Origin of the sequence: Phoenicibacter congonensis (assembly GCF_902386915.1) — a bacterium.
In the GTDB taxonomy this organism is placed as follows: domain Bacteria; phylum Actinomycetota; class Coriobacteriia; order Coriobacteriales; family Eggerthellaceae; genus Phoenicibacter; species Phoenicibacter congonensis.
Map to the genome: position 1 here is coordinate 1,268,772 of NZ_LR698997.1, position 57,671 is coordinate 1,326,442.

Here is a 57,671-nt window from a genome sequence, read left to right on the forward strand (position 1 = left end):
CTCCAAGAACTTTAACAAGATCGGTTGTGTGTTTTGTGATGCCTTTTGCAAAAAGAGTGTCGGCATCGACCGTCTCGCCTGCTTCAAACTTAGAGTCGAGACGAGAAACATTAACTGCGATATATTCAGCACGATTTGGGTTTTTAAATCCAGGTAGTTTAGGAAGGCGACGTGCAAGAGGAGTCTGACCGCCTTCAAATCCTGCGCCTTTGCCGCCACCAGAACGTGACTTTTGGCCATTCATGCCTCGACCAGATGTTTTTCCAGTTCCTGAAGCAGGACCACGACCAACGCGCTTTCTTGCTTTTGTTGAACCTGTAGCAGGTGTTAAATCTTTGAGTTCCATTAAAATCTCCTTAAATACGCTTTTGGGGGCTGCAAAAAGCGCCCCCATCTGGCAGCTCGCCGCCAGTAACTAACAAATTAACATCTAGAGTTCTTCAACAGTAACAAGATGCTTTACTTTAAAAATCATTCCACGTGTTGCATCGTTATCTGGAAGCACGTGTGAGCTGTTTACTTTGCCAAGTCCGAGCGCTCTTAGAGTTTTGTGCTGATCAGCACTTCTTCCGATTGGGCTTTTAACAAGTGTAACCTTGAGAGTCTTTGCTTCTGCCATTTTTATACCTCAGCTTTCTCGCTAGTCTCTCCAACTTTTTCGGTTTCAGATGCCTTTTCGACAACTTTAGTACCAAAAATGTGAGAGACGCTAACTCCGCGACGACGGGCAACATCCTCAGGGCTTTCCATGAGTTTTAGACCCTCAGCAGTAGCTTTAACGATGTTGAGGGAGTTGCTTGTTCCGAGAGATTTGGTGATAACGTTTTTAACGCCAGCGAGCTCAAGAACGGCACGAACTGGGCCACCAGCCATAACACCAGTACCAGGAACAGCAGGGCGAATCAAAACGCGTCCAGCACCATAAACACCCATTACCTCATGTGGCACAGTTCCTTCTTCAGTGATGGGGACCTTGAACATGTTTTTCTTTGCGTCCTCAACACCTTTTTTGATTGCGTTAGGAACTTCTTGGGATTTGCCCATTCCAACGCCTACTCTGCCCTTTCCGTCGCCAACAACAACAAGAGCTGAGAGTTGCATTCTTCTGCCACCCTTAACAGTTTTAGAAACGCGCTTAATCGAAACGACGCGCTCTTCAAGCTCAGGGATGGCGTTTTGCTGTTGATTGCTTCTTTTTGCCATTTGCTTCTCCTCTAGAACTTGAGACCTGCTTCACGTGCAGCTTCAGCCAAAGCTTTAACGCGTCCGTGATACAAGTTTCCTCCACGGTCGAATACGACCTCGCTTACATTGTTTGATTTAGCAGCCTCGGCAATCATCTTGCCAATTTCAGCAGCACCTTCGACAGTGCCTGATTTTTTGCCGCTTGCTTTGAACTCTTTTGAAAGAGTGCTCACGCCACAAATTGTGGTGTGTGTTACATCATTGATGACTTGAGCCTCAATGTTGCTGTTTGATCTGAACACACAGAGTCTTGGACGCTCTGCAGTTCCTGACACCTTGCCGCGAACGCGACGATGACGACGCGCGATGCCATTTTGTCTTTTCAGTTGGGATTGAATCATCATCACACCTCGTTATTATTTATCCTTGCCAGCCTTGCCAGCCTTACGACGTACAAATTCACCTTCGTAACGGATGCCTTTGCCTTTATATGGCTCTGGTTTTCTCCATTTGCGAATGTCGGCTGCAACTTGTCCAACCTGCTCTTTTGAAGCGCCTTTTACAACAATTTTTGCTGGATCTGGAACTTCAAAAGTGATTCCCTCGGGAGCATGAATGATGACAGGATGCGAATAGCCCAAAGAAAGCTCCATGTCGCTTCCCTTCATAGCTGCACGATATCCAACACCGACAAGCTCAAGATTTTTTGAAAAACCATGCTCGCAACCTTCAACCATGTTGTGAATGAGAGTGCGAGTGAGTCCCCAATATGCGTTTGTCTGAGGCTCTTCATCTTTAGGGCTGCAAATAATTTCAGCACCCTCTTGTTTGATTTCGATGCAATCTTGGAATGAACGAGTGAGTTCTCCAACTTTGCCTTTTACGTTTACTGTTGTTCCATCAATTTTGACTTCTACGCCCTCTGGAACAACAACAGGAAGTTTACCGATTCTAGACATTTATTCACACCTCCTGACTACCAAACATAGGCAACGACTTCGCCGCCAACACCCTTTGCACGAGCGTCACGGTCAGCCATTACACCTTCTGAAGTTGAAATGATTGCAAGTCCAAGACCGCCAAGAACGCGAGGAAGTTTGTCTTTTCCTGCATAAATGCGAAGGCCTGGTTTTGAAATGCGCTTAATTCCACGCATTGTTTTTTCGCCGTTAGGACCATACTTAAGATTGATTGTGAGCGTTGCTCTTGGGCTTCCATCAACTACTTCGTATGAAGAAATGAAGCCTTCCTCGTTCATAACACGAGCAACCTCTACGAGCTTTTTGCTCGTTGGCATTGACACACTGTCTTTGCCAGCAGACTGCGCATTGCGGATGCGCGTGAGCATGTCTGCAATTGGGTCTGTCATTGTCATTTTGATTCCCTTCTAGTTAATGATGCACAATTTGAGCGGTTCGCTTAAGTGCCCATAGCAAAAACGCCTGCTCAGTTGGTGCCAGTTCTACCAAGAAGACTTGGTTACGCCTGGCAATTTGCCTTCGTTAGCGAGCTCACGCAAGCAAACCCTGCAAAGCCCAAACTTACGAAAATAGCCATGTGGACGTCCGCAACGACTGCAGCGATTGTAGCCACGAGTCGAGAACTTAGGTTCACGTTTGGCCTTGGCAATCATCGATTTTTTAGCCATTAATTCCTTCTTTCTAAAAAGTCTTTAAATTATTCAAAACAGACAAAGTCTGAATTAAACCAAAATTAGTTTTCTTTGAAAGGGAAACCGAGTGCCTTTAAAAGCGCAAATGCTCCCTCATTGTCTCTTGCAGATGTAACAATCGTGATGTCCATGCCACGAGTTCTGTCAATCTTCTCATAATCAATCTCAGGGAAGATGAGCTGTTCGGTTACACCAAAGGTGTAGTTACCGCGTCCGTCAAAGCTCTTTGTTGACAAGCCACGGAAGTCACGGATTCTAGGAATAGCTGTTGACACAAGACGGTCATAGAATTCCCACATGCGGTCGCCTCTCAGAGTCGCTTTGCAGCCAATTGCCTGGCCTTCACGAAGTTTAAAAGAAGCGATTGATTTTTTTGCGCGGCAAATCATTGGTTGTTGTCCTGTGATTTGTCTCATGTCGTCTACTGCATGATCGAGAATTTTATGATCAGAAGTTGCAGCCCCAACGCCCATGTTTACGACAATTTTCTTAAGGCGTGGAATATCGTTAACGTTTTTGATATCGAGCTCTTTTGAGAGCTGACCACGAAGCTCGTTAACATACTTCTCTTTAAGTCTTGGCATATCAGCCATTCTTATCTCCTAACACTTGGTGATTTAAACACTGGATTTCCAAACCAGCGTCCCGCATGAGGCTTAGATGAACTAAGCCACTCACGGGCCAACTAATCATTATACTAAATCGGTTTTATTTATCGATGTCTGCGCCGCATTTTTTGCAGACACGAATCTTTTTACCATTCTCGTCACGACGACGAGCAGCTCTTGTTTTAGCGCCACATGAAGGGCAAACAAGCGCAACGTTTGAAACGTTGAGAGGTGCCTCAACAGTTTGGATGCCACCTTGTGGATTAGCTTGTGTTGGGCGCATTGTTTTTCTCACTGTGTTAATTCCCTCCACAACAACTCTGTTTTGAGCAGGAATTACACGAAGGACTTTACCCTTCTTGCCTTTGTCTTTTCCAGCAAGGATTTCGACCTGATCGTCAGATTTAATAGGGAGAACCTTGAACTTGTCGAGTTTTCCTCTTGCATTAGTTCCAAATTTAACTGCCATTACTCGTCCCTCCCCTAAAGTGTCTCAGGTGCCAAAGACACGATTTTCATGTATTTCTTGTCACGAAGTTCACGAGCGACAGGTCCAAAAATACGAGTTCCGCGAGGAGTTCCATCAGCGTTAATCAAAACACAAGCGTTTTGGTCAAAGCGGATGTAGGAACCATCATCGCGACGAACCTGCTTTTTGGTTCTAACGATCACGCAGCGAACAACTTCGCCTTTTTTGACTGATCCATTTGGGATAGCCTCTTTAACAGCGCAAATAATAACATCACCAATTCCGGCATATCTTCTTTTAGATCCTCCGAGAACTTTGATGCATTGCACTTTGCGAGCACCAGAGTTATCTGCTACTTGCAAGTAAGATTGCATTTGTATCATTTTTGACCTCTTTGTCCTTTTTAATAATGCCCAAAAGGAGCACTATTTAGCCTTCTCGACGATGTCTAATAATCTCCAGCGCTTAAGTTTTGAGATTGGACGAGTCTCGGCGATATGAACGCGGTCGCCAACGCCAGCCTCATTATTCTCATCATGGGCGTGATACTTCTTTGTGGAAGTCATCATCTTTCCATAAACTGGATGTGGTTTGTCGCTTTGCACAGCTACGACGATTGTTTTATTGCCAGCAGCGCTAACAACAACGCCTTGGCGCACCTTGCGGTGATTGCGAGTTTCTTGTGCTTCAGTAGTCATTGCTCTTCACACCTCCCTATTGCGCATTGATTTCTCTTGCTCTCATTTCGGTGAGAATGCGAGCAATGTCTTTTTTTACAAGAGCCACGCGAGCTGTGTTATCGAGCTGACTTGTAGCCATTTGAAAACGAAGGTTAAAAAGCTCTGTGCGGTTTTCAGCAAGTTTGGCTTTTAAATCTTCTGTCGTGAGTTCTTTTACTTCACTAGGTTTCATTTAGGCCTCCTTTCCTGCAGCAGCCTGTTGTGCTTCGCCTGTAACGATTTTGCATTTAACAGGCAACTTCATTGCAGCAAGACGAAGAGCCTCTTTTGCAGTAGCTTCATCAACACCATCAATCTCAAACATAATGCGACCAGGTTTTACAACAGCTACCCAATACTCAGGAGCGCCCTTACCTTTACCCATTCTAGTTTCAGCAGGTTTCTTTGAAACTGGTTTGTCTGGGAAAATCGTAATCCAAACACGGCCACCACGCTTCATATGACGAGTCATTGCAATACGAGCAGCCTCAATCTGGCGGTTAGTAATCCAATGGCGCTCGGTGGTTGCGAGACCATATGAACCAAATGCAAGTTTAGTGCCGCCTTTTGCATTGCCCCTCATGGAGCCACGTTGCACTTTTCTGTGCTTAACACGTCTTGGCATTAACATTATTTCTGCCTCCGATTCTCGTTGCCACGACGGCCACTGCGACCGCGGTTGTTGCGTCCAGAACCCTCAAGAGCTGGATCGGAATATTTCTGACCAGGCATAACGTCGCCATGGTAAACCCAAACTTGAACACCAATTGCTCCCATTTGAGTGTTAGCTGTGCAAAAACCATAGTCAATCTTTGCACGAAGAGTTTGTAGAGGCACACGGCCTTCACGATACCACTCACGACGGCTCATCTCAGCGCCACCAAGACGACCAGAGCATTGAATTCTGATGCCTTCAGCTCCACTGTTGCGAGCTGATTGAACAGCCTTTCTCATTGCACGGCGGAAAGCGACACGTCCTTCGAGCTGCGCACAAACTGTTTGAGCAATCAAATTAGCATCAATTTCTGGACGACGCACTTCAAGAACGTCTACGCTCACTTTGCCGTTAGCAATCTCTTGGAGCTTTTTGCGCAAAATGTCGATGTCTGCGCCTTTCTTGCCAATGATTACGCCTGGGCGAGCAGTTTTGATGGTGATTTTAACTGCATCACCAGTTCTCTCGATGTCAACCTTAGAAACAGCAGCATCTTTGAGAGTTTTTTCAATGTAGGAACGAAGTTTTAAATCGTTCTCAAGCAATGTCGCATAGTTTTTATCGGCATACCAGCGACTTTTCCAATTCTCAGTAATTCCGAGGCGGAATCCTGTTGGGCATACTTTTTGACCCATGCTCTATGCCTCCTTGCCAGTTGCGACTGTAATCTTGATGTGAGAAGTGCGCTTGTTAATGCGACTTGCGCTTCCCTTTGCACGAGGGCGAATTCTTTTAATTGTTGGACCCTCGTCAGCTACAGCTGTTTTAACAACAAGTGAGCTCTCGATCAAATGGTTGTTGTTCACAGCATTAGCAACTGCGCTGTTCAAAGTTTTGAGAACAACTTCAGAGACTGCACGCTCTGAGAATTGAAGAATCTCACGAGCTTGCGCTACAGATTTACCTCTAACAAGATCTAATACAATGCGAGCTTTTCTTGGAGAAACTCTCACAAATTTAGAAGTAGAAGTAGCTTCGTTTGGGTTAACTGTTTTCTTAGTTTTTGCCATGTTACTCCTCCTTCACTATTTTCTCTTGTCGGCATGGCCACGGAACGTGCGTGTTGGCGCAAATTCACCAAGCTTGTGACCAACCATTGACTCTGTTACATAAACTGGAACATGCTTGCGACCGTCGTGCACTGCAATTGTGTGACCAACCATTTCAGGGAAGATCGTTGAAGAGCGCGACCAGGTCTTGACAACTTGCTTGTCATTTTCGTCGTTCATCTTCTGGATTCTCTCCAAAAGACGCATCTCGACGAAAGGTCCTTTTTTCAAACTTCTGCTCAAAATTTTCTCCTTAAACCTTTGCGCTATTTCTTGCGACGACGGATAATGAGCTTCTGTGAAGCCTTCTTCTTATTGCGTGTGCGTTGACCTTTTGCAGGCTGACCCCAAGGAGAAACTGGATGACGACCAGCACTCTTGTTCTTGCCTTCACCACCACCATGAGGGTGGTCAACAGGGTTCATAACAGTACCACGAACAGTTGGGCGAATACCCTTCCAGCGATTGCGGCCTGCTTTACCAATTTTGATGTTGGAATGTTCAGCATTTCCAACCTCACCAACAGTCGCACGGCAAGTGAGAAGAACACGCCTCATTTCTGATGAAGGCATGCGCAAGATGGCATATTTTCCCTCTTTGCCCATCAACTGAATAGAAGCACCAGCTGATCTTGCCATTGAAGCACCTTTACCTGGTTGAAGCTCAACACAATGAATCAATGTGCCCACTGGAATGTTTGCGAGAGGAAGTGCATTGCCTGGCTTAATGTCAGCATCAGGGCCGCTCACGACAACGTCTCCAACTTTCAAACCTTTTGGTTGAATGATGTATCTCTTTTCGCCATCAGCATAGTGCAAAAGAGCAATGCGTGATGTGCGGTTTGGATCATATTCAATAGTTGCGACTTTAGCTGGAACTCCGTCCTTGTTACGCTTAAAGTCAATTACACGATAACGTGCATGGTTTCCACCGCCCTTATGACGGCAAGTGATGCGACCATAATTGTTGCGGCCAGCTTTCTTTGGTTTCTTCGCAAGAAGCGATTTCTCAGGCTTTGAAGCTGTTACATCTTCAAAGTCAGAAACCATCTGAAAGCGACGTCCTGGGCTGGTCGGCTTGTAATTCCTGATTCCCACTTTTTCTCACTTTCTTGTGACTTGACGCGAAATAGTGCGTCCCTCTTATACATTCTGACAGCGATTGCCAATAAAGCAGATAAAGAGGCTTTCTACCTTGACTCCGTCTGTCAAACGCGTCCGGGCGTGTCTGCCCTTCATACAAACGCGACTTTATATGTTACCACAAGAAAGTTAGCACTTTAGAAAAGTTTTTTCGTGCTGCCCAAAAGCCTACTTAAACCTAAAAACCAATGGCAGAAATGAAAACCTATAAAGAATTTTCTGCACTATTTAAAAACCGAAAATCATTAGCTGTTTAACTTAGACAGCTAAAAATTGCTAAGGGAGTTTTTTAAAGTTATGGCCTAGCACTCCAAACTAGCTTTAATTAAAAATCATCAACATTAAAAAACAGTTTTAATGTGCTGATTAGAAATTTATTAATCTATTAAGAAAAATGTTTAAGATGCTACAAATTCTTAAAAGCCAAACGAATTTGAGGAATCAAAGATTTGTCTGAAATGATGATTACTTTATCTCCAGGATGCAAAATTTCATCTTCTGTTGGAACTTCTGCATCACTGTCAGTTTCAATTGCAACCCATCGCGCTCCCTCAGGAAGCTCCATGTCACCAAGTCGAATCCCTTTATTCTCTGTAATGTGTCGCCGGTGAGGAATTGTGTGCTCACTTAAAATCACATCGCCATGAGTTAGGGATGAAGTGATTGAAACGCTGCCATAAAGAGCTTCTTCTAAAATCAGAGAACCAATGAGGCTTGTAGATGATACGCTCTCGATGCCAACTTCTCTAAAAATTCTTAAATTGCGAGGGCTGTTAACGCGAGCAACAACACGAGGGACATCAAAGAGACAATCAGCCAGCTCACAAGAAACAAGATTGGTTTCGTCTTGACCTGTGCTTGCCACAAAAACATCAGCACGGTCAACGCCAGCGTCTTGTAATATGCGACTTTCGCAGCAATCTCCTTGAATAACTAGAAACCGGCCGGTCAACCTTTCACTTAGGGAACTACACAACTGCTCATCTTTTTCGATGATTGCAACCTCATTGTCGTTTTCTATAATCGTTTCAGCAAGGTAAAAACCAATCTTTCCGCCTCCGGCAATTACGACATACATGGCTTTTCTACCTTCTTTAGAATTGCTTTTGCAATGAGTGTTGTGCCGCAAATGTATTCAATACCAAGTTCTTCATAAACTTCAAGACGAGTTGGATTGTAAAGTCGTGCGATAACCCTATCAACTCCGCACAAACGTTTTGCGACTTCACAAGCCATGAGATTGACGTCGTCGCTTTGGGTGCATGCAACCACAACATCGCAATCTTCTGAACCAGCTCGCTCAAGAGTGTCAACATCAAACCCTAAGCCTTGAATTTTGACGCCGTTAAAATCGGAGCCAAGGGCCTCAAAAGCTGCGGAATTCTTGTCGATACAAGAAACGTTGTGCCCTTGCAACGACAGCCCTTCAGCTAGTTGAGAACCCACTCGACCGCACCCTATGACAATAATATTGCTCATAATTTAAGAGATTATAGTCAATTGAACAGAAATAGAAACTGTGTCTAGATTAAAGCAATTTGCGAAATGGTTTTGCCATACCAATCTTCATATGTTGGAGGGCAATATTTCTTAGCAGCAGACAAAGTCACAGTGTAGCCATAGCCACTTGCAAAGCCGCTAACATGTGCATCAATAGCTGTCTCCCAGTCGGACCAATGAGCGGTTCCCATCCAGCCCCAAGCGTTGTGAGACCTGAAGCAATTTGCTCCTTTTGTTGACTCAGTGTTAGAAATAGCAGGTGAAACGCGAGGGTCAACACCATATTCAAACGCCGCATTAGCAAAAATCTCGCCGTAGCCATCTAATGCAGAGCCAGCGAGATAGGCATTTATTCTTGCGCCCCAAAGTGAAACGAATTCATCTCTGCCAATAGTGAAATCAACGCCATCGTTTGGATTTCCAGCCGCAGCTTTGTTGGAAACACCACGATTTATGCATTCATTGTCGTGCTTGCGTTTTTTTTCTGCTTCAATGCGAGCTTTTTCGTCTTCTTCGTCTTTAATTTCGTTATAGAGGGCTGAGACATCTCGCTTAGTCGTTGCCTTAAGGGCATCAGATTCATGGGTTGTGTCATCGTCAAAATCGGTTGCAGAGGTGGCCGCTTTATCTTCAACTTTTACTTGGGGCTCACCGAAGCTAAACCCATTAGCATAGGAAATGCCTGCAACAGAGATAAAAACAAAAGCACAAACAACACATAGTGCAACTGTTAGAACGCTAACTCGTGCAGTTGGTTTTGCAACCGCCGAAAAGCTTTTATTTCTAGAATTAATCTTCAAAAAACTCCATCTAACGTGTTTTGTCACAAACTCAAGTCCCCGCCCACACAGTCGGGCTGGCTCAGCTTGTTGTTCGATTGAAGTGTGATTGCTGATCCGCAAAGGCCAAGTAATGAATATTTATGAGTTACCTATTCTACCACAGAACGTTTATGCAAAAAATTTGTCTAGGACAAACTGGATTCTTGCAATCACGTCTTCCCTCTTCATGAGAACAATAGACTCAAACAAAGGAGGTGAAACCATGTTTCCACACACAGCTACTCTGATTGGTTGAAAAATCAACTTTGGCTTAAGGCCTGCCTTTTCTCCTAGGGCCTTAACTTTTTCCTGCAATGGCTCGAATTCCCATGAATTCGATTCGTCAGTGAGAACAGACATTGCAATGCGCAAAGCCTCATCGGCACGAGCACCTTCCTTTAAAAGAACTTTGTTGACAGATTTCTCATCAAGCACAACAGAATCGTCCCAGAAAAAATATTCAATCTTTTTAGGAATTTCGTTAAAACGTACCATTCTTTCGATTAAAAGAGGACAAATGCTCTTTGCAAAATCGATGTCAACATTAATGTGAGATGTTTTAGCGCCTTCTGTTTTTTTAATCCAAGGAAGCGCAACGTTTGCCCATGAATCAACATCCATATCCCGAATGTAGGCGCCGTTCATCCAGTCAAGCTTAGTCTCATCAAAGATACAGTCTTTTTTGTTGATGCGGTTCAATGAGAATTTTTGCGTCAAAACATCACGCGGAATAATTGTTGTTTCACCATCAAGAGACCATCCGAGCAACGCAAGAAAATTAACCATTACATCAGGCAAATACCCAGCATCGCGATATTCTTCAACATTAGTTGCACCATGGCGTTTTGAGAGCTTTTTTCCATCACTTCCCAAAATCATTGGCAGATGCGCAAAAGTTGGCACTTCAAGGCCTAGCGCTTCATAAATTAAAATTTGTCTAGGAGTGTTAGAAAGATGATCGTCACCCCTAACTACATGAGTGATTCTCATGTTTGAATCGTCACACACAACCGCAAAGTTATATGTTGGCATTCCGTCGGTTCTAACAAGAATTAAATCGTCCATAACGTCACAAGGAAATTCCATGTGACCATAAACTTCGTCATCAAATGTTATTGGAGCATGGTCTTTTGGCACTTTTAGTCGCCAAACATGAGGTTGTCCTGCTTCAATTCTTCTCTTTGCCTCTTCAGCAGAAAGATGTCTGCAGGTGCCATCATATCCAGCATAGCCGCCTTGTTCTTTGTTGGCTTTTTCGCGTTTCGCATCGAGTTCTTCTTTTGTACAAAAGCAAGGATAAGCATCTCCGCTCTCGATGAGTTTGTAAAGAGCATCTTTGTATGTTTGCATGCGCTCAGTCTGAAAATAGGGACCAAATTCACCGCCAATCTCAGGACCTTCGTCCCAGTCAAGACCAAGCCACTTCAAAGCACGAAGAATAATTTGTGTGTTTTCGTCGGTAGAACGTTCGCGATCAGTGTCCTCAATTCGAAGAATAAACTTTCCGCCCTGTGCCCTAGCAAAAGCCCAGTTATAAATAGCAGTTCTTGCGCCACCAATGTGAAGCATCCCTGTTGGTGAAGGCGCAAATCTAACGCGCACTTGATTGTTCGACATAAATTGTCTCCATAAAAATCAACTTTATTAAGCCAAAGAATTATAGCAAATCACTCAAAAACGAAAGAGCATCTAGACATTTGCCTGCCCCACTGTCTATATTGTGAAAAGGAACTTTAAGACGCTTTTTGTTTTTTGAATAAAGAGCTGATAGATGTCTCACGGAAGCAACCGACTCGCTGTTCAATTCTATTGGCTCAACCACCAAATAGCCACCTGCTATAGAAATGTTAGTGATGTTATTTTCAAAGCAGAAAGATCGAAGTTTCGCTTTAGCGAAATAATTAAGTGCCTCATCGGGCATCTCCCCATATTTCGATTTAACTTCATCAAAGATTTCTGACACATCATTTGAGCTAAATGCATTTGCAACTCGGCGATAGAGCATAACGCGCTCTGCCACATCTTCGATAAAGTCATCGGAAAGACGCGCAGACTCATTGATGTTTACAGAAATGTCACTTAAAACGTGAATTGCGCGGTCGTCGGCCTCATTGTTTCCTTCTCGCTCATTGACTATTGCCTCATTTAGCATTGCTGCAAACAAATCAAAACCAACAGCACTCATGTTTCCAGACTGCTCGGCACCAAACATCTCACCTGCTCCGCGAATTTCAAGGTCTCGCATCGCAATTCGAAGTCCACTTCCAAGCTCCTGATGCTCATCAATTGCCTCAAGTCGACTCTTTGAATCCTCTGTTAATGGCATGTTGTCAGGATACATAAAATAGGCATGTGCCTGCACAGAAGACCTTCCTACCCTGCCCTTTAGCTGATACATCTGAGCGAGGCCTAGGCGCTCAGAGTCTTCTATGATTAACGTGTTAGTGTTTCTGTTATCAATTCCGCTTTCTATGATTGTGGTCGCAATTAAAACGTCGAGTTTGCCAGCAGCGAAATCCTCCATAACATGCTCTAGCTCGAGTTTAGACATTTGACCGTGCGCAACACCAATTCGTGCCTCAGGAACAATTTCTTGCACTCTTTGTAGCGTCAAATCAATGGTTTTTACACGGTTCGAGACGTAATATACTTGCCCACCACGGGCAAACTCAAAACGCAAAGCCTCACTCACCACATCAGGGTTCCAGCTAGAAACATGAACCTTCACAGGCAACCTCTTTTTGGGCGGAGTTAAAATGAGCGACATGTCACGAACGCCCGACAATGACATCTGTAATGTCCTGGGGATTGGAGTTGCTGACAGGGTTAAAACTTCTATTGTTTCACGCAAATCCTTGAGTTGTTCTTTGTGCCCAACGCCAAAACGTTGTTCCTCGTCAACTATCATTAGGCCCAACTCTTTTGGATTGACATCTCGAGACAAAAGCCTGTGAGTTCCAATGAGAACATCGACACGACCTTCAGCAAACGCGGCAAGCGTTTCTTTCTGCTGCTTTTTTGTTCTAAATCGTGATATGACATCAACATTTACGCCGAGCGGGTCAAGTCGGTTTAAAAATGTTTCGAAATGCTGCTGAGCTAAAATTGTCGTAGGACAAAGAAGCATGACTTGCTTTTTGTTTTTTACTGCAACAAAGGCAGCTCGAATTGCAACTTCAGTCTTTCCAAACCCTACGTCACCGCAAACGAGTCGGTCCATAATCCTTTTCGAATGCATGTCTTGGAACACATCGTTTATGGCACTAGCCTGGTCTTTTGTTTCATCAAATTCAAACGTGCTCGAAAGCACCTGTTTTGTTTCGTCAGAAATCTCAAAAGAAAAACCTGTAACGTTTGCACGCCTGGAATAAACATCTACAAGATCAAACGCCAACTTCTTAGTCGCTGCTCGAGCTTTATTGACGGCTTTTGACCAATCGTGAGTGTTAAGTCTTGTGAGACGGGGGTTATCAGCTTCAGCCCCAACATATCGTGTGACGCGATCAAGCTGTTCAACAGGCAAAAAGAGCTTGTCTCCTTCTGCATAATGAAGCTCCATGTAATCGCGCTTAGAACCATCGATGTCACGAGTGACAATTCGAACAAACTTCCCCACACCAAAGTTCATGTGGACAACATAATCTCCTGGTTTATAGGGAAAAGTAATTTTCGTGATGTCGATGCTTTTAGAGCGACGCATGCCCGAAAGCAAGCCTTTAGAGTCATTTTTAGAAACAAGAACAAACTTGGCCTGCGGAATAACAAACCCAAGAGGAACCGAAGCTGAAGAAAAATTGACAACTCGTGGAGCAATCTTTTCAGTTAATTCATAATCTCCAATCGAAATCTCAGTTTCTAACAAATCGTCTTTAGTTGCCCGAGCAGAATTTGGATCTGGGTCCGCAAATAAAACTTTGAAACCAGCGTCAAACCAGTCTTTTATTCTGTCAACAATAGGAATCTCCACACCGCCTGAATTAGTGCGTAGAATTTTTACTTCATCATCGACAGAAACGTCAACCGACCTCATTATTGACTCAAAAGTAATGTGACGAACATTAGGAAAACTAATATCAAAAATTGAGGACGCAAACTCGTCAACCTTGTGAGAGGTGCCAGTTAATTCTTTATCAAGGTCGGCTAAAAACTTGTTAGCCTCCATAATCACCGACGTGGGTTCACACACTGCAACTGTCACATTGTCAGCCAAATAATCGCTAAATGAACTTTGCCTTTTGCACAAATGCGGCATCAGTAGGTGGGCTTCTTTTAAGTTTATGCCATCTTCCAAAACGTTTCGAAGTTTTCGCATTGAAGCGTTAGTTTTTGCTTTTGACTCGAGTTCTCTATTGGCAAAAAACTTGTTTTCTTTAGTAAGGGGAAGCTCACACACTGGATAAACTTCGACTGCACCAACATCTTTTATCGTTTGACCCGTTGATAGAAATATCTTTCGAATCGATTCAATTTCATCTCCAAAAAAATCAATCCTCACTGGATAGTCCATGTTTCCCGGGTAAACATCAAGCGTCCCGCCAACAAAAGAATAATCACCTCTGTTCTTAATTTTGTTAACACGTTCATATCCTTTAGTAATCAAGGATTCAATCACGTCATCAACTATTAATTCTTCACCAGGAGAAAAAACAAGGGGCAGAGTGTAGTTATCGCGAGAGTCAGGAAGAAGGCGCATTACAGCTGAGACAGATGCAACAACAACCACATTTTGTCCTGTCGCTAAAGCATGCAAACACATGAATCTGTTAGAGCAGGCTTTTGGGTCGATTGCCCTGTCATCTGTTAGCTTGAAGCCATAATCTGAAAATTCATAAACTTTCTTAGGGTCAGTAAATGCGCACATTTGTCTCGCGAAACTGTGCGCAGAGTCTGCTCCAGAGAGCAAGACAAGAAGCGGACCATTCAAATGCTCAAAACAAAGAGAAGCAAACATCGGTCTCGCCGAGCTAGACAGCCCCAAAGATGCATCTTTTCCTTCATCGATATTTTTAAAAAAATCGATTGCGCAGTTGTTTTTTATAAATATATTGTTGATTTCATTTGCGAGCATGAAGTCATTATAATGCCTGCTTTATAATCAAAAACCGTGACAAGAAGAAGACATATGCAAGAAGTTGTCGACCAAGCACTTTCTATTCATGCGAACTCTGAGCAGCTTGGCCTAGGCGTGGATGTAGTTGACATTTCTCACTTTAGGCTCATATGTAAACGCACGCCAAGCTTTGTTAATAAGATGTTTTCTGAATCAGAAATAAACTATGCTAACAAAAAAACTAATCCAGAAGTGCACCTTGCGGCACGTTTTGCTGCAAAAGAGGCTGTATTAAAATCACTCGGTGTTGGTTTTGGGAGAGGCGTTGGTTATAGAGACGTTGAAGTCAAAATCGAAAGAAATGGTGAGCCGAAAGTTCTTTTACACAACAAAGCCAAGACAATTGCAGACAAAGCAGGTGTGACCGACATACCAATTTCAATAACTCACACTAAAACAGAGGCAGTTTGTGTGGCAATTGCGATTACAAAAGCAAGTATTGAGTCGAAAGAAAAGGCTAATGTTGCCGTCGATGAGGTAACAAGGCAATTTAAAGAGCTCCGGCGCGGTCTAGACGAAATCTAGAAAAGCAACCACAGCAAACTACCAAACAAATTCGTCTAACGTTTCAATAGCTTTCCTATAAATGAGACAAGCTTCTAAGTTTCTTTTCCAATGATTCTAGATTTGCACATTAACGAGAAAGGCCCACAAGACCAGCAACGCTTTTTGCATGTCTAACTGCCTCACGAATTGACTCTTCAACAACTTCGGCCGCCATGACAGAAATTACGTCAACATCGGCTGCAACTTTATCAGAAGCCATTACAAAAACTGCATCTCCATCGTTTTGAGTGTGAACTGGGTTGATTGAGCGAGCATATCCATCGTGGGAGCAACTGGCTACTTTTTTGCACATCGATTTTGTTGCTTTTGCGTTTGTCATTACAACAGAAAGTGTTGTGTTTTTGACTCCCCCGAATTTCGATTTTATATTCATCGCTTTGAAAGCTGCAATCATCGTCTTTTCATTTTCGATGCCCGCAAGAAAGTCTCCATTTGATTCATATACATTTCCAAGAGCGTTCACAACCGTGAGGGCCGAAACTTTTAATTTCCCAAAGCTTGCGAATGAATAACCTATTCCAGATTTCATCGGGCTGACTAGGGGCACACCTTTAAGTCCAACTGAAGCACCTGCGCCTGCACCCACAACTCCAACTCCTGGAGCTTGTGTTTTTCCAACATTATCTAAAGCATTCCTCGCACCTTCTTTTCCCATTTCGACATCAGGGAAAACGCATTTTCCAACTCCCAAATCAAAAATGCAAGCCGCTGGAACAATTGGAACAATATCTGTGCCAGCCCGAAAACCAATTTTTTCATCTCGAAGAACGCGAGCAACACCACTTGCAGCCTCCAAGCCAAAAGCTGAACCTCCCGACAACACAACCGCATGCACGCGCTCGACCATTTTCTCTGGACTCAAAAGATCAGTCTCACGAGTAGCAGGTCCGCCTCCACGAACATCACAAGAACACACAGCTCCTTCTTTACAAACAACAACGCTCACTCCTGTCAGCGCATCATTGTCAGTAGCATGTCCAATCCCGAAATCTGCAATTTTTTCATCGATTTTTAGGTCAAATAAACTCATTAGGAAGCCTCTCAAGTTGCTTTTCAATTTGTTTCATATACTATATGAATAGACGGAGATTTATAGCGAATCACACATGGCGAAGGTCTAGAATTTGGATACCTTGGGTAATTTTTAAGGAGGTGGACCAAGTTGGCAGACGGCGAAAACAAAAACGTTAACAGCAACAAAAAGAATGACAACATTCCAGAGTGGCTTGCACAGTTCAAACGTGAGCTAGCTGGAAGCGAACAGTCCTCAGAGCCTGAGGTCAAAAAAAATGAAAAAGCGCCATATGAAAATGCAGACTTCAAAGACGCTGAAAGCATTCTGCATTCGGCAAATGGATTGCAAGGTGTTGCAGCATCAGACTATCATCCTTTTGCTTACGTCGATTTGGCGGGATATGAAAAAGCTGTAACTAAACTCAAATTCTTGGGCTTTGGAGATCGCACGCAAAGTCAAAATGAAAGCATAATCAATGCTCTTAACCGTTTTCACGGCATGACATCACGCCCTGCTCTAAAACCGCTCGTGATGATTGGTGACACACCAGAAGAGATTGAACCTCTTCTAGATGCAACAGCCGATGAGTTGTCATGCGCGACTGTGAGACTCATGATTCAAGACACCCCAACAGGTCTGCCTGGAATTGCTGCCGCAGCAAACAAAACTTGCATAAATCTTAGTCGCGGAAAAACACCTTTGCTGTGGCTGGCAGAAAACGATGGCCTTTTGATTGTTGAAAACGTTGAAGACTGGTCGATTTTCTTCGATGAGGACCCATTTGATTTGGGTGACTCAATGCAGCCAATCGTTCCGGTCAAACTAACACCAGCCGGCAAAGAGTTTTTAGGCCTGATTGAAAAATGCGTTGAAAATCCAAAAGTACAAATAATTTGTACAGCGTGTGACCAGGAAATGATTCCTGAAGAAATTCTTGATTTACTTGGAGATTTTAGCGAGGTTAACATTGAGCTACCAACTAAATCGGAAAGAATACAGCTCTGGAATCAGCTTTCGAACAACCATCCCTCACTTCGTGGATTAAACAATTCTGAACTTGCAGATTTCTGCGAAGGGCTAACTCGACACGAGATTGAGGTTATTGCTAATGAAGCGATTGCCGAGGCATACAACTCAGGACTCAAGCGAGGCTACTGCGATAGTGTGACAAGAGAAAACCTGATGGAAAAAATCATATTGCGCCTAGACCCAAAGAGTGAAGTCTTCAAGAGAATTGAAGATGCTCTAGTGAGCACATTCTTGAACTCTTTTGAGATTTAAGCGAATTGGGTCGCTTTTACAATTAATCACCAAGAATTTCACTGGGGCAAATGTCGGAAAGTGGACATGTGTTGCACCTTGGGTGCCTAGCGACACACACTTCTCTCCCAAACAGTACCCATTGGTGATTGATTTTTCCCCAGTATTCTTTTGGATAAAGTTTTAACAATTCTTGCTCAACTTTATTCGGGTCTTTAACATCTCTTGGGACGAAGGAAAGCATGTGAGCAATGCGATTAACATGCGTGTCAACTGCAATTCCACAAGGCTTTCCAAATCCCTCATTCATGACGATATTCGCAGTCTTTCTGCCAACCCCTGGCATTTTTTGCAACTCGTCAAAATCGCAGGGCACGTGCCCTTCATATTTATTAACGATAGCATCAGCAATAGCAACACACCGCTCAGACTTTACACGATAAAGGCCAATTCTTGAAATGATTGAGGCAACATCAGCTGGGTTAGCATAGCTCAAATCTAGCGGAGTGGGATATTTCTCCCAAAGCACAGGTGTTACCTTGTTAACGCTTTTGTCGGTAGTTTGCGCTGAGAGCATCACGGCAATGAGAAGCTTAAATGGGTCACCCCAAAAATCAAGTGGACATATACGCGCGCCATAACGAGCCTCCATTCTGCGCTCAACCTCAAGTGCGCGCTCAACTCTTGATTTCATAGATTCTCTTGCCATAAAAACATTTTACGAATTCTTGCAAATAAAGCAAAAAGAGCCCGCAATTTGCGAGCTCTTTAAATAAAGTTTAAGCTTTTTGCAAAAACTACTTAAGGGTAACAGCACCGCCTGCTTCCTCAATTTTTGCCTTTGCATCTTCAGCTTTGTCTTTGTCTGCACCCTCAATGATTGCTTTAGGAGCGCTCTCAACAGCTTCTTTTGCTTCTTTAAGACCAAGACCAGTGAGTTCACGAACAACTTTAATAACAGCAATCTTGTTGTCACCAAAGCCCTCAAGAACAACGTCAAAGTTTGTTTTCTCTTCAGCAGCCTCTGCGCCACCAGCAGCAGGAGCAGCAGCAACTGCAACAGGAGCAGCAGCACTTACGCCGAATACTTCCTCGAGATCTTTTACGAGTTCAGAAAGCTCAAGAGCAGGCATTTCTTTTAATGCTTCAACAATTTCTTCTCTAGTGATAGCCATGTTATAACATCCTTTCAAAAATAATAATCAAAAATCGAGCCTCTATGAGGCAACTTTTAGGCAGCTAGATTTAAGCAGCCTTTTTTGCAATCTCTGAAATTGCACGAACAGGTGCTTCGAGGATTGCATTGAGTGTGCGAACTGTCTTTGCCATAGGATTGTTGATAGTTCCGAGGAGCTTTGCAATGAGTTCTTCGCGGCTTGGAAGATCTGCAATTGCTTGAACCGCTTCAGCGTCCTGGAATGCACCATCCATAATTCCGCCCTTGATTTCAAGCGCTTCATTGTCCTTAGCAAAATTCTTGATAGCCTTTGCACTTGCGACTGGATCTTCTCCAGTGAAAACAAATGCAGAAGGGCCGCTCAAAATGTCATCCATTGAAGGCATTTCAAGCTCTTCTAATGCGATGTGCATCAACGTGTTCTTCAAAACAAACATTTGAGCATCATTGGCACGAATGTCGCGACGAAGTTGTTGGATTTGCTTAACAGTGAGTCCACGGTAGTTGACTACCCAAACTGCACCAGCATTAGAAAGGCTCTCTTTAATTTGAGCGAGCTGTTCTTGATTTGCAGCATTTGGCATAAACCTATTTCACCTCCAATCTTTTAATTAGCAAGCTAAGTTCTGCCGTTAGCTGGGCACAAAAAAACCCTTGCTCTGCGAAAACCGCAAAAAGACAAGGGTAAATCAATTCATATGAATTTCATTAACCACCTCGGTAGGCTGATTCCTCAATTAAACCTTAACGGTACCGACTGTCTTAAGCAGCAGAACTATTCTGTTATCAAACGCGTTCTCTCAAACGCGACTAGAAATTATACATCAAAAAAAGTGGCGCTTTTAAACAAAAAGCAAATGAAAAGCGATGAAGCTCTTGTTGTTGTTTTGTGACACTGTGCAGTCTATAAAGTCCATAAGTTTTAAAAAATTCGCCTATTTTTAAAACCCAGGGCAAAATGACAAGAACCTTATATCTTTATCTAAGGTTTCTGATGGTTATTTAAAGGCCCGAAGCGATGCCCCCAACCATCCAAATCTCCAGGCATCGCGAAATATGAATGGCGTCCTTCTTACCACCACCACCTTAAGGATGGACGCCTCATTCTTTTAAAAAATCTTTTTAAAAATTGAATTCTAAATAATGTTGTTCTTTTGTGACACTCAGATTGCTATTTTGTTTTATACAAGGAAATTACAGAAACAGGTGGTGGAATTTGAACTAGAAAAAAGAACGAACGCTGATAATAAATCAGCGTTTTTAATTTTTAAAAGTCTCAAATAAAGCCACCAAAAAGATTAATTGAAGAGACGTGAGATAAGTTTCTTATTGTTTTGCTTAATCAATAGCTAAAGCAAATGGGGTCGCGCTGATAGCGAAAAGAATAAATGAGACCCCAGGCAATGCCAATAACCTCGTCTAAATCTCCAGGCATTGTAAACATGATAAAAAAGGAGCTCTCCCTACCACCACCACCACCAAATAGGGAAGCTCCTCTTTTGTTAATTTTATTTGAGCTTAAATTAATCTTTAACGAAAACTAGCAATAACTAGAAATTAAGCGACAAATTTGCCGCAGTCAATTCAGCCCACGAGTATTGGCTCATATACTCTCCCCAAAATCCATCTCGCTCCGACTCGTCGCTAGCCAAAAAATTGTAATAGTCACAGTCAACATAATTGACGTCGACGGCAATGCTATTGTAACTTTTGATAATGCACTCTCTTGCACCAACCGACTCAAAGGTCTTCATCAATGAAGAAATTATTGACTGAAGGTAACTTTGCCTTGTTGAATCATATGGCTTATCTTCAAATAAAACCGCAGCAAGTTCACGAATTGTGCAAGACGAACCACGCCGGTCAATCAAGTAGGCAAAAGCCTCTTTTGCAAGTCCCCTGCTAAATTTCAAAGGCTGTCCGTTGTAAAAAACTTCAAAATTGCCGAAACAACGAACTTCCAGTTTTTTTGCAGGCGCGTTTGACCCCAGCAATCTTTTGCAAACTCCAGTTTTTGGATCACAGCTTCCATCTATGAATGCAACATTGCATTGCTCACGCTCTGCACACAAGGCACACAAATTTTTAACGGAATAGCGCAAGTTCTTTAATTCACATTTGATTTTTTCTACTGTGACAGGTTTTGTTACATAGCCAGAAGCTCGCAAATTCATAGCATCTGTTGCATAGTGTCCAAATCCTGTAACAAATATGATGTTCAAAAAAGGAAGTGTCGCCTTTAGCTTTTCAGCTAATTCTACGCCAGTCATCCCTCTCATTTCAACGTCAAGAAAAGCGATGTCAACTACTCCCCCATTAGCCACATATGCAAGAGCTTCTTTTGGCTTGCAAAAAGAATGCACATTGGCAGTATCCACAGCCGCTTTTACCGAATCCTCTAAAAGCTCAAGAGCAAGCATCTCATCATCAACACAGAGAATTTCCATTAATTAAACTCCTCTTCCAAGCCGATGGGCAAGCGAATTGTAACAGTGCATCCTTTTCCATGAGAGCTATCAATTGAAAATTCTGCTCCAGGGAAGGCTCCAATTCGCTTTCGCGAGTTCTCAATCCCAAAGTGAGTCTTCCCAACTTCTGGACTTTTTTTGGGATTAAAACCAGGTCCGTTATCCTTAATTTTTACAACCGCAAAATTTCCTTCTTTGATTGCTGAAAGAATAACTGTGCCTCCTTCCTCAAGCGCACATGCACCATAACGAACGGCGTTTTCCACCATTGCTTGTATGCAGAGCGGTGGAACATAGAAATCATCAAAAGATATTACTTCTTTGAAAGCAAGGTCGTCGCCAAATCTCATCTTTTCAAGTGCCATGAAATGACGAATGTGCTCTAGCTCCTTTTTAAATGGAATTAGACGAGCCTGTGACAAAACGTCCATGTTTTCCCGCATATAATCAGCAAAAGTTAGGACTTGCGCTTTTGCCTGCTTTGGGTCTTTGTCGCAAAGGCGGGCGATCGAAGCCAAAACGTTATACAAGAAATGTGGCTGTATTTGGCTCAACATAACTTGTGTTCGAGCTTGCACTAAATTCGCACGCAAGCGTTCAGCCTTTTCCCCTTGAAGCAATTTTTCGTTTGCCTCAACAATGAGCAGGCGCAGTTGTGATATGCCAAACACCAAAAGTCCAATTTCAAACAAAATGACCCAGAACGTTCCTGATATCACATAATGAACCATCTCAAATAAAGCCATGATTGACACACCACATGCGAAAGGAACGAAAAGAAGGTTCTCGCGCCAGTAACGACTTCTCATTTCAATTAAAACGAGCACAATGAGCACAATTATCCCAGCGATAGCTATTGGAGCAGCAATTTGGACGCACTCTTTTAAACCAAAGACTCCCGCTGCAGCTAAAATCAAAGAAAAGCCAGCACACACTATCAAGGCTCCAAAGATTAAAGAACCCACAGTTTGTGATTTGGAGCTCGTTAGAAGTGAGCGCAAATAATCAACAATAGAGACAACAATTAGCAATTGAGAAGCATAGTCGATCCAATTGACAACCTGAACTTCAGAAAAAATCAAACAAGTGTAGTGATAATCAATCAAGCAACAGATTGCGCCTGCGATGAGAAGAGTCCCAGTCGAAAAATAATGCGGCGAAATCTCTTTTTTTGTTGCCCTCAAAAGAAAAAGTGTGAATGCATAAAATAATCCAATTAGCAAAATTATTAGACCTAAAATAATGTTTACAGAATGCTTAACAAGCTGCTTCTGTAACAAATTTATGCCGTCTTCTGAGTAGAGACTAGAGCAAAAATCGTCTAAATCTTGGGCAGCGTTGGGCCCCGAAACAGTTACTTCAATGGAAGTGTGTGGTTCGCACAAAAAACGATTCCATCCATAGCCATAGTAATGTTGAAGGCGTTTATGTTCTGAGGCATTTCTCTCAAAAATTATGGAATCGTCTTCAAGATTTTTAATTGTTATGTTGTCTGCATTAGAGTAAAAATAAAGTTCATGAATTTCAATTTCAAGCACTTCAGCAGATAAAGTAATCCTTGAGTCACCATCTTTTACTAAAGGCCCTAAAAAATTCTCAAGATCACTGTGATTAGAAACTTCATTCCACTCACCGTCGTCAACTTTCACAGCTTTCTTTTGAAAGAATTCCTCTACTGGAGTTGAACGATCACGAATGTCGCCATTGTGAACAAGGCTTTTATTTGTAATCGAAAAAAACCCAAGATAAATCGTGACGACACTAATTGCCGCGATTGCAAAGAGTCGCCACGCAAAATTCCCTTTATTTTCTAAAAACCTTTTTTTCAATCCACCTCAAAAAATGCTTTAGAAAGCCCGCGCTAGATTACCTCTTGATAGCATATGCCTCAAGGCTTCCACCGTCAGCTCGCACATAATCAAACGTAATTGTGTCACCTTCTTTGTAGCGAACAATATCAAGCATGTTTGGCATTTTAAAGTCGTAAAGACTACTGTCGCCTTCAAGCATTACATAAAAATGAGTGTTCCCGTCAAGAACTACCTGACTAAGAAGAGAAATTATTCCACTAGCCTCCGTCACATTAGCAGGCTTGTTTTCCTCTGAAACAAGGCCATTGGTTGCTAATAGCGCTTCATAGGCTTGCTGTGTTTGGGCAACGGTGTCACCAACAGCAACATTTTGATACCGCTGGATGTCGACCATGGCAAACTTTTTAACAAGGCCAGCGCTGTCCTTTAGCGCCATGAAATAGGTTGGCTGATTAGCCACATTAATCAAGAGTGGGAATGTGGCGGAATACCTTAGGTTTTGAACCTGACCTTCAGCTGATCCCATTGCCGATTCTTCAGTTGCGCCACTAACAGAATAAAAATGCGACTCTTGCGTGCGCTGATTCATCAACACAAAACCAATGATTGAGTCGTCGGAAGTGGCCGAAGTTACGCCCGTATACACCCAAACATCGTCATCTTTAGCGATGTAGTTATAGCCAAGAATACTGCCTGACCCTGGTGTGGTTTTAACAACACCTTCTTGTCCCAAGAACGAATTGAGCCATCCGTTGTGATATTTTCCATACCAGTTATATTGTTCAATCAACAAATTTGCCGGAAAGCAGCGATCCACCCATTCTGGGACATCTTCAATGGCTAGACTTTGAGTCTCACCAGTTGTTGCATCGCAAATTACAACGCGGTAGATTGTGTAGCCACCAAACAGACCAATCGTGTATTTTCTAACAGGGCAAATCCAGTATGGATGTCCACTCTCATCAATTTCAAAACTTTTTTCATCAAAAATGTATGTCGGATATTTCAACTGAACATAACGATCAATGTTTCTTTCTAGTGGTTCACTTGTTGAATAATACATCGGAGTGTCACCTAAACGAACAATGTCAGCTTCTTGTGTTGTCATGTCAACAAGTGCATATGCAGGCAGTCCTTTATCTTTGTTCGTAAACCATTTGAACAAATCGGCATAATTTAAAGGAGAGACTCGAACTGGTTTTCCCTGATAGTTAATTTGAGAGTAGAGATCTGAAATTTCAAACTGAGAAACATATTCCGATATTGTTCCCATTTCACGATTGCCAAGAAGAATCGCTGAATCCCTGTCGATGACTGGAATCTGGTTGTAGTCAACCTCTTTAATGTCTTCTTTGAACTCGAGCGTGTCAGTGGTAATAACTTTAGAATATCTCTCCGCATTCCCAGGAACAATTGATAACGAAAAAAGTTGACCCAAAAAATATGCGATAACGATGAGAATTGGTATCCACATCAATTTTTTGAATCTCTTTTCCTTTGATGGGCTCGGTTCTATTTTTCCGCGTCCATGTTTGTAGGCTTGCACACGTGAAGAAAAGAAAAGCCAAAGCGGCAATGCAACAAACACAAGAATAAACATCCAAACATCAACAGAATGAATGCTGAGCGCAGGATGAAACCACCAATAGGCCGCGCCCAAAATCAAAACAAGCGCGACTATGAGACTAATTTTGCCTTTGTTAGTTTTTGGTCCGTTGAATGAAACGTTAAGAATGTTGGAGCGTCCGCCACCGTTGCCACCGTGGCCTCCAAAACCGCCACCGCTGTGGCTTTGTTCTGAGCCACCTTGACTTGTAGAGGAATCGTGCGAATTGCTATCTCGCGAAGAATCGCTAGACGAGCGACCAAATTCTTCACCGATTTTAACGTTACTTTGAGCTAAAGCATCTAAAAGCATGTCTAACCCTGATTTTTTGTTTGGCATGCTGGTCCTTTCTCTCGTTAAAGAAGTTATTTCTTTTTTGATTTTTTCTTACAGTTGTCAATGATTGCTGTGCTTTTGGCAAACAAATTCCCAGTCGAATTTTCTGCATCAAACTTCATCAATTCTGCAAGCTCGCCTGCGACTTCTGGGTCGATTTTTCCATCAGAAAACTCAACGAGAGAATTCAACATGTCGCCGAACTCGATGTCACCATGACAGCACTGAGTCGCTTCATCGATGAGAGGCCAAACCTCACGGCTACGAGCCTCAGTTGTGGCACCCAGTTTGCACAAAAAAACAAACGCAGCCAAGCGCAAAGAGCCAGAGTTCTCATCAAAAAGGGCTGTTTCTGCGGCTTCGATGCAATCCATGCATTCTTTTGCATGCCCATCAACAAGAAGCGTCAACGTTTGTAACACTTCCCAGCGCGTTTGGCTCTCCGGACGATTGAGTCCATCAACAATATCTTCAGCATAAGGTTCAATTTTTGAAAGATCTCTATTTGCTACTTCAAAAACAATAGTTGAAGAAATTTGACGTCCTCGTCTTGTTGGGCCTGCAAGATTTTGGATGTGCTTTGACAACTCTTCATCATTTTTCATTGCAGATTCAATTAGAGGTGCAATATCTACTTTTTCAGGAATTTTCCTTGTTCTTGGCACAAATACCCCCACTATAACTAAAATAACTACTCCATTATATCAGTCAGACAAAAAGCAACCTAATGGGCAATGTTTCCCTAATTTGCACAAAGCGGCGGTACTCGCAGAATTTAAGTGTCCTCTCCTATAATTTTTTGTATGGATTAAACACTTAAAGAGGAGAGACATGCAAGCAGCTTTAATAGATTGCCACACGCACACTTTCTTTTCTGATGGAGAATCATCTTTTGAAGAAAACTTGCAAGCAGCTGCCAACCAAGGTTGCAAAGTTTTAGTGTCAAGCGACCATCTCACCCTGCCTGCCAGCATGGATCCTAACCAAGAATGCCAAGTTCCTTATTCAAAGCTTGAAGAGCACAGGTGCAGTTTTAAACAAGCTAAAGAGCAAGCTAAAAGTTTTGCTCCGAATGTTGAGTTCATATTTGGATTTGAATGCGATTGGTATCCAGGATGCGAAAAAAACATAGATGACTGGGCAAGAAAAGCACAAGTAAAACTAGGAAGTGTTCATTGGATTGGTGATGCGGGAACTCGTAATGAGATTGAAATTGCTGCAGGTGAGCCAGGCAGCAAAAATGTGGCACCAGCCGATGCTCCCCTCACAGGAAACGGCTGGATTGATTACTCACAAGATTTACACGTGTGGGACGAACTGGGACCCAATGAAGTGTGGAGAAAGTATGTGAGTGCTTGGTGCGCTGCTTGCGAGAGTCCTGCCAATTTCGACATAATGTCACATCCTGACTTGCCAATGAGATTCTCTAAAACATATGCACCACCATCCAACCTATCACAACTGTGGAGTCAAATGGCAGAATGCGCGAGATACACAAATCGCCGAATCGAAATATCTTCCGCTTCATTTCGAGCAGGGCTATGTGATTTTTATCCTGCAAAAGGGCTTTTAGAAAACTTCTTTCAAGCAGGCGTGAAAATCACATTTGGATCAGATGCTCACAATGCAAGATTTATCTGTGACGGCATAAGAAAAGCCCAAAAACATGCGTGGGAGATTGGCTATAGACGATTTGATGTCCCCAGAGCCGACGGCTCATGGGAATCGTGGGAACTATAAAACAACCATTAGCTCCACAAAAACTATGTCGAACTCTGCAAGCGTCAGACATAAACAGCAGGAATGTTAACCAACGGCAGAAGGACGACCTTAAGCAAATATTAAATGCTATTTTCGACGTGCGTTTAGCTCACCAGCAAGTTCATTAAGCGTAACGCCATATCTCTCGAGTACAACAAGCAAATGATAGACTAAATCTCCTGCCTCATAACGAATGTGAGCATGGTCGTTATCTTTGCAGGCCATGATAACTTCACTTGCCTCCTCGGCAATTTTTTTTAATAGCTCATCTTCAACGTCGGTCAAAAGACGAGCTGTGTAACTCTCTTCTGGAGATGCATCTCTCCTTGAATGAATCACTTGAGAAAGAGATTCGAGAGTGTCACCAATGTTTCCATCCACAACGTTTTCAGTTCTAACTCCCATAATCACTCCTTAAACTAATTTATTAAAAAAACAAGTTCTGCTTCCTGTGTGACAAGCTGGGCCTGGAGAATCAACTTTTGCGAGAAGAGTGTCATTGTCGCAATCAGAATACAACTCAAAAACGTGCTGGATATTACCGCTTATTGCCCCTTTATTCCAAAGTTCATGCCTGCTGCGGCTCCAAAACCAAGTAGTCTTCGTCTCGACTGTGAGTTTAATGGACTCACGATTCATCCACGCAACCATTAAAACTTCTCCTGTGTCATGCTGCTGAACCACACAAGGAATTAGACCATTTTCATCAAACTTTAGGCCCTCAATCAACTCTTCAATATTTTCTACATAACTCATAGCTCTATCTTCTTTTTTAGCATCACTTCAATTTATTCAAAACAACAGCTTACAAACGTCCGCACAAACGATATAGTCGACATCCTCAAAAATTCTAAAAGTCCAAACATCGCCAGTGTTGAGAATCCAAAGCTAACACCAAACTACCTCTAACAGTTCCAAAACTCTTACACCCTTTAGCTGTTAACTATACAGACAAACCACCGCACGCAATTAAAAGTCAAGCCTTACAGGAATGCCTTGACTTGCCATATATTCCTTCACCTGGCGGATGCTAAATTCCCCAAAGTGAAAAACGCTAGCTGCCAAAACTGCATCTGCCTCACCTTCAACAACGCCTTGAACGAAATGCTCAAGAGTGCCAACACCTCCAGAAGCAATTACCGGAATTGGCACCGCTCTCGCGACAGCTCTGGTGAGAGCTATGTCAAAACCCGACTTCGTTCCGTCGCAATCCATGCTTGTGAGCAGAATTTCTCCAGCTCCCCGATTAGAAGCTTCAATTGCCCATTCGACAGCATCAATTCCAGTTCCGCATCTGCCACCGGCTGTAAAAACTTCCCACTTGTCAGCGCCTGGGGCCCCAGGTTTTCCAACTCGCTTCGCATCAATGGCACAAATTACTGCTTGGCTTCCAAACGCATTTGCAGAATCTGTTATCAATGATGGGTCTTTGACGGCTGCAGAGTTTAAAGAAACTTTATCAGCGCCAGCTGCAACCATCGCACGCATGCCTGCTAGGTCTCGAAACCCACCACCAACGGTGTAGGGAATTGATAACTCACTGGCTGCCTTGCTTGCCATGTCTATCGTGGTATCCCTGCAATCACTCGTTGCAGTTATGTCAAGAAAAACAACCTCGTCGGCTCCCTCTTTGTCATAGGCTGCCGCCAACTCAACAGGGTCACCAGCGTCCCGCAACGAAACAAAGTTAACGCCTTTAACAACGCGACCATCCTTGACATCAAGGCACGGAATTACTCGTTTAGTTAACATATGCAAACTCCATTGTGAAGAAAGTTTTAACAAACCCATTCTCTAGCTTGACAACTTCCGAAAAGTCTGAACCAAAAACAAAACTATTTGCAAGCTGAGAGATCACTAGCAAGCACTTTCTGCCACAACGAGCGCATCTTTTAGAGTAAATGCACCTTCATAAAGTGCGCGTCCTATGATGCATCCTTCGAAAACCACATCGCCGGCACAGACAAGCGCCTTAATGTCATCAAGTGACGAAATCCCACCAGAAGCAACGACCGGAAATCCAGCAACACGAGAAATGTGCTCGTAGGTCGAAACGTCAATGCCCGTTTGCATGCCATCGCGTGAAATGTCGGTGAACACAAGATGCTTGAATCCAAGCGAAACAAGTGTTTCAACAACGTCACCACTTGTCAAGTTAACGTTTTCTCTCCACCCATTTATTTTCACAAAACCTTGTTTTGAAGCAACGTCTGCAACGAGCAATTCTTTATATTCACTGGCTGCACGCTCAGCAAACTCAGGGTCTTTAATGAGAACTGTTCCAAGCGCAATTCGTTTTGCGCCGAAGCTAGCAAACTCATCGATTCTTTCCAACGAACGCACTCCTCCCCCAACATCAATATTTAGACCACTTTCTTTGCAAAGTTTTTTAATAGCTTGGGTGTTTGCATTTCTGGCATATTCATCTTCTTCAAAAGCGGCAGACAAATCAACGACGTGCAACCATGTTGCACCTTGCTCCAAAAAACCTTTCGCAACATTCAGAGGGTCATCAGAATAAACTGTAACTTTTTTGCGATCGCCCCTCTCAAGTCGAACAACTTTTCCACCAATGAGATCAATTGCAGGAAACACTATCATTAACACGCCCCCCTCACAATAGAAACGAAGTTCTCAAGAATTAACAAGCCTTGACTGCTTGATTTTTCAGGATGAAATTGAACCCCATAGATGTTTTCAGATGCAACAACACAAGGAAAACTTTTTACATAATGTGTTTTTGCCAAAACGAATTTTTCATAACAGCTTTCAGGAGCAATGTAGGAATGCGTGAAATAAACATTTGCTCCCTCGGTTACACCGCGCAAGAGTGCGTTTCTCTCTCCAAGCTCAGTTAGATGGAGTTGGTCCCATCCAACATGCGGAACTTTCAAGCGTCTAGATTCAAGCCTTTCACAGGCTCCAGCAATAAAACCAAAACCTCTAACAAAATTCTTACTGTTAGCGCTAAAAACAGTGCCCACAGAGAAATCTTTTTCTAATGACGTTTGGTAAAGAGATGAATTTACAAAATTGGTTGTAACACTATCAAGTTGGCTCGATTCTAGCCCCAGTTTATGAGAGTGCTCGACTTTAGCTGAAATAACGCGTTTATCGATTTTGGAATCACAATCATCTAGAGATTGGCTTTGATCTTTTGGGCTCTCGCAAACATTATCTCTACATTGAGGCAAAGAAGCCCCAACAAGGGTTTCGTTCGATGGCAAAACGCCTTCATCTCCGCACTCAAACAATAGCTGAAGACCCAAACATATGCCAAGAAGAGGTTTTCCTGCCTTGCATGATGACAAAATCGCATCACCTAAACCAGATTCACCCAGAAATTCTGCAGCGTCATAATAAGAACCAACCCCGGGGATCACGATACCATCAGCAGAAGCTATAGTACTAGGATCATCGCTGGAAAAAGCATGAGCTCCAGAACGAGTGAGACCCTTAACAACGCTTGAAAGGTTCCCTTTGTGATAATCGACAACAGCTATGCGAGGAAAACTCATTACAAAGCACCTTTAGTAGATGGAATTCCTTTTACACGAGGATCAAATTCACAAGCCTGCCGCATGGCCCTGCCGCATGCCTTAAAAGCAGCCTCAATTATGTGGTGAGAATTCGCTCCAGCTAACTCCTTCACATGAAGAGTTATTTTAGCTTCGCGCGCAAATGCATAGAAAAATTCAACTGCGAGTTCCGTGTCAAAATCTCCAACGCGAGGTGCTGGAATTGGCATGTCGCAATAGGCTTGGCCCCTACCAGAGATGTCAACTGATGCCATGACTAGTGATTCATCCATTGGAATTATTGACGAGCCAAAACGCGCAATGCCTGCCTTATCACCGAGAGCTTTAAAAAACGCTTCACCAAGCACAATACCAACATCTTCGGTTGTGTGATGAGCATCAACTTCAAGATCTCCTGTAGCCTGCACTTTTAAATCGAAAAGCCCATGTCTAGCAAAAGCATTTAACATGTGGTCTAAAAAACCAACTCCAGTTGAAACGGCGCATGACCCTACACCATCAAGATTAAGCGCAATAGTAATTTGTGTCTCTCTTGTATTTCTTGAAACTTCAGCACAACGAGCCATAATTTCTCCTTCAACGTGATAGGGGACAATCCGTTCCCCAGTTCCTCACAGCTTCATAGCAAGATTAGATAATTAGCCAAAGAAACCTTCTAATAGAAAGAACCAGCAATCAACTTGATTTGGTTCATGCCTCATAAACATAGGCTCACCTCAGCCAATTCATCACATAAATTAATTTTATAAATACATCAACTAATTGTTTGTGCTTAATATAGTTTTAATTGCTTCTATTAGTTCATCGTTTTCGCTTTGTGTGCCAACTGCGATCCGAAGGCAATTTTTTAAACCAGTAGTTGAGCTAAAATCGCGAACAAGAATTGAAAACTCATCGCGCAGACGTTTATGAACAAAAGTCGCATCAGGGACTCTCACAAGCAAGAAATTAGATTCACTGGGCCACACTTCAATGGGTAGCCCGTCATCTCTCATGCAATTAAAAGCAGATAGCAAACGCTGTCTCTCAAACTTAATGTCTTCACAAACACCTTGATATTCATCTCTGTTGGCGATTACCGCCGCAGCAACTGCTTGAGTGAGGGCATTTACAGAATAGATTTGGCGGACAGAGGCAAACACATCGATTATGTCTGGAGATGCAATGATGTAACCACAACGAATGCCAGCAAGTCCAAACGCTTTGGAAAGTGTGTGCAATATTATCAAATTATCGTGCTTCTCAAGAAGGTCATCGCAAGATAATTCTTTGCGCGAAAATTCATCATATGCCTCATCAACCATAACAATACCAGGGCACACTTCACACACAGATGAGACAAATTCGCGTGACACAACATCACCCGTCGGATTGTTTGGAGAAGTTAGAATAACTAAATTGGCATCTGAAGCGGCATTTAGTGCAGCTTCTTCGTCAATGCAAAAAGTTTCAAGATTGCGCCAAACGTTCACAACTTCAGTGTTTGTAATTTTTGAAAAAAGTTCATATTCCGAAAAACTTGGTGGGCAATTCAGAAGTTTTCTTCCCTGTCCGCCAAATGCAAGCAAAAAGTTGAAAAGAAGTTCATCGCCCCCATTCCCAACACAAATGCACGCAGAATCACACTGTCTCCATTCAGCAATTGTTTTGCGCAAGCCATTTGCCATCGGATCGGGATAGCGATTTAGCTGCACCTTTGAGAGCGCCTCGCAAACAGCCATTTTCGTGCCAGCAGGCATCTCATGAGTGTTCTCATTAGCCGATAAGTTTATTCTTGTTGAAGTGAATTTTGGATCATAGGGCTCGAAATCAACAAGTGAGGGGGCAACGAGCGTCTTCATCTGACTAGATAGCGATGTCATCTTATTCACCTGCGCTTGGAGTTTTTAAATCCTGTGGCCAGGCAATTCTATTTATGTCACCCAAATCAACTCCGTCATAGGAACTGATTGACTCATTAATCATCTTGCGTCTGAGTCCAGCTGATAATGCATGTGCCCACAAACCTTCTGCTTGTGCCATAGTTTGTGTTGCAGGCGCATCATTCATCAAGCCTTCAGGTGTGTAGCAAATAACCGAAGAGCGAGTTACAAAATCTTCCACCGACAATGGATTAGAAAAAGCAGCAGTCCCTCCAGTTGGGAGAGTGTGATTTGGGCCAGCAACATAGTCACCAAGAGGCTCTGAACTCCATGGACCAACAAATATAGCGCCAGCGTTCTTTATCTTTCCTAAAAGTCCCATTGCGTTTTCGCAGTGCAATTCAAGGTGCTCAGGTGCAATAGTATTAACAGCATCAATTGCAGCCTCCATGTCAGACGCAATAACAACAACTCCTTGGTTGTCAAGAGAAGCCCTCGTAATTTCTTCACGTGGACTAACAGACAAAAGTTTTTCAAAACTATCTTGAACCTTAATCGCGAATTGCTCATCGCAAGTCACCAAATAGCAAGTAGCAAGTGGATCATGTTCGGCTTGAGCCATTAAGTCAGCAGCAACGACAGTGGCATCAGCCGAAGCGTCAGTCAAAACGCAAACTTCGGAAGGGCCTGCAACCATATCAATTCCAACATCACCAGAGACTATTCTTTTTGCAGCTGCAACAAAAGCATTTCCAGGGCCAACAATTTTTGAAGTTTTAGGGATGGATTCCGTTCCATATGCCAATGCGGCAATTGCCTGAGCACCACCAACGGAATAAATATCATCGACGCCAGCAATTTTTGCGGCAGCAAGTGTGTATAGAGAAATGCCGCCTTCCTTCTGCGGAGGGGTCACCATCACAACTTTATCAACTCCTGCTACTTTTGCAGGAATGCAATCCATCAACACCGTGGATGGATATTGCGCACGACCACCTGGCACATAAACTCCTGCTGCAGAAACTGGAGTAATTTTTACACCAAGAATAGTCCCATCTTCGCGTGCTGTAAACCAAGACTGTTCGACCTCACGCTCATGAAATTCTCTAATTTGCGCAGCTGCTTTTCTTGTTGCTTTTACAAACTCGGAATCAACTTTTGAAAGTGCCTCATCCATGAGTTTTGAATCAACTAAAAAGTCGTCAACTTTAACGCCGTCGAATTTTTCGCTGTACTCGCGAAGCGCTTCGTCTCCTCGCAACTTGACGTCATCAACTATATCTTGCGCTACCTGCATGATGTTAGCGGGCAAAACTCCCTGACGAGGGAGCTGTCTTGCTTCGAGCCGCTCTCCGTCTTGCAATTTTATAGTTTTCATAATCTATGCCTTTCTTGAAGTTTCTAATGCACGAGCAAGTTCGCGAATGCGACTGTCGCAACGAATGCGGGCAGGGCTTGCAAAAAATCTCGCAGAACATTCCATAACGTCATCAACCACAACGAGATTGTTCTCTCGAAGAGTAGTTCCTGTTGCAGTAATGTCTACAATTCTATCGGACATGCCAACAATGGGTCCAAGCTCAATGTTGCCATGAAGCGTGATAATGTCAGCTTGCACTCCAATGCTGTCATAATACATTTGCGTAATACGAGGATACTTTGTTGACACCCGAATCGACCCTCGTCTTGAATAAGACTGCGCTGCCTTGCCGGCAGCATCTACAGGCTCAGCCACAACAAATCTACAGCCACCAAATTTCAAATCAACTAGTTGTTGAAGATCAAGACCCGCTTCAACAAGGGAGTCACGACCACAAATTCCACAATCAGCACCTCCAGAAGCAACAAAAGCAGGAGCATCAGTTGCTCTCACAATCACATAGTCAACACCGTCACCGTGCACTATCAACTGACGCCCAGGATTCTCGAGGGGCTTTGTGTCATATCCCGCGTTTTCAAGAGCTGCAACAGCTTCCTTGAATAAAGACCCTTTTGGAACTGCTATTCGCAAAGGTCGATTATCGCTCTCGTTTGTGGCTGCATCCTCCAACTCATCTAACGACAAAGCGAATCCAGCAGAAGGAAGATTACGCTCCCCCAGTTTAGAAAACACGTCATCATATCTACCACCAGATCCAAGAGGAGAAGACGCGCCTTGAGCATAAACAGAAAACACGAGGCCTGTGTAGTAACCAAAAGAATTCATCACTGAAAAATCGATTGTCACGTTTTCGATAAACTCTTGAATTTCATCGTCTTCTAAGAGTGCGCGGAGTTCACTAATTCCTTCAACAGGAACCGAAACGCTTTTCAAAAGACGTTCTGCCTCATCAAGTGCCTCAACACCACCACAAATGCGAGGTAGGGCAGATAAGGCATAAGACAACTTTGCATCAAGTTCCAGGGTTGCAATTTTGTCGTCAAGATCAACAAAGTCGGACGCGTGCACGCACTTTAATATTTCTGTTTTGTCAGCCTCTTTAATTCCAGCAACTTCAAGCAAATCTTTCATCGCTTTTACATTGCCACAAACTATCTTCCAATCTTTAACATCGGCAGCACTAAGCGCTTTTTCCGCCAAGGAAAGAATTTCAATATCAGCACCAATCCCGCCGGCTCCAATTAACTCAATGCCAAGCTGAGTGAATTGGCGAGACTTGCCCATGTTTCTTGCTTGTTCGCGAAGAACAGGCGCAACGTAGCGCAATCTAATTGGAGTCTGGGCGTTTTTAAGACGCGTAGCAACTAGTCGTGCGACCTGAATTGTTAGATCAGATCTAACTTGCAAAAGATTGCCGTCGCCATCAAATAACGAAAAAGGTGTTGATGATATTTCACCTAAAAGACTAGATGTTGCCTCCTCTTCAAGAAGAGGTGTTTCTATGGGCAAATAGCCATACGAAGAAAAAACATCAGAAACATGTCTGCTAATTCGCTCACGAAGAAGCGCTTCCTCAGGCATAATGTCTCTAAATCCCCTAGCTGTAATGGGCGTCATTTAAAGTGTCCTTTCAAAATGAAATAAATATTCAAAAACCAGCACTTAAAATCCTATCTATTTATCTTCATAATCGTAAAAGAAATGAACAACAAGATAAAAGAGTTTAAACGCAGTAACCACTTTATCACAGTAGAGTGATAAAGTGCCTTGAGTTTAAAAAAAGCCAGTCTCAATTGACTGGCTTTCAAAAAATATCCTGAGTAAGCGGAACGTCCTAGTCTCACACGACCTAACGTCGTACTACAATCGGCGATGAAGGGCTTAACGACTGAGTTCGGAATGGGTTCAGGTGATCCCCTTCTCTATGGTTCCGCTAACTCAAGATATTCTTTTATCAATTAGCGCACCTTGACATCTGCATAGGCGCAAAGTATCTAAATGATACGGCACAAGATGAACAATCGCAAGTCAAACGTGAAATCGATGCATATAAAAATGTTAGGTAATAAAAAGCTCGGACAATTAGTAGCGCTCGTCTGAATACATTACTGTACTTACAACTGCGCCCTATCAACCTCATAGTCTATAAGGGTCCTTACCAAAAAGGGAACTCATCTTAGGTGTGGCTTCCCGCTTAGATGCTTTCAGCGGTTATCCATTCCGTACGTAGCTATGCGGCGATGCTGTTGGTCAACAACCGCTACACCAGAGGTACGTCCACCCCGGTCCTCTCGTACTAGGGGCAGCTTCCTTCAATTCCCTTGCGCCTGCGGAGGATAGGGACCGAACTGTCTCACGACGTTCTGAACCCAGCTCGCGTACCGCTTTAAATGGCGAACAGCCATACCCTTGGGACCGGCTACAGCCCCAGGATGCGATGAGCCGACATCGAGGTGCCAAACCTTGCCGTCGATGTGGACTCTTGGGCAAGATCAGCCTGTTATCCCCGGAGTACCTTTTATCCGTTGAGCGACGGCCCTCCCACATGGGGCCGCCGGATCACTAGAGCCTGCTTTCGCACCTGCTCGACTTGTAGGTCTCGCAGTCAAGCCCACTTACGCTCTTGCGCTCTCAAGCACGATTGCCAACCGTCTCGAGTGGACCTTACGCGCGCCTCCGTTACATTTTAGGAGGCGACCGCCCCAGTCAAACTACCCACCTGGCACGGTCCTCGCGCCGGATCACGGCCGCGAGTTAGACAGCCAGCACAGCGAGGGCAGTATTCCAAGGGTGACTCCATGAGGGCTTGCGCCCCCACTTCACAGTCTCCTGCCTATCCTCTACACGCTGTACCAGATGTCAATGCCAAGCTGCAGTAAAGGTTCACGGGGTCTTTCCGTCCTTCCGCAGGGAGTCCGCATCTTCACGGACAATGCAATTTCACCGGGTCTAAGTTTGAGACAGCGCCCAAGTCGTTACGCCATTCGTGCAGGTCGGAACTTACCCGACAAGGAATTTCGCTACCTTAGGACCGTTATAGTTACGGCCGCCGTTTACTGGGGCTTAATTTCAAGGCTTCGCTAAAAGCTAACCCATCCACGTAACCTTCCAGCACCGGGCAGGCGTCAGACCCTATGCATCGTCTTACGACTTAGAGCAGAGTCCTGTGTTTTTGATAAACAGTCGCTTGGGCCTATTCACTGCGGCCGCCCATCGCTCAAAGAGCAAGTCTCATCACAACAAGCGGCACCCCTTCTCCCGAAGTTACGGGGTCATTTTGCCGAGTTCCTTAAACTTAGTTCTCCCGATCGCCTTGGTATACTCTACCCGCCCACCTGTGTCGGTTTTGGTACGGGCACTGCAAAGTCTTCCTAGAAGCTTTTCTCGGAAGCATGGGATGACCGACTTCACACCAGTGTGCTTCGTCTCACGTCTCGAGATTAGCGATTCCGCTGATTTCCATGCGAAATCTCCCTACACGCTTTCACGGGGACGTCCAGAACCCCGCTCGGCTGCCCTTCTCCGTCACTCCATCGGTATAACGACCCGCAGTGGTACAGGAATATAAACCTGTTGTGCATCGCCTACGCCTCTCGGCCTTAGCTTAGCTCCCGACTAACCCTGGGGGGATTAGCCTTCCCCAGGAACCCTTGGGCTTACGGCGGATGGGTTTTTCACCCATCTCTCGTTACTCATGCCAGCATTCTCACTTCTGTGCTCTCCACCCAACCTCACAGTTGAACTTCAACGTACACAGAAAGCTCCCCTACCACTAATAAATTAGTCCGCTGCTTCGGTGTTATGCTTGAGCCCCGTTAATTGTCGGCGCATGTCCACTCGACCAGTGAGCTATTACGCACTCTTTAAATGCATGGCTGCTTCTAAGCCAACATCCTGGTTGTCTAGGCAAACGCACATCCTTTGCCACTTAGCATAAACTTAGGGACCTTAGCAGGCGATCTGGGCTGTTTCCCTTTTGAACACGCGGCTTATCCCACGCGGTCTGACTCCCGAGCTCTAACCTTATGGCATTCGGAGTTTGGCTTTCGTTGGCAGGCTTTGACACCCCCGCAAAAAACCAGTGGCTCTACCACCATAAGGAAACGCATCGAGGCTAGCCCTAAAGCTATTTCGGGGAGAACGAGATATCTCCGAGTTTGATTGGCCTTTCACCCCTATCCCCAGCTCATCCCCTCGGTTTTTAACCCAAGTGGGTTCGGCCCTCCACGGGGTCTTACCCCCGCTTCAGCCTGGCCAGGGATAGCTCACTCGGCTTCGCGTCTACAGCATGTGACTAAAACGCCCTGTTAAGGCTCGCTTTCACTTTGGCTCGTTTTCTAACTAAACCTTGCCACACACCGTAACTCGCTGGCTCATTCTACAAAAGGCACGCCGTCACACTGCAAGAGTGCTCCGGCTGCTTGTAGGCACACGGTTTCAGGTACTATTTCACTCCCCTCCCGGGGTGCTTTTCACCTTTCCCTCACGGTACTGTTTCACTATCGGTCACAGACTAGTATTTAGCCTTGGAGAGTGGTCTCCCCAGATTCGAACCAGGTTTCACGTGCCTGGCCCTACTCGGGAACTCACATCCGCAGACTTAAACATTGTGCATACGAGGCTTTCACTCTCTATGGCCAACCTTTCCAGATTGTTCTGCTATGAATAAGTTTTGTAACTGCGGCACACAATTTGGGTTGTATGACAGTGAGCCCCAACAACACCATTGAGGCATCGCCCCAAAGCTGTAACACACTCAATGGTTTAGGCTCTTGCGCTTTCGCTCGCCGCTACTAGCGCAATCTCGGTTGATTTCTCTTCCTCCGGGTACTTAGATGTTTCAGTTCCCCGGGTTGTCTTCTCGGCAACTATGTGTTCATTGCCGGATACATGAGCATAACCCCATGCAGGTTCCCCCATTCGGAAATCCCAGACTAATAAAGGCTGTTTGCGCCTCATCTGGGCTTATCGCAGCTTGCCACGTCCTTCATCGACTGTCTGTGCCAAGGCATCCACCGTGCGCCCTTAATATCTTTACTACCTAACTCAAGTTTTGAGTTGAAATTAAGAATGCTTTAAATGCATACCTAATATGTCTTAAATAGACACATTTTTAAGCTATCGAAAATTTGAAAATTGCGATCGTCCGCGACAGAATTGGTTGCAACTAATGTTGCTCTCCTTGCAAAAAGTATTAATAACTTTCGCTTTCTGTCTTGGTTATCATCTGCGACATATCTTTTCTTTTAGAAATGTCGCGCGCTATGCAGATGTCAAGGTGCGTCAAAAAAAGGAGCAAATACAAGCTCCTTGGAAACCAGATGCTGTGCTCATGATGAGAATCTGAGTTTGATGACTAGACGACAAAAAGGTTTACTAGGTTACTCCCTAGAAAGGAGGTGATCCAGCCGCACCTTCCGGTACGGCTACCTTGTTACGACTTCACCCCCCTCACCCTCCACACCTTCGGCGCCTCCCTCTAAAAGTTGGGCCGGCGACTTCGGGTGCAGACGACTCGGGTGGTGTGACGGGCGGTGTGTACAAGGCCCGGGAACGCATTCACCGCGGCGTGCTGATCCGCGATTACTAGCAACTCCGACTTCGTGCAGGCGAGTTGCAGCCTGCAGTCCGAACTGGGGCCGGCTTTAAGAGATTCGCTCCCTCTCGCGAGGTGGCAGCTCATTGTACCGACCATTGTAGCACGTGTGCAGCCCAGGACGTAAGGGGCATGATGACTTGACGTCGTCCCCACCTTCCTCCGGCTTAACGCCGGCAGTCTCGCATGAGTCCCCAACTAAATGCTGGTAACATGCGACGGGGGTTGCGCTCGTTGCGGGACTTAACCCAACATCTCACGACACGAGCTGACGACAGCCATGCACCACCTGTATAGGCTCCTTTCGGCCACCGTGTTTCCACAGCTTCACCTATATGTCAAGCCCTGGTAAGGTTCTTCGCGTTGCTTCGAATTAAGCCACATGCTCCGCTGCTTGTGCGGGCCCCCGTCAATTCCTTTGAGTTTTAGTCTTGCGACCGTACTCCCCAGGCGGAGCACTTAATGCGTTAGCGTCGGCACGGAAAAGTAATCTTCCCCACACCTAGTGCTCATCGTTTACGGCTGGGACTACCAGGGTATCTAATCCTGTTTGCTCCCCCAGCTTTCGCGCCTCAGCGTCAGTTAAGGCCCAGTAGACTGCCTTCGCTGTCGGTGTTCTTCCCGATATCTGCGCATTCCACCGCTACACCGGGAATTCCATCTACCTCTACCTCACTCGAGGCTGCCAGTTCGAGGCCCGGTCCAGGGTTGAGCCCTGGGATTAGAGGCTTCGCTTAACAGCCCGCCTGCGCGCGCTTTACGCCCAATGAATCCGGATAACGCTTGCCCCATACGTATTACCGCGGCTGCTGGCACGTATTTAGCCGGGGCTTCTTCTGTAGGTACCGTCTGAATCTTCCCTACTGAAAGCAGTTTACAACCCGAAAGCCTTCGTCCTGCACACGGCGTTGCTGCGTCAGGGTTTCCCCCATTGCGCAATATTCCCCACTGCTGCCTCCCGTAGGAGTCTGGGCCGTATCTCAGTCCCAATGTGGCCGATCAACCTCTCAGTCCGGCTATCCATCATCGGCTTGGTGGGCCGTTACCTCACCAACTACCTAATGGACCGCGACTCCGTCCTGCACCGCCTGAGCTTTCCTCTAAATCTCATGCGAGATAAAGAGAATATTCGGTATTAGCCTGTCTTTCGACAGGTTGTCCCAAAGTGCAGGGTTGGTTAGTCACGTGTTACTCACCCGTTCGCCACTCTATAACCACCCGAAGGTGGGTTAATCGTTCGACTTGCATGTGTTAGGCACGCCGCCAGCGTTCATCCTGAGCCAGGATCAAACTCTCCGTTCGAAAAGTTCACATAACCATCGGTTATGTTTCCTGAAAAAATGTGTGCAGATAAATTCTGCTATCTCAAACTCATTGTTTTATAACGAGGATAAATCTTTAAAATTTATTTCTTAAAGATGTGAATTCGAAAAAACATCGTCTGTCAAATTCTTCGTCATTTACACAGTATCTGGTTGTCAAGGAACTCGTTAGATTTGTTCCAACTTCGCGTCGCCGTTTGCGGCGCGACTACTTATATTACCAGTCTCAAAATAGTTGTCAACGAAATTTCGAAACTTTTTCAAAATCTTTAAAAAAGACACGCCCGGGTTGTTTTTAATTCCTTCAAATTCACTCTAAAAATCAAGCATACACTGGGAAAAGACAGATAACTGAAGCGTTTTTTTGAGTATTGATCGCACACCCATAAACGAAAAGAGTAGCCCACAAAATCTCTTTCATTTGCTCAAGAGTTGCCAGTCAGCTCGGGCACCCATAAATAAGAAAATCCTACATAATCTTTTCCACTTGCTCCAGAGTTGCCAGACAGCTCGCACACCCATAAATGAAAAGAACATATATGAGCTTTTTTTACTTACCAAATAGTTGCTCGTCATCTTCCGCGCCTAATAATGTAAGGAGAATCCATAAAAGTGCCTCTAAAAATTCAGAAGTTTAAAAGCTCACTAGGCACGAATAAAAGATAGGTGTTTAAGACATTCATTTCTTTTCTCTTTATAAAATGACCCATTCGCCGAGGAGTGATAGCAGCCTGAATGAATGAATGACAGGACCCACGGGCGTCTTCTTTCCCTGTCAAGTACAATTGATTTAGACATGTAAAGGAGGAACTCATGCTAGTCAGCACATCAGACATCGTGCCAACAGACAAGACAGTCCAAATCCTCGGACTTGTTCGTGGGAACATTGTGACATCAAAAAACATTGGTCGTGACATCATGGCCAGCGCAAAAACACTTGTGGGTGGAGAAATAAAATCCTACTCGGAAATGACAAATGAGGCTCGCCAAATTGCAGAAAATCGAATGATTGCAGAAGCTGAAAAGCTAGGTGCCGATGGAATTATATCGATGAGATTTTCAAGCAACACCGTAATGCAAGGAACAATTGAGATGCTTGCCTATGGCACAGCAGTAAAGTTTGTGTAATCAGGATTAGCAAATTCGCCAAAATAGAAAAACCTCGGCCATGAATATTTAAACATTCTGCCGAGGTTTTTTAAAGCTTTAAGAAAAGGCACAGTTATCAAGTAAGTCAAATCTATGAAATCAAAGTTCTGCCAACGCTTTGCTTAATAACACTTTTGCTGGTTGAATAGGTAATAGCCATATAAACAAAATAAACAACAGCAACAAACAAGGCAGAAAGAATAATTGGCACAAGTGTTCTAACACCAATAGCTTTGTATAGGTTTTCATAAAGCACGTAATAAACGCAGGAGCAATGCGCTGCCGCCAAAATGAGAGGCGAGGCAAACGAAAGAACTGACTGAATGAGAATTGACTGATTGATTGTTTTTTCGTCACAACCCATCTCGCACAAAGTTTTGTAGCGATTTGTGGAGTCAAGAGTTTCGCAAAGTTGCTGAATAGCAAGAATTGTTGCAACAGAAATCAACAACACTAATCCAATGTATAGTGCAAGATAGACGCACAAGAGTTTTACCCCAAGCATTGCGCAGATCGCATCTCCTCGAGTGATAGCTGAAGCATAGCCGGTAGTCGAATTTGACGAACTATCGCTCAAAGATTCTTCAGAATTGTTGGACTGGGAAAACCTATCGAGATATTCAAAGACCAAAGAATTACCCTCGTTGACATCAATGCCATCTTTATACTGAGCATTTATTATGCAATCAGACAAAGGAGCACCTTCCGCTAGAAGTTTCTTTGCAACTTCATCTGGAACAACAAACAACATCATATCGCCTGTTCCAAAATTGCCTATACTTTGCCAGATGTTTTGGTGAGAGGAAGAAATGGCAATGTCGCCTAGATTCAAAGGCACATCACTATCGGAGAGAAAGTCTGCAAAACTCTCAAACTCATCATAGGAATTAACTACAGCATATTCCCCCTTATTTAGTGATATTGGTTCCCGAGAAGAAACATCTCTTAATGCGTTGAACTCAGACAAACTAACAACATTCACTGGATAATCAAAAATCTGAGAAGCAAAGTCAAATTGTGTCCCTTCAGCTATTTGAGTAACTGCATCACCGTAGGTCATTGGGACAGATATCAATTCCAAAGTAGATGCATTGCCAATCAAATCTGATAGTTCCGTGTAAAAGCCATCTGATATTTCCTTATATTTATCGGCAGTTGCAGATTCATTGGTGGAAAGGTAGTATCTCAAAGTGACGTCAAATTGTGACGTTTCTTTAACATCAAACGAATAAATCTTGGCAATGCCCATCCCATTAGTAAAAACAGTGATACCGAAGAAGAGCAGTATGCAAATGACCCACATCGAAATGCATGCAGAACTAACACGGGAAGTGACTTGACGCAAGTTAAAGAAATTTATTTTCTGGAAATAGAATTTCTTATTAGCTTTCGATACATAAATAACAAATGACGATACGCTAACGAAGAAAAGAAAGGACCCAACAAGCATTGCTAAAGTGGCAATTTCAAATTCGTCGTTAAAAGTTACAAGACCGCTTTCAATTAGTTCATAGTAGGCAAATACAAGGATTGCAATAGCGAATAGAAAAATGACGATAGAAACAGGTTTGCTTAAGATTTTGCGATTGCGTGTGTTCGAGGTCACAAGAAGATTCACAAGTTTTGTTCGTCTTATTTTTACAATTGAAAAAACGCCAACAATAACAAAAATCAAAAGAAAAGCGATGCAGGTATAGACAACAGTCTTGCTTGATATAACGAATTCATATTGCTTCATACTCACATCGAGAATGACAGCACTCAAAAAAGCCATTCCCTGGGAAATAAAAATCCCAATAACCAAACCAGCGCAAAGCGCCAAAAGGCCACAGATTAGAGTTTCAACAGCAATTACAAAACTAACATGACTTGCCTTCATTCCAAGGAGTAGATAGGTCCCGAACTCGATTTTTCTTCTTTTTATGAGATAGTTTGTTGCATAGAGCACCAAAGCACCGAGCACAAAAACAATAAAAACTGAGACAAACGAGATGCAGTAATCAAGCAGTTCCCAAATTGACATTCCAGAATTTGCAATCTCGAAGAAAACTTCTTGCGATGATACAGAATTAAACGCATAGAAACACGCGATTGCGAGAGCAAGTGTCACAAAATAAACTGCGAAGTCGCGAAAACTTCGTTTTATATTTCTAAAAGCGAGTTTAACCAACATTGTTATGCCTCGCTTCCAAGAAGAGCCAAAACATTAACAATGTCTTTGTAATAATCCTTGCGAGATTTACTACCCTTCGTAGTCTCGCAAAAAATTTTTCCGTCTTTTAAAAAAATAGTCCTGTCGGTAAAACCAGCTGCATATGCATCATGAGTGACCATGAGAATTGTTGAATGTGAGGATTTATTAATGTGCTCAAGAGTCTCCAAAAGAATTGTTGTGTTCTTCGAATCGAGAGCGCCTGTGGGTTCATCGGCAAGAATAATTTTTGGATCGCCAACAATTGCTCGCGCAGCTGAAACACGTTGACGCTCACCCCCACTCATTTCGTTAGGCATTTTGTCCAAAACAGAAGATACACCCAATGTGGAAGCAACAGTTTGAACCCTGCTTTCAATTTCTGCACTTGAGACTCCTTTTAAACTCAGAGCTAGCGCAATATTTTCCGCCCCTGTTAGCGTCTCAATTAAATTTGCATTTTGAAAAATAAATCCAATGTTTTCTCTGCGGAATTTTGAGAGTTGAGAACTGCGCAGAGTGCACACATTTTGACCACCTAAAACAATTTTTCCCGAAGTGGGCACGTCTATAGTCGAAATACAGTTAAGAAGTGTTGATTTTCCGCTTCCACTAGAGCCCATTACACCAACAAATTCTCCGTCGCAGACGTTAAAGGTCAAGCCGCAAAGCGCATGAGTAGCCGCCTCCCCCCTGCCATATATTTTCTTTAAGTCAGTCACACTCAACAGCGCATCATTGCAATCAATAGAGGTTGAAACAAAATTCGAATCTTGTACCACGACCGTTCCCTTTCTTTTAAATAGCATAATTTAGAATGTCAAAATCCTATTCAACATAGGGTTTATGCGCCATCGATTAAGAAAACAATAACCTAACATTTTTGTCACATTAAAGTGTCTAATTTGCAACTGAATTCACTTCTGAGCTTCGCGAGAACAACAAACACAAGTTGTCTTAAAAAAACTAAATCTATAAAACTCTGAAAGATGAACCCAGGTGCTTTATTTCAGATGTTTGGCAATGTTTAGAAGCGATTGCCAACATTCTGCGGCCGCTAAATCAAGGGGATTTTCCCAAGTCCGCCAGTCATTGTTGATAATTTGTGGCTGCTATGTCGCGATTAATAGGGAATGTTATCCGTGCCTTAGTTCCAATTCCCGCTTGTGATTCGATTTCAAGCGAAAGACCCAACTTGTCGCAAAGCGATTTAACAAGGTAGAGGCCGATGCCGGTTGAATGACCAACAATTCTCCCATTTTTACCAACAAAGCCTTTTTCATATACCTTCGACAAATCTTCAGGCAAAATTCCCCAACCATCATCCTCTATCACAAGCTGCGTTTTGGAAATAGCGCTCTGACGCAACGGTTCTTCACTAACACCTGAAGAGCATTTTGGAAAATCTTCATTACTGTCCAATTGCCCTAAAGAGTTTATATGCTCACTCACACCGCATGCGTTGCACGAAGAAAATCCGTAATTTTCCTCAGTGTAAAAATTAATAGTTTTTGCGCCATATTTTGCAGCGTTAATGACAAGCTGAGACAAAATAAAGCTCAACCACTTAGCATCTGAATAAACCACATCACCTTGTTCTACTTTGTTCTTTGGGGAAACATGTTTTTCAATGAGAAAACGTGCATTAGATGAAACGCAGGAATTAATCAACTCGCACAAATTAACTCGCGCAACCGAATAGTCTTTGTTAACAGAATCATTGCGAGCATACCAAAGAACTTGGTCAATTAAATACTTAATCGAATCAAGCTCACCCGAAATTTGAACTTTATCTGAGGATGGCAAATGATCAGCAAGAAGAAATGCTGCCGCAAGAGGCGTTTTTATCTCATGCACCCACGCCTCAATGAATTCTTGGTATTCAGAATTGCGCGCTTCCATTTCAGATATCGCTGAAGTAGAACTGATGATTACTGCTTCAATTGCCTCATAAATTAACTCCTGTTCTGACGTTCGAATATTAGGAAAACTGTTCATGCAATCAAAAGTGTAACTATCGAGTTGGCTGATGGCCTCGATGGATCGAAAAACATCACGATTTTTAAAATATGAACAAGTGAAAACAACAATAAAAACAAACAGAGCAACTAGAGAAAAAAGAAAGACGTATGAACCAGACGCTTCAACCATGCACAGAAAAACATCAGCAAAAACGACAATTGCAATTAGGGCGATCAAATATTCTATTCTTGAGCGACAAAATTTAAAAAATGTCATATGCGATAACCTTCGCCCCTAACAGTTTTGATGAAATCATCCCCCGCACCAATCTCCTTCAACGTCTTTCTTAAACGATTAACATTCACTGTGAGAGTGTTGTCATCAACAAACTTCTCGGTTTGCCAAAGTTCATACATTAAATCCTGTCGAGAAATGACGTCCCCTTTCGCCCTCGTGAGGACCAAAAGAATTTTCATTTCGTTTTTCGACAAGTCAACCTCTTGGTCGCCTAGCTGTATCTTGAACTTTGAAGGATAAATCTTTAGCTTGTCGCACGAAATAAAGTCCTCATTTAGTAAAGGTTGTGCATTTTTGATAACTCTCTCAATGTGAGCAAGCAAAACAGGAACGCTGTAGGGCTTCGTAACATAGTCATCAACGCCAATGTGCATTGAAAAGATCTCATCAAATTCAGAATCGGAAGAAGTGAGAACAAGTATGGAAATGTTAGGATTTTCTTCCTTGATTTCTTTACAGACCTTCAGTCCATCAAAACCAGAAAGTTTTAAGTCGGAAATCAAAAGATCACAATTCGAAGACAGGGCCGCTGAACTCGATTTTTTAAAATCGTCGCCTTCAAATATCTCAACTTCATAGTTATTTAGCTCAAGAATTCTCCTAAGTTCGGTCCTCAGAACAACATCGTCTTCTATGATGAAAATTTTTGCCATAGGCAAATTATAGGAGACAGCGAGAGCAAAGCAGAGAACACAGACTTTTGTAGAGAAGCTTTTGAAATTGGCATTCGCATCATGAAAGCTTCTCACATTAAAAAAATGTTTGTCCGAGAAGTCCGCAACCGAAAATAAAAAAGCCAGTCTCAATTGACTGGCTTTCAAAAAATATCCTGAGTAAGCGGAACGTCCTAGTCTCACACGACCTAACGTCGTACTACAATCGGCGATGAAGGGCTTAACGACTGAGTTCGGAATGGGTTCAGGTGATCCCCTTCTCTATGGTTCCGCTAACTCAAGATATTCTTTTATCAATTAGCGCACCCTGACATCTGCATAGGCGCAAAGTATCTAAATGATACGTCACAAGATGAACAATCGCAAGTCAAACGTGAAATCGATGCATATAAAAATGTTAGGTAATAAAAAGCTCGGACAATTAGTAGCGCTCGTCTGAATACATTACTGTACTTACAACTGCGCCCTATCAACCTCATAGTCTATAAGGGTCCTTACCAAAAAGGGAACTCATCTTAGGTGTGGCTTCCCGCTTAGATGCTTTCAGCGGTTATCCATTCCGTACGTAGCTATGCGACGATGCTGTTGGTCAACAACCGCTACACCAGAGGTACGTCCACCCCGGTCCTCTCGTACTAGGGGCAGCTTCCTTCAATTCCCTTGCGCCTGCGGAGGATAGGGACCGAACTGTCTCACGACGTTCTGAACCCAGCTCGCGTACCGCTTTAAATGGCGAACAGCCATACCCTTGGGACCGGCTACAGCCCCAGGATGCGATGAGCCGACATCGAGGTGCCAAACCTTGCCGTCGATGTGGACTCTTGGGCAAGATCAGCCTGTTATCCCCGGAGTACCTTTTATCCGTTGAGCGACGGCCCTCCCACATGGGGCCGCCGGATCACTAGAGCCTGCTTTCGCACCTGCTCGACTTGTAGGTCTCGCAGTCAAGCCCACTTACGCTCTTGCGCTCTCAAGCACGATTGCCAACCGTCTCGAGTGGACCTTACGCGCGCCTCCGTTACATTTTAGGAGGCGACCGCCCCAGTCAAACTACCCACCTGGCACGGTCCTCGCGCCGGATCACGGCCGCGAGTTAGACAGCCAGCACAGCGAGGGCAGTATTCCAAGGGTGACTCCATGAGGGCTTGCGCCCCCACTTCACAGTCTCCTGCCTATCCTCTACACGCTGTACCAGATGTCAATGCCAAGCTGCAGTAAAGGTTCACGGGGTCTTTCCGTCCTTCCGCAGGGAGTCCGCATCTTCACGGACAATGCAATTTCACCGGGTCTAAGTTTGAGACAGCGCCCAAGTCGTTACGCCATTCGTGCAGGTCGGAACTTACCCGACAAGGAATTTCGCTACCTTAGGACCGTTATAGTTACGGCCGCCGTTTACTGGGGCTTAATTTCAAGGCTTCGCTAAAAGCTAACCCATCCACGTAACCTTCCAGCACCGGGCAGGCGTCAGACCCTATGCATCGTCTTACGACTTAGAGCAGAGTCCTGTGTTTTTGATAAACAGTCGCTTGGGCCTATTCACTGCGGCCGCCCATCGCTCAAAGAGCAAGTCTCATCACAACAAGCGGCACCCCTTCTCCCGAAGTTACGGGGTCATTTTGCCGAGTTCCTTAAACTTAGTTCTCCCGATCGCCTTGGTATACTCTACCCGCCCACCTGTGTCGGTTTTGGTACGGGCACTGCAAAGTCTTCCTAGAAGCTTTTCTCGGAAGCATGGGATGACCGACTTCACACCAGTGTGCTTCGTCTCACGTCTCGAGATTAGCGATTCCGCTGATTTCCATGCGAAATCTCCCTACACGCTTTCACGGGGACGTCCAGAACCCCGCTCGGCTGCCCTTCTCCGTCACTCCATCGGTATAACGACCCGCAGTGGTACAGGAATATAAACCTGTTGTGCATCGCCTACGCCTCTCGGCCTTAGCTTAGCTCCCGACTAACCCTGGGGGGATTAGCCTTCCCCAGGAACCCTTGGGCTTACGGCGGATGGGTTTTTCACCCATCTCTCGTTACTCATGCCAGCATTCTCACTTCTGTGCTCTCCACCCAACCTCACAGTTGAACTTCAACGTACACAGAAAGCTCCCCTACCACTAATAAATTAGTCCGCTGCTTCGGTGTTATGCTTGAGCCCCGTTAATTGTCGGCGCATGTCCACTCGACCAGTGAGCTATTACGCACTCTTTAAATGCATGGCTGCTTCTAAGCCAACATCCTGGTTGTCTAGGCAAACGCACATCCTTTGCCACTTAGCATAAACTTAGGGACCTTAGCAGGCGATCTGGGCTGTTTCCCTTTTGAACACGCGGCTTATCCCACGCGGTCTGACTCCCGAGCTCTAACCTTATGGCATTCGGAGTTTGGCTTTCGTTGGCAGGCTTTGACACCCCCGCAAAAAACCAGTGGCTCTACCACCATAAGGAAACGCATCGAGGCTAGCCCTAAAGCTATTTCGGGGAGAACGAGATATCTCCGAGTTTGATTGGCCTTTCACCCCTATCCCCAGCTCATCCCCTCGGTTTTTAACCCAAGTGGGTTCGGCCCTCCACGGGGTCTTACCCCCGCTTCAGCCTGGCCAGGGATAGCTCACTCGGCTTCGCGTCTACAGCATGTGACTCAAACGCCCTGTTAAGGCTCGCTTTCACTTTGGCTCGTTTTCTAACTAAACCTTGCCACACACCGTAACTCGCTGGCTCATTCTACAAAAGGCACGCCGTCACACTGCAAGAGTGCTCCGGCTGCTTGTAGGCACACGGTTTCAGGTACTATTTCACTCCCCTCCCGGGGTTCTTTTCACCTTTCCCTCACGGTACTGTTTCACTATCGGTCACAGACTAGTATTTAGCCTTGGAGAGTGGTCTCCCCAGATTCGAACCAGGTTTCACGTGCCTGGCCCTACTCGGGAACTCACATCCGCAGACTTAAACATTGTGCATACGAGGCTTTCACTCTCTATGGCCAACCTTTCCAGATTGTTCTGCTATGAATAAGTTTTGTAACTGCGGCACACAATTTGGGTTGTGTGACAGTGAGCCCCAACAACACCATTGAGGCATCGCCCCAAAGCTGTAACACACTCAATGGTTTAGGCTCTTGCGCTTTCGCTCGCCGCTACTAGCGCAATCTCGGTTGATTTCTCTTCCTCCGGGTACTTAGATGTTTCAGTTCCCCGGGTTGTCTTCTCGGCAACTATGTGTTCATTGCCGGATACATGAGCATAACCCCATGCAGGTTCCCCCATTCGGAAATCCCAGACTAATAAAGGCTGTTTGCGCCTCATCTGGGCTTATCGCAGCTTGCCACGTCCTTCATCGACTGTCTGTGCCAAGGCATCCACCGTGCGCCCTTAATATCTTTACTACCTAACTCAAGTTTTGAGTTGATATTAAGAATGCTTTAAATGCATACCTAATATGTCTTAAATAGACATATTTTTAAGCTATCGAAAATTTGAAAATTGCGATCGTCCGCGACAGAATTGGTTGCAACTAATGTTGCTCTCCTTGCTAAAGTATTAATAACTTTCGCTTTCTGTCTTGGTTATCATCTGCGACATATCTTTTCTTTTAGAAATGTCGCGCGCTATGCAGATGTCAAGGTGCGTCAAAAAAAGGAGCAAATACAAGCTCCTTGGAAACCAGATGCTGTGCTCATGGTGAGAATCTGAGTTTGATGACTAGACGACAAAAAGGTTTACTAGGTTACTCCCTAGAAAGGAGGTGATCCAGCCGCACCTTCCGGTACGGCTACCTTGTTACGACTTCACCCCCCTCACCCTCCACACCTTCGGCGCCTCCCTCTAAAAGTTGGGCCGGCGACTTCGGGTGCAGACGACTCGGGTGGTGTGACGGGCGGTGTGTACAAGGCCCGGGAACGCATTCACCGCGGCGTGCTGATCCGCGATTACTAGCAACTCCGACTTCGTGCAGGCGAGTTGCAGCCTGCAGTCCGAACTGGGGCCGGCTTTAAGAGATTCGCTCCCTCTCGAGAGGTGGCAGCTCATTGTACCGACCATTGTAGCACGTGTGCAGCCCAGGACGTAAGGGGCATGATGACTTGACGTCGTCCCCACCTTCCTCCGGCTTAACGCCGGCAGTCTCGCATGAGTCCCCAACTAAATGCTGGTAACATGCGACGGGGGTTGCGCTCGTTGCGGGACTTAACCCAACATCTCACGACACGAGCTGACGACAGCCATGCACCACCTGTATAGGCTCCTTTCGGCCACTGTGTTTCCACAGCTTCACCTATATGTCAAGCCCTGGTAAGGTTCTTCGCGTTGCTTCGAATTAAGCCACATGCTCCGCTGCTTGTGCGGGCCCCCGTCAATTCCTTTGAGTTTTAGTCTTGCGACCGTACTCCCCAGGCGGAGCACTTAATGCGTTAGCGTCGGCACGGAAAAGTAATCTTCCCCACACCTAGTGCTCATCGTTTACGGCTGGGACTACCAGGGTATCTAATCCTGTTTGCTCCCCCAGCTTTCGCGCCTCAGCGTCAGTTAAGGCCCAGTAGACTGCCTTCGCTGTCGGTGTTCTTCCCGATATCTGCGCATTCCACCGCTACACCGGGAATTCCATCTACCTCTACCTCACTCGAGGCTGCCAGTTCGAGGCCCGGTCCAGGGTTGAGCCCTGGGATTAGAGGCTTCGCTTAACAGCCCGCCTGCGCGCGCTTTACGCCCAATGAATCCGGATAACGCTTGCCCCATACGTATTACCGCGGCTGCTGGCACGTATTTAGCCGGGGCTTCTTCTGTAGGTACCGTCTGAATCTTCCCTACTGAAAGCAGTTTACAACCCGAAAGCCTTCGTCCTGCACACGGCGTTGCTGCGTCAGGGTTTCCCCCATTGCGCAATATTCCCCACTGCTGCCTCCCGTAGGAGTCTGGGCCGTATCTCAGTCCCAATGTGGCCGATCAACCTCTCAGTCCGGCTATCCATCATCGGCTTGGTGGGCCGTTACCTCACCAACTACCTAATGGACCGCGACTCCGTCCTGCACCGCCTGAGCTTTCCTCTAAATCTCATGCGAGATAAAGAGAATATTCGGTATTAGCCTGTCTTTCGACAGGTTGTCCCAAAGCGCAGGGTTGGTTAGTCACGTGTTACTCACCCGTTCGCCACTCTATAACCACCCGAAGGTGGGTTAATCGTTCGACTTGCATGTGTTAGGCACGCCGCCAGCGTTCATCCTGAGCCAGGATCAAACTCTCCGTTCGAAAAGTTCACATAACCATCGGTTATGTTTCCTGAAAAAATGTGTGCAGATAAATTCTGCTATCTCAAACTCATTGTTTTATAACGAGGATAAATCTTTAAAACAAATTTCTTAAAGATGTGAATTCGAAAAAACATCGTCTGTCAAATTCTTCGTCATTTACACAGTATCTGGTTGTCAAGGAACTCGTTAGATTTGTTCCAACTTCGCGTCGCCGTTCGCGGCGCGACTATTTATATTACCAGTCTCAAAATAGTTGTCAACGAAATTTCGAAACTTTTTCAAAATCTTTGAAAAAGACACGCCCGGGTTGTTTTTAATTCCTTCAAATTCACTCTAATAATCAAGCATACACTGGGAAAAGACAGATAACTGAAGCGTTTTTGAGTATTGATCGCACACCCATAAACGAAAAGAGTAGCCCACAAAATCTCTTTCATTTGCTCAAGAGTTGCCAGTCAGCTCGGGCACCCATAAATAAGAGAATCCTGCATGATCATTTCCACTTGCTCCAGAGTTGCCCCTCTAATAGGACATGCATAAATGAAAAGAACATACATGTGCTTTTTTTACTTACCAAAGAGTTGCTCGTCATCTTCCACGCCTAATAATGCAAGGAGCATCCATATGAAATTCCTCTAAAAATTCAGAAGTTTAAAAGCTCACTAGCCACGAATAAAAGATAGGTGTTTGAGACATTCATTTCTTTTCTCTTTATAAAATGACCTATTCGCTGAAAAATTAGAGAACCACAGACAGCATTTTGCTTCGTCGTTTTAATAAAAAGAAAGGTCGCCAACTTGCGACGCCCAACTAAAAACAATAGATGATTGCAGATTTGATTTAACTAAACGGGAAACAAATGTGTTCTAGCAAACAACTTTGCGTTTACCAGTCCAACCTAATCAAGGCATATATAAAGACATTAGAACTGCATAAACTTGCGTTTTCCCGAACGAAGGACCTTGCCTTTTAAATCTGTCGGATTAATGTTGTATGCCTTAGCAGGAACAACGTCGTCGCCAATTTTAACAGCTCCTGAATCGATTAGACGACGTGCATCAGATGCACTTTGAGCAAACTTAATTTCTGCAAGAAGAGCAGCCAAATAAACATTGCCTTCGTCATTTACTTTTAGCTCTCCTTCATAGGACTCGATATCATCTGGCACATCGCCCTGCTTGCAAACAACATCAAAATGTTCTTCTGCTGCTTTAGCTGCTTCTTCATCATAATAGGAAGCAACCAAATTTGCTGCAAGTTCGCGCTTTGTTTTGTATGGATCAACTGAGCCATCTTCTAGTCCAGCCTCAATCGCATCGCATTTCTCAACTGAAAAACTAGAGGCAAGTCGACAATATTTCACAATCATCTCGTCAGGAATGCTCATGCACTTGCCAAAAATGTCTTCTGGTTTGTCGGTGAGACCAATGTAGTTACCATAGCTCTTTGACATTTTTCGAACACCGTCTGTGCCTTCGAGAAGCGGCATGGTGAGTGCCACCTGTGGTTCCATGTCGCACTTTTCCATGAGTTCGCGTCCGGCAAGCAAGTTAAAAAGCTGATCGGTGCCTCCAAGCTCAACATCTGCATTGATTTCAACAGAGTCAAATGCCTGCATTACAGGATAGAGGAACTCATGCAAACTGATTGGCTGATTGTTGGTGTATCGATTGTGAAAGTCATCGCGCTCAAGAATACGAGCAACGGTAAACTTGCTCATGAGCTCGAGGAGCTTTTTAGTGTCGACCGACAAAATCCAATCGGCATTAAATCGAAGTTCGGTTTTTTCAGGGTCAAGAATTTTGAAGGCCTGATCAACATATGTTTGTGCATTTTTTGCGATTTCTTCTGAGGAGAGTTGTGGCCTTGTTGTATTTCGGCCAGAAGGATCACCAATGAGCGCAGTGCCGTTTCCGATAATGAGAACAACTGTGTGACCAAGGTCTTGGAACTGACGAAGCTTTCTCAATGGAACGGCGTGCCCGATGTGAATGTCTGGTGCTGTTGGGTCAACGCCAAGCTTAATTCTTAGCGAGCGTCCAGATTTGAGCTTTTTCAATAGCTCATCTTCGGGCACAATTTGTGCAACGCCGCTTTTTATAATGTGCATTTGTTCTTCAGCAGAAAGCATAAAAATCCTTTTCATCGTAATAATCGTGATTGCTATTGTAACCGTGTTTTATTCTATGCGGTTTTCCATTACTAAAACCGTCGCTCACTGCATGAGTCAAAATCATTTGATTGACAAAGAAAAGACTAGACCTGTGTTTAATCGTTTTTGCTTGTGTAGCAATATTGTTCTTAAGCGTTCGAGTTGTTGACAATCACGGCTGCGCTTCATGACTACTACTGCAAAGAGTGCAACAACAGCTAGGCTACGAAAAATCCACATCGCGTAATTTGTAAATGGTCCAACCGTTGAATTGAGCGCTTCTTTTGTCTCGTCATTTTCGTCGTAGGGAACTCGATGACCTCGAACCAGCAGTCTGTGTGAATTCACTCCATAGGGGTGCAAGTTACAATCGAGCAATAATCTTCCCCACCCTCTTGACGTCCAAATCACTTGTCTCATCGGGCAGAGCAACTTTGTCTTCAGCAAAAACATTAGTTTACTTCCAGCACAGAAGCCCAAGAAATATTACGAGAATAAGGGCAACCAAAGCCCACCTAGCACCCGATTTGCAAACTCTATCTCTTTTTGAAGTAAAAACCGAAGCTTACTTCCTACATGAATTTCCACTTAAAGATGAGACGCCGAAAAGGCCGTACAATTCCACTTTACACAAGAAAACAAGATAGCAAAATGAACATAAGTTCACATAAAACTTACGTTAGGCAAACCAGTTCTTCCACCATATGACAAAAGTTATAAAGAAGAGTCGCATTAGATAGCGCAAGTTGCTCATCAGCGTCTAAATTAGATTCAAAATGTAAGAATTGCGCCTAGCAATTCTCACTTCGTGCGACAACCACTCGACATTTGCAGCCTCATTATTAGACAATGGCTTTATGGAATAATTACGAAAATGAAACTTTCACAAAAATTAGAAGGGTAGTCAATGAAATTTGAAAAAACAGCTCGCGAATGGGCAGATAAAACAAAATGTGAAAACATGCGCAACCAGTTGCTTTCCTGGATAGAAGAAGGAAATGAAGCCGCGATAGAAGATGCTTTTTTTCAAGATTTAGAATTTGGGACAGCAGGGCTCCGAGGAATAATTGGGCCTGGCACAAACAGAATGAATGCAAACACGGTCGCACGTGCGACTCAAGGTGTGGCTGACTACCTAAATGCGCACTACAAAAAACCAAGCGTTGCCATTGCCCACGATTCGCGAAATAAAGGTGAGAGGTTTACAGAAATTACGGCCTCTGTTCTTGCGGCCAATGGAATTACAGCACATGTTTTTCCAAGGCTTGAGCCAACCCCAGCGCTTGCCTATGCAACACAGTTTTTGCATTGTGACGCCGGCATTTGCATTACCGCAAGCCACAACCCAAAAGAATACAACGGCTACAAAGTCTTCAATAGCAAAGGTTGCCAGATAACATCACAAGTCGCAAGTGACATGTCTGACGCAATAAAAAAACTAGATTACTTTGACGGCATTAAGAAAATAGATTTCGAGGACGGAATCAAGTCAGGAAAAATCAAATGGATTAACGATGAGTGCATCAATTCTTTCGTAAAAGACGCAGTGAATAACGTAAATAATATAGATAAAGATGCTATGAAGAATCTATGCCTTGCCTATTCACCATTAAATGGAACAGGTCTTGAACCTGTAATAAAGGCGTTTGAAATGATTGGTGTCAAAAATGTGCACATAGTTGAGGAACAAAAAAATCCAGATGAAAATTTTCCAACATGCTCCAAACCAAATCCTGAAGAGCGCAGCGCCCTTGAACTTGGCATCAAATTGGTTGATGATGTTGATGCTGACCTGCTGATTGCAACAGACCCAGATGCAGACAGAACTGGCATCGCTGTTCGCCACAATGGAGAATGCGAACTAGTTAGCGGAAATGAAGTTGGGCTTTTGATGATGAATCATTTTGCATCACAATGCTCACGTAACGAAATTAAAAACAAAATCTTTTGCACAACGCTAGTCTCCACTTCAATGGCCGATGCACTTGCAAAATACTATGGATTCGAGCTACGACGCGTTCCTACAGGGTTTAAATACATCGGCGAACAAATCACAAAACTCGAAGAAAAGCGCGAAAAGAACAGGTTTGTTATGGGCTTTGAGGAATCCTATGGCTATTTAGTGGGAACGCACGTGCGCGATAAAGATTCAATTTCTGCCACAGTAACAATTTGCGACATGGCAGCAAAGTGCAAGAAAAAAGGAAAAGACCTGATAGATGCGCTAACTGCCCTCTATGAAGAATTTGGTTATTACAAAAACTCAACTACTAGCTATTCCTTCCCAGGCGCCGATGGCTCAGAGAAAATGAAAAACATAATGGCCAGCCTGAGAGGTAATGCGCCAACAGAAATTGATGGGAAAAAGGTCGTTCAATTCATCGACTACAAAGAAGAGACGAAAATGTCAATTCTCAATTCAAGAGACAGAGAAGAACAGATTCTGCCACGAGTCAACGTTTTGCAGTTTGACCTAGAAGATGAAGCAAAAGTTATTATCAGACCTAGTGGCACCGAGCCAAAGATTAAGGCATATACCTTCGTTAAAGGAACCTCAACTGATGATGCAAGCAAAAAACTTGAGGAACTAAACGCCACAGTAAATGAATATTTTAAATAGAAATAAAACGCAGATTATATCTGCTGCGTTATAAAAAAAGAAAAAGGCTGACTTTATTGCCAGCCTTTTATTCTTTTTCTGCAAGTTTTAATTATTAGCTAAACTCTACTGAACTTTGTCGTATCCAGCAGCATCCCAAGCTTTCATGCCGCCTTCAAGAGTCACAACTTTTGACATGTCATAACCAAGAGCACTCAAAGAGTTCGTTGCAGCTTGTGCATATCTTTTGCCTGAGTAGCAAACGAGAACGAGTTTTTGGTCTGAAAGGTTGTTGTCCTGAATTGCCTTAGAAATATTTACAAGACCGTCAGTCGTGTCACCATCTTTTGCCTTGTCCATGTCGGCATTGATTGCACCCTCAATGTGGCCAGCTTTAAAGTCATCAGCTTTGCGGCAATCAACAAACACAACATCAGATTGTCCAACTTCGCCTTTTGCGGTGTCAACAGCTTCTTGCTTCATCTCGACATCTTTGACATCAGTTGCTTTTGGCAAACCAGCAGCATCCCAAGCTTTCATGCCGCCTTCAAGAGTCACAACTTTTGACATGTCATAACCGAGTGCATTCAAGATGTTTGTAGCAGCTTGAGCATATCTCTTGCCTGAATAGCAAGCTAAAACAAGCTTTTGGTCTTTGAGGTTGTTCTTCTCGATTGCCTCTTTCATGTTTGCAATGCCAGACTCGTTGTCGCCATCT

50 protein-coding genes, 6 rRNA genes and 1 other annotated feature (2 of these 57 cut by a window edge) are annotated in these 57,671 nt (G+C 44.1%); of the genes, 5 read left to right on the plus strand and 51 right to left on the minus strand.

Annotated features, from left to right (window positions below; genetic code table 11):
* The 22 genes from rplO to mfd form a co-directional block, all read right to left on the minus strand.
* Positions 1-346 carry the 5' portion of a 50S ribosomal protein L15 gene (gene rplO, locus FXZ76_RS05500; protein WP_079536466.1) on the minus strand. It extends 104 nt beyond the left edge of the window, so only the first 346 of its 450 coding nucleotides appear in the window; it begins with the start codon at positions 344-346; its stop codon lies off the left edge, out of view.
* A gap of 84 nt (positions 347-430) precedes the next feature.
* Entirely contained in the window at positions 431-619 is a 189-nt protein-coding gene (gene rpmD, locus FXZ76_RS05505) for a 50S ribosomal protein L30 (RefSeq protein WP_079536469.1), read from the minus strand.
* Between the two features lie 2 nt (positions 620-621).
* Positions 622-1,203 carry a 30S ribosomal protein S5 gene (gene rpsE / locus FXZ76_RS05510; protein WP_079536472.1) on the minus strand — a complete coding sequence of 194 codons (582 nt, stop codon included), beginning with the start codon at positions 1,201-1,203 and terminating at the stop codon, positions 622-624.
* 11 nt (positions 1,204-1,214) lie between these two features.
* A complete protein-coding gene (gene rplR, locus FXZ76_RS05515; protein ID WP_331712581.1) occupies positions 1,215-1,589 on the minus strand; it encodes a 50S ribosomal protein L18 in 375 nt (124 codons plus the stop codon).
* A 12-nt stretch (positions 1,590-1,601) separates the two neighbouring features.
* The gene (gene rplF / locus FXZ76_RS05520) at positions 1,602-2,144 is read right to left on the minus strand and encodes a 50S ribosomal protein L6 (RefSeq protein ID WP_079536474.1); all 543 of its coding nucleotides are present in this window, start codon (positions 2,142-2,144) and stop codon (positions 1,602-1,604) included.
* Between the two features lie 17 nt (positions 2,145-2,161).
* Positions 2,162-2,560, minus strand: coding sequence for a 30S ribosomal protein S8 (rpsH, locus tag FXZ76_RS05525; RefSeq protein ID WP_079536476.1), 399 nt, complete (start codon positions 2,558-2,560; stop codon positions 2,162-2,164).
* A gap of 87 nt (positions 2,561-2,647) precedes the next feature.
* A complete protein-coding gene (locus tag FXZ76_RS05530) occupies positions 2,648-2,833 on the minus strand; it encodes a type Z 30S ribosomal protein S14 (protein ID WP_079536478.1) in 186 nt (61 codons plus the stop codon).
* A 65-nt stretch (positions 2,834-2,898) separates the two neighbouring features.
* Complete coding sequence (rplE, locus tag FXZ76_RS05535) at positions 2,899-3,450, minus strand: 50S ribosomal protein L5 (RefSeq protein ID WP_079536480.1); 552 nt, start codon at positions 3,448-3,450, stop codon at positions 2,899-2,901.
* A 115-nt stretch (positions 3,451-3,565) separates the two neighbouring features.
* Positions 3,566-3,934, minus strand: a complete 369-nt coding sequence (gene rplX / locus FXZ76_RS05540) for a 50S ribosomal protein L24 (RefSeq protein WP_079536482.1) — start codon at positions 3,932-3,934, stop codon at positions 3,566-3,568.
* A 14-nt stretch (positions 3,935-3,948) separates the two neighbouring features.
* The gene (rplN, locus tag FXZ76_RS05545; RefSeq protein WP_079536484.1) at positions 3,949-4,317 is read right to left on the minus strand and encodes a 50S ribosomal protein L14; all 369 of its coding nucleotides are present in this window, start codon (positions 4,315-4,317) and stop codon (positions 3,949-3,951) included.
* 42 nt (positions 4,318-4,359) lie between these two features.
* Positions 4,360-4,632 (minus strand): 30S ribosomal protein S17, encoded by a 273-nt coding sequence (gene rpsQ / locus FXZ76_RS05550; RefSeq protein WP_079536487.1) that lies wholly within the window; start codon positions 4,630-4,632, stop codon positions 4,360-4,362.
* A 16-nt stretch (positions 4,633-4,648) separates the two neighbouring features.
* Positions 4,649-4,846 carry a 50S ribosomal protein L29 gene (gene rpmC, locus FXZ76_RS05555; protein WP_079536490.1) on the minus strand — a complete coding sequence of 66 codons (198 nt, stop codon included), beginning with the start codon at positions 4,844-4,846 and terminating at the stop codon, positions 4,649-4,651.
* The gene (gene rplP, locus FXZ76_RS05560) at positions 4,847-5,284 is read right to left on the minus strand and encodes a 50S ribosomal protein L16 (RefSeq protein WP_079536493.1); all 438 of its coding nucleotides are present in this window, start codon (positions 5,282-5,284) and stop codon (positions 4,847-4,849) included. It abuts the gene before it with no gap.
* Entirely contained in the window at positions 5,284-6,003 is a 720-nt protein-coding gene (gene rpsC, locus FXZ76_RS05565) for a 30S ribosomal protein S3 (protein ID WP_079536496.1), read from the minus strand. The genes rplP and rpsC overlap by 1 nt, the downstream gene beginning before the upstream one ends.
* A 3-nt stretch (positions 6,004-6,006) precedes the next feature.
* On the minus strand, positions 6,007-6,378 hold the full coding sequence (rplV, locus tag FXZ76_RS05570; RefSeq protein WP_079536498.1) for a 50S ribosomal protein L22: 372 nt from the start codon (positions 6,376-6,378) through the stop codon (positions 6,007-6,009).
* 15 nt (positions 6,379-6,393) lie between these two features.
* Positions 6,394-6,660 carry a 30S ribosomal protein S19 gene (gene rpsS / locus FXZ76_RS05575; RefSeq protein WP_079536501.1) on the minus strand — a complete coding sequence of 89 codons (267 nt, stop codon included), beginning with the start codon at positions 6,658-6,660 and terminating at the stop codon, positions 6,394-6,396.
* A 23-nt stretch (positions 6,661-6,683) separates the two neighbouring features.
* The gene (rplB, locus tag FXZ76_RS05580) at positions 6,684-7,514 is read right to left on the minus strand and encodes a 50S ribosomal protein L2 (protein WP_079536503.1); all 831 of its coding nucleotides are present in this window, start codon (positions 7,512-7,514) and stop codon (positions 6,684-6,686) included.
* Positions 7,515-7,965: 451 nt separating this feature from the next.
* The gene (locus FXZ76_RS05585; RefSeq protein WP_079536505.1) at positions 7,966-8,637 is read right to left on the minus strand and encodes a potassium channel family protein; all 672 of its coding nucleotides are present in this window, start codon (positions 8,635-8,637) and stop codon (positions 7,966-7,968) included.
* On the minus strand, positions 8,625-9,038 hold the full coding sequence (locus FXZ76_RS05590) for a potassium channel family protein (protein ID WP_079536508.1): 414 nt from the start codon (positions 9,036-9,038) through the stop codon (positions 8,625-8,627). The genes FXZ76_RS05585 and FXZ76_RS05590 overlap by 13 nt, the downstream gene beginning before the upstream one ends.
* Before the next feature lie 44 nt (positions 9,039-9,082).
* On the minus strand, positions 9,083-9,859 hold the full coding sequence (locus FXZ76_RS05595) for a hypothetical protein (RefSeq protein ID WP_079536510.1): 777 nt from the start codon (positions 9,857-9,859) through the stop codon (positions 9,083-9,085).
* 150 nt (positions 9,860-10,009) lie between these two features.
* Positions 10,010-11,497 carry a glutamate--tRNA ligase gene (gltX, locus tag FXZ76_RS05600; RefSeq protein ID WP_079536513.1) on the minus strand — a complete coding sequence of 496 codons (1,488 nt, stop codon included), beginning with the start codon at positions 11,495-11,497 and terminating at the stop codon, positions 10,010-10,012.
* A 40-nt stretch (positions 11,498-11,537) separates the two neighbouring features.
* Entirely contained in the window at positions 11,538-14,948 is a 3,411-nt protein-coding gene (gene mfd, locus FXZ76_RS05605) for a transcription-repair coupling factor (protein ID WP_079536515.1), read from the minus strand.
* 54 nt (positions 14,949-15,002) lie between these two features.
* On the opposite strand from mfd, the gene acpS reads away from it, so the two are divergent.
* The gene (gene acpS / locus FXZ76_RS05610; protein WP_079536518.1) at positions 15,003-15,515 is read left to right on the plus strand and encodes a holo-ACP synthase; all 513 of its coding nucleotides are present in this window, start codon (positions 15,003-15,005) and stop codon (positions 15,513-15,515) included.
* 109 nt (positions 15,516-15,624) lie between these two features.
* On the opposite strand, the gene FXZ76_RS05615 is transcribed toward acpS, so the two are convergent.
* Positions 15,625-16,587, minus strand: a complete 963-nt coding sequence (locus FXZ76_RS05615) for a P1 family peptidase (protein WP_079536520.1) — start codon at positions 16,585-16,587, stop codon at positions 15,625-15,627.
* Positions 16,588-16,719: 132 nt separating this feature from the next.
* On the opposite strand from FXZ76_RS05615, the gene FXZ76_RS05620 reads away from it, so the two are divergent.
* Entirely contained in the window at positions 16,720-17,853 is a 1,134-nt protein-coding gene (locus FXZ76_RS05620; RefSeq protein WP_079536522.1) for an ATP-binding protein, read from the plus strand.
* Between the two features lie 22 nt (positions 17,854-17,875).
* Here the strand turns inward: FXZ76_RS05620 and nth are convergent, their stop codons facing one another.
* The 7 genes from nth to FXZ76_RS05655 form a co-directional block, all read right to left on the minus strand.
* Positions 17,876-18,541 (minus strand): endonuclease III, encoded by a 666-nt coding sequence (gene nth, locus FXZ76_RS05625; RefSeq protein WP_079536524.1) that lies wholly within the window; start codon positions 18,539-18,541, stop codon positions 17,876-17,878.
* An 88-nt stretch (positions 18,542-18,629) separates the two neighbouring features.
* Positions 18,630-19,007 carry a 50S ribosomal protein L7/L12 gene (gene rplL / locus FXZ76_RS05630; RefSeq protein WP_079536527.1) on the minus strand — a complete coding sequence of 126 codons (378 nt, stop codon included), beginning with the start codon at positions 19,005-19,007 and terminating at the stop codon, positions 18,630-18,632.
* 70 nt (positions 19,008-19,077) lie between these two features.
* Positions 19,078-19,593 carry a 50S ribosomal protein L10 gene (gene rplJ, locus FXZ76_RS05635; RefSeq protein WP_079536529.1) on the minus strand — a complete coding sequence of 172 codons (516 nt, stop codon included), beginning with the start codon at positions 19,591-19,593 and terminating at the stop codon, positions 19,078-19,080.
* Positions 19,594-19,645: 52 nt separating this feature from the next.
* Positions 19,646-19,794, minus strand: a sequence feature (ribosomal protein L10 leader region).
* Positions 19,795-20,559: 765 nt separating this feature from the next.
* Positions 20,560-21,456, minus strand: a complete 897-nt coding sequence (locus FXZ76_RS05640; protein ID WP_079536536.1) for a LytR/AlgR family response regulator transcription factor — start codon at positions 21,454-21,456, stop codon at positions 20,560-20,562.
* A complete protein-coding gene (locus FXZ76_RS05645) occupies positions 21,456-23,306 on the minus strand; it encodes a sensor histidine kinase (RefSeq protein WP_079536538.1) in 1,851 nt (616 codons plus the stop codon). Before FXZ76_RS05645 ends, FXZ76_RS05640 begins: the two co-directional genes overlap by 1 nt.
* Positions 23,307-23,343: 37 nt before the next feature.
* Positions 23,344-25,233, minus strand: a complete 1,890-nt coding sequence (locus FXZ76_RS05650) for a Tat pathway signal sequence (protein ID WP_197682111.1) — start codon at positions 25,231-25,233, stop codon at positions 23,344-23,346.
* Between the two features lie 26 nt (positions 25,234-25,259).
* Positions 25,260-25,895 (minus strand): hypothetical protein, encoded by a 636-nt coding sequence (locus FXZ76_RS05655; RefSeq protein ID WP_079536540.1) that lies wholly within the window; start codon positions 25,893-25,895, stop codon positions 25,260-25,262.
* Between the two features lie 166 nt (positions 25,896-26,061).
* Here FXZ76_RS05655 and FXZ76_RS05660 point away from each other — a divergent pair, with 166 nt between their 5' ends.
* The gene (locus FXZ76_RS05660; RefSeq protein WP_079536542.1) at positions 26,062-26,970 is read left to right on the plus strand and encodes a PHP domain-containing protein; all 909 of its coding nucleotides are present in this window, start codon (positions 26,062-26,064) and stop codon (positions 26,968-26,970) included.
* A gap of 108 nt (positions 26,971-27,078) precedes the next feature.
* Here the strand turns inward: FXZ76_RS05660 and hisE are convergent, their stop codons facing one another.
* From hisE to FXZ76_RS05720, 12 genes are all read right to left on the minus strand, one after another.
* Positions 27,079-27,396: a phosphoribosyl-ATP diphosphatase gene (hisE, locus tag FXZ76_RS05665; protein WP_079536545.1), complete on the minus strand. Its 318-nt coding sequence runs from the start codon at positions 27,394-27,396 to the stop codon at positions 27,079-27,081.
* A 9-nt stretch (positions 27,397-27,405) separates the two neighbouring features.
* Positions 27,406-27,747 (minus strand): phosphoribosyl-AMP cyclohydrolase, encoded by a 342-nt coding sequence (hisI, locus tag FXZ76_RS05670; protein ID WP_079536547.1) that lies wholly within the window; start codon positions 27,745-27,747, stop codon positions 27,406-27,408.
* A 213-nt stretch (positions 27,748-27,960) separates the two neighbouring features.
* Positions 27,961-28,743: an imidazole glycerol phosphate synthase subunit HisF gene (gene hisF, locus FXZ76_RS05675; RefSeq protein WP_079536550.1), complete on the minus strand. Its 783-nt coding sequence runs from the start codon at positions 28,741-28,743 to the stop codon at positions 27,961-27,963.
* A gap of 105 nt (positions 28,744-28,848) precedes the next feature.
* A complete protein-coding gene (locus tag FXZ76_RS05680) occupies positions 28,849-29,592 on the minus strand; it encodes a 1-(5-phosphoribosyl)-5-[(5-phosphoribosylamino)methylideneamino]imidazole-4-carboxamide isomerase (protein ID WP_079536552.1) in 744 nt (247 codons plus the stop codon).
* Positions 29,592-30,509, minus strand: a complete 918-nt coding sequence (locus FXZ76_RS05685; protein WP_079536554.1) for an imidazole glycerol phosphate synthase subunit HisH — start codon at positions 30,507-30,509, stop codon at positions 29,592-29,594. Before FXZ76_RS05685 ends, FXZ76_RS05680 begins: the two co-directional genes overlap by 1 nt.
* On the minus strand, positions 30,509-31,096 hold the full coding sequence (gene hisB, locus FXZ76_RS05690) for an imidazoleglycerol-phosphate dehydratase HisB (protein ID WP_079536557.1): 588 nt from the start codon (positions 31,094-31,096) through the stop codon (positions 30,509-30,511). Before hisB ends, FXZ76_RS05685 begins: the two co-directional genes overlap by 1 nt.
* A 192-nt stretch (positions 31,097-31,288) precedes the next feature.
* Entirely contained in the window at positions 31,289-32,392 is a 1,104-nt protein-coding gene (gene hisC, locus FXZ76_RS05695; RefSeq protein WP_079536560.1) for a histidinol-phosphate transaminase, read from the minus strand.
* A gap of 1 nt (position 32,393) precedes the next feature.
* The gene (gene hisD, locus FXZ76_RS05700) at positions 32,394-33,770 is read right to left on the minus strand and encodes a histidinol dehydrogenase (protein ID WP_079536562.1); all 1,377 of its coding nucleotides are present in this window, start codon (positions 33,768-33,770) and stop codon (positions 32,394-32,396) included.
* 3 nt (positions 33,771-33,773) lie between these two features.
* The gene (hisG, locus tag FXZ76_RS05705) at positions 33,774-35,390 is read right to left on the minus strand and encodes an ATP phosphoribosyltransferase (protein ID WP_079536564.1); all 1,617 of its coding nucleotides are present in this window, start codon (positions 35,388-35,390) and stop codon (positions 33,774-33,776) included.
* Positions 35,391-35,594: 204 nt separating this feature from the next.
* Positions 35,595-35,709, minus strand: a 5S ribosomal RNA gene (gene rrf, locus FXZ76_RS05710).
* Positions 35,710-35,835: 126 nt separating this feature from the next.
* Positions 35,836-38,812: ribosomal RNA gene (locus FXZ76_RS05715) — 23S ribosomal RNA — on the minus strand.
* Positions 38,813-39,165: 353 nt separating this feature from the next.
* Positions 39,166-40,671: ribosomal RNA gene (locus tag FXZ76_RS05720) — 16S ribosomal RNA — on the minus strand.
* Together the 16S, 23S and 5S rRNA genes form the textbook arrangement of a ribosomal RNA operon.
* An 833-nt stretch (positions 40,672-41,504) precedes the next feature.
* Between FXZ76_RS05720 and FXZ76_RS05725 the strand changes: the two genes are divergently transcribed.
* Positions 41,505-41,819 carry a YbjQ family protein gene (locus tag FXZ76_RS05725; RefSeq protein ID WP_079536566.1) on the plus strand — a complete coding sequence of 105 codons (315 nt, stop codon included), beginning with the start codon at positions 41,505-41,507 and terminating at the stop codon, positions 41,817-41,819.
* A gap of 112 nt (positions 41,820-41,931) precedes the next feature.
* Here FXZ76_RS05725 and FXZ76_RS05730 read toward each other — a convergent pair whose 3' ends face one another.
* The 8 genes from FXZ76_RS05730 to tyrS all read right to left on the minus strand — a co-directional run bounded on the left by FXZ76_RS05730 (position 41,932) and on the right by tyrS (position 54,333).
* A complete protein-coding gene (locus tag FXZ76_RS05730) occupies positions 41,932-44,013 on the minus strand; it encodes an FtsX-like permease family protein (RefSeq protein ID WP_079536569.1) in 2,082 nt (693 codons plus the stop codon).
* Between the two features lie 2 nt (positions 44,014-44,015).
* Positions 44,016-44,840, minus strand: coding sequence for an ABC transporter ATP-binding protein (locus FXZ76_RS05735; RefSeq protein WP_079536571.1), 825 nt, complete (start codon positions 44,838-44,840; stop codon positions 44,016-44,018).
* A gap of 280 nt (positions 44,841-45,120) precedes the next feature.
* Entirely contained in the window at positions 45,121-46,269 is a 1,149-nt protein-coding gene (locus FXZ76_RS05740; RefSeq protein ID WP_079536574.1) for a sensor histidine kinase, read from the minus strand.
* Positions 46,266-46,943 carry a response regulator transcription factor gene (locus FXZ76_RS05745; RefSeq protein WP_147571556.1) on the minus strand — a complete coding sequence of 226 codons (678 nt, stop codon included), beginning with the start codon at positions 46,941-46,943 and terminating at the stop codon, positions 46,266-46,268. Before FXZ76_RS05745 ends, FXZ76_RS05740 begins: the two co-directional genes overlap by 4 nt.
* 181 nt (positions 46,944-47,124) lie before the next feature.
* Positions 47,125-47,239: ribosomal RNA gene (gene rrf / locus FXZ76_RS05750) — 5S ribosomal RNA — on the minus strand.
* Between the two features lie 126 nt (positions 47,240-47,365).
* Positions 47,366-50,342 (minus strand): 23S ribosomal RNA (locus tag FXZ76_RS05755).
* Positions 50,343-50,694: 352 nt separating this feature from the next.
* Positions 50,695-52,200, minus strand: a 16S ribosomal RNA gene (locus FXZ76_RS05760).
* A gap of 924 nt (positions 52,201-53,124) precedes the next feature.
* A complete protein-coding gene (tyrS, locus tag FXZ76_RS05765) occupies positions 53,125-54,333 on the minus strand; it encodes a tyrosine--tRNA ligase (RefSeq protein WP_079536580.1) in 1,209 nt (402 codons plus the stop codon).
* A 928-nt stretch (positions 54,334-55,261) separates the two neighbouring features.
* On the opposite strand from tyrS, the gene FXZ76_RS05770 reads away from it, so the two are divergent.
* The gene (locus FXZ76_RS05770) at positions 55,262-56,974 is read left to right on the plus strand and encodes a phospho-sugar mutase (protein WP_079536585.1); all 1,713 of its coding nucleotides are present in this window, start codon (positions 55,262-55,264) and stop codon (positions 56,972-56,974) included.
* Between the two features lie 105 nt (positions 56,975-57,079).
* Here the strand turns inward: FXZ76_RS05770 and FXZ76_RS05775 are convergent, their stop codons facing one another.
* Positions 57,080-57,671, minus strand: the 3' portion of a protein-coding gene (locus tag FXZ76_RS05775) for a rhodanese-like domain-containing protein (RefSeq protein WP_079536587.1). 281 nt of this gene lie beyond the right edge of the window; only the last 592 of its 873 coding nucleotides appear in the window; its start codon lies beyond the right edge, outside the window — the gene reads right to left on this strand; its stop codon occupies positions 57,080-57,082.

Coding starts and splice junctions, on each gene's coding strand:
- tyrS (WP_079536580.1), bottom strand. CDS start 54,333: ATGCTTTCTGCTGAAGAACAAATGCACATTATAAAAAGCGGCGTTGCA.
- rplV (WP_079536498.1), bottom strand. CDS start 6,378: ATGGCAAAAACTAAGAAAACAGTTAACCCAAACGAAGCTACTTCTACT.
- FXZ76_RS05735 (WP_079536571.1), bottom strand. CDS start 44,840: ATGCTATTTAAAAGAAAGGGAACGGTCGTGGTACAAGATTCGAATTTT.
- FXZ76_RS05640 (WP_079536536.1), bottom strand. CDS start 21,456: ATGGAAATTCTCTGTGTTGATGATGAGATGCTTGCTCTTGAGCTTTTA.
- nth (WP_079536524.1), bottom strand. CDS start 18,541: ATGGCAAGAGAATCTATGAAATCAAGAGTTGAGCGCGCACTTGAGGTT.
- acpS (WP_079536518.1), top strand. CDS start 15,003: ATGCAAGAAGTTGTCGACCAAGCACTTTCTATTCATGCGAACTCTGAG.
- rplL (WP_079536527.1), bottom strand. CDS start 19,007: ATGGCTATCACTAGAGAAGAAATTGTTGAAGCATTAAAAGAAATGCCT.
- hisB (WP_079536557.1), bottom strand. CDS start 31,096: ATGGCTCGTTGTGCTGAAGTTTCAAGAAATACAAGAGAGACACAAATT.
- rpmC (WP_079536490.1), bottom strand. CDS start 4,846: ATGAAACCTAGTGAAGTAAAAGAACTCACGACAGAAGATTTAAAAGCC.
- rplX (WP_079536482.1), bottom strand. CDS start 3,934: ATGGCAGTTAAATTTGGAACTAATGCAAGAGGAAAACTCGACAAGTTC.
- hisE (WP_079536545.1), bottom strand. CDS start 27,396: ATGGGAGTTAGAACTGAAAACGTTGTGGATGGAAACATTGGTGACACT.
- rplF (WP_079536474.1), bottom strand. CDS start 2,144: ATGTCTAGAATCGGTAAACTTCCTGTTGTTGTTCCAGAGGGCGTAGAA.
- rplJ (WP_079536529.1), bottom strand. CDS start 19,593: ATGCCAAATGCTGCAAATCAAGAACAGCTCGCTCAAATTAAAGAGAGC.
- FXZ76_RS05725 (WP_079536566.1), top strand. CDS start 41,505: ATGCTAGTCAGCACATCAGACATCGTGCCAACAGACAAGACAGTCCAA.
- FXZ76_RS05730 (WP_079536569.1), bottom strand. CDS start 44,013: ATGTTGGTTAAACTCGCTTTTAGAAATATAAAACGAAGTTTTCGCGAC.
- FXZ76_RS05615 (WP_079536520.1), bottom strand. CDS start 16,587: ATGAGTTTATTTGACCTAAAAATCGATGAAAAAATTGCAGATTTCGGG.
- hisC (WP_079536560.1), bottom strand. CDS start 32,392: ATGACATCGCTATCTAGTCAGATGAAGACGCTCGTTGCCCCCTCACTT.
- rpsQ (WP_079536487.1), bottom strand. CDS start 4,632: ATGACTACTGAAGCACAAGAAACTCGCAATCACCGCAAGGTGCGCCAA.
- FXZ76_RS05740 (WP_079536574.1), bottom strand. CDS start 46,269: ATGACATTTTTTAAATTTTGTCGCTCAAGAATAGAATATTTGATCGCC.
- rplE (WP_079536480.1), bottom strand. CDS start 3,450: ATGGCTGATATGCCAAGACTTAAAGAGAAGTATGTTAACGAGCTTCGT.
- FXZ76_RS05685 (WP_079536554.1), bottom strand. CDS start 30,509: ATGAGTTTTCCTCGCATAGCTGTTGTCGATTATCACAAAGGGAACCTT.
- rpsE (WP_079536472.1), bottom strand. CDS start 1,203: ATGGCAAAAAGAAGCAATCAACAGCAAAACGCCATCCCTGAGCTTGAA.
- rpmD (WP_079536469.1), bottom strand. CDS start 619: ATGGCAGAAGCAAAGACTCTCAAGGTTACACTTGTTAAAAGCCCAATC.
- rpsC (WP_079536496.1), bottom strand. CDS start 6,003: ATGGGTCAAAAAGTATGCCCAACAGGATTCCGCCTCGGAATTACTGAG.
- FXZ76_RS05770 (WP_079536585.1), top strand. CDS start 55,262: ATGAAATTTGAAAAAACAGCTCGCGAATGGGCAGATAAAACAAAATGT.
- FXZ76_RS05585 (WP_079536505.1), bottom strand. CDS start 8,637: ATGTATGTCGTAATTGCCGGAGGCGGAAAGATTGGTTTTTACCTTGCT.
- FXZ76_RS05650 (WP_197682111.1), bottom strand. CDS start 25,233: ATGCCAAACAAAAAATCAGGGTTAGACATGCTTTTAGATGCTTTAGCT.
- mfd (WP_079536515.1), bottom strand. CDS start 14,948: ATGCTCGCAAATGAAATCAACAATATATTTATAAAAAACAACTGCGCA.
- gltX (WP_079536513.1), bottom strand. CDS start 11,497: ATGTCGAACAATCAAGTGCGCGTTAGATTTGCGCCTTCACCAACAGGG.
- hisF (WP_079536550.1), bottom strand. CDS start 28,743: ATGTTAACTAAACGAGTAATTCCGTGCCTTGATGTCAAGGATGGTCGC.
- FXZ76_RS05530 (WP_079536478.1), bottom strand. CDS start 2,833: ATGGCTAAAAAATCGATGATTGCCAAGGCCAAACGTGAACCTAAGTTC.
- FXZ76_RS05745 (WP_147571556.1), bottom strand. CDS start 46,943: ATGGCAAAAATTTTCATCATAGAAGACGATGTTGTTCTGAGGACCGAA.
- FXZ76_RS05680 (WP_079536552.1), bottom strand. CDS start 29,592: ATGATAGTGTTTCCTGCAATTGATCTCATTGGTGGAAAAGTTGTTCGA.
- hisI (WP_079536547.1), bottom strand. CDS start 27,747: ATGAGTTATGTAGAAAATATTGAAGAGTTGATTGAGGGCCTAAAGTTT.
- hisG (WP_079536564.1), bottom strand. CDS start 35,390: ATGACGCCCATTACAGCTAGGGGATTTAGAGACATTATGCCTGAGGAA.
- rplP (WP_079536493.1), bottom strand. CDS start 5,284: ATGTTAATGCCAAGACGTGTTAAGCACAGAAAAGTGCAACGTGGCTCC.
- rpsH (WP_079536476.1), bottom strand. CDS start 2,560: ATGACAATGACAGACCCAATTGCAGACATGCTCACGCGCATCCGCAAT.
- rplR (WP_331712581.1), bottom strand. CDS start 1,589: ATGATGATTCAATCCCAACTGAAAAGACAAAATGGCATCGCGCGTCGT.
- rplN (WP_079536484.1), bottom strand. CDS start 4,317: ATGATACAAATGCAATCTTACTTGCAAGTAGCAGATAACTCTGGTGCT.
- FXZ76_RS05590 (WP_079536508.1), bottom strand. CDS start 9,038: ATGAGCAATATTATTGTCATAGGGTGCGGTCGAGTGGGTTCTCAACTA.
- hisD (WP_079536562.1), bottom strand. CDS start 33,770: ATGAAAACTATAAAATTGCAAGACGGAGAGCGGCTCGAAGCAAGACAG.
- FXZ76_RS05660 (WP_079536542.1), top strand. CDS start 26,062: ATGCAAGCAGCTTTAATAGATTGCCACACGCACACTTTCTTTTCTGAT.